Source organism: Actinacidiphila oryziradicis, from assembly GCF_005047355.1.
Taxonomy (GTDB): Bacteria; Actinomycetota; Actinomycetes; order Streptomycetales; family Streptomycetaceae; genus Actinacidiphila; species Actinacidiphila oryziradicis.
In genome coordinates this window covers 281,380-330,505 of the sequence record NZ_SUMC01000003.1, presented here as the reverse complement: position 1 = coordinate 330,505, position 49,126 = coordinate 281,380, and the positions used below count along the sequence as shown (strand labels likewise).

At 70.0% G+C, this 49,126-nt stretch carries 51 protein-coding genes and 3 pseudogenes (1 of these 54 cut by a window edge); 25 read left to right on the top strand and 29 right to left on the bottom strand.

All coding sequences use genetic code 11. From position 1 onward, the window contains the following. Positions 1 to 283: 283 nt before the first annotated feature. The gene (locus FCI23_RS05565) at positions 284 to 1,114 is read right to left on the bottom strand and encodes an endo alpha-1,4 polygalactosaminidase (RefSeq protein WP_136722282.1); all 831 of its coding nucleotides are present in this window, start codon (positions 1,112 to 1,114) and stop codon (positions 284 to 286) included. 532 nt (positions 1,115 to 1,646) lie between these two features. Between FCI23_RS05565 and FCI23_RS05560 the strand changes: the two genes are divergently transcribed. Beyond that, complete coding sequence (locus FCI23_RS05560; protein WP_136722281.1) at positions 1,647 to 2,414, top strand: polysaccharide deacetylase family protein; 768 nt, start codon at positions 1,647 to 1,649, stop codon at positions 2,412 to 2,414. Then, complete coding sequence (locus tag FCI23_RS05555; RefSeq protein ID WP_136722280.1) at positions 2,411 to 3,625, top strand: YVTN family beta-propeller repeat protein; 1,215 nt, start codon at positions 2,411 to 2,413, stop codon at positions 3,623 to 3,625. Before FCI23_RS05560 ends, FCI23_RS05555 begins: the two co-directional genes overlap by 4 nt. 325 nt (positions 3,626 to 3,950) lie before the next feature. Here FCI23_RS05555 and FCI23_RS05550 read toward each other — a convergent pair. The 3 genes and pseudogenes from FCI23_RS05550 to FCI23_RS05540 form a co-directional block, all read right to left on the bottom strand. Continuing rightward, positions 3,951 to 4,946 (bottom strand): annotated as a pseudogene (locus FCI23_RS05550) (serine hydrolase domain-containing protein); the annotation flags it as partial. A 31-nt stretch (positions 4,947 to 4,977) separates the two neighbouring features. After that, a complete protein-coding gene (locus FCI23_RS05545) occupies positions 4,978 to 5,175 on the bottom strand; it encodes a hypothetical protein (RefSeq protein WP_136722278.1) in 198 nt (65 codons plus the stop codon). Positions 5,176 to 5,196: 21 nt separating this feature from the next. After that, a complete protein-coding gene (locus FCI23_RS05540) occupies positions 5,197 to 6,522 on the bottom strand; it encodes a multidrug effflux MFS transporter (RefSeq protein ID WP_136722277.1) in 1,326 nt (441 codons plus the stop codon). 71 nt (positions 6,523 to 6,593) lie between these two features. On the opposite strand from FCI23_RS05540, the gene FCI23_RS05535 reads away from it, so the two are divergent. Further along, entirely contained in the window at positions 6,594 to 7,583 is a 990-nt protein-coding gene (locus FCI23_RS05535) for a Gfo/Idh/MocA family protein (RefSeq protein WP_246143377.1), read from the top strand. A 633-nt stretch (positions 7,584 to 8,216) separates the two neighbouring features. On the opposite strand, the gene FCI23_RS62280 is transcribed toward FCI23_RS05535, so the two are convergent. The 10 genes from FCI23_RS62280 to FCI23_RS05485 all read right to left on the bottom strand — a co-directional run bounded on the left by FCI23_RS62280 (position 8,217) and on the right by FCI23_RS05485 (position 17,099). Continuing rightward, the gene (locus FCI23_RS62280; protein WP_265737721.1) at positions 8,217 to 8,348 is read right to left on the bottom strand and encodes a hypothetical protein; all 132 of its coding nucleotides are present in this window, start codon (positions 8,346 to 8,348) and stop codon (positions 8,217 to 8,219) included. Continuing rightward, on the bottom strand, positions 8,345 to 9,190 hold the full coding sequence (locus tag FCI23_RS05525; protein WP_322973802.1) for a hydrogenase maturation protease: 846 nt from the start codon (positions 9,188 to 9,190) through the stop codon (positions 8,345 to 8,347). The genes FCI23_RS62280 and FCI23_RS05525 overlap by 4 nt, the downstream gene beginning before the upstream one ends. Beyond that, complete coding sequence (locus FCI23_RS05520) at positions 9,187 to 10,242, bottom strand: hypothetical protein (protein ID WP_136722275.1); 1,056 nt, start codon at positions 10,240 to 10,242, stop codon at positions 9,187 to 9,189. Before FCI23_RS05520 ends, FCI23_RS05525 begins: the two co-directional genes overlap by 4 nt. Beyond that, entirely contained in the window at positions 10,230 to 10,970 is a 741-nt protein-coding gene (locus FCI23_RS05515; protein ID WP_211265215.1) for a DUF6084 family protein, read from the bottom strand. The genes FCI23_RS05520 and FCI23_RS05515 overlap by 13 nt, the downstream gene beginning before the upstream one ends. After that, positions 10,967 to 11,176: a hypothetical protein gene (locus FCI23_RS05510; RefSeq protein WP_136722274.1), complete on the bottom strand. Its 210-nt coding sequence runs from the start codon at positions 11,174 to 11,176 to the stop codon at positions 10,967 to 10,969. The genes FCI23_RS05515 and FCI23_RS05510 overlap by 4 nt, the downstream gene beginning before the upstream one ends. A 46-nt stretch (positions 11,177 to 11,222) precedes the next feature. Next, complete coding sequence (locus FCI23_RS05505) at positions 11,223 to 11,858, bottom strand: DUF5947 family protein (RefSeq protein WP_246143395.1); 636 nt, start codon at positions 11,856 to 11,858, stop codon at positions 11,223 to 11,225. 5 nt (positions 11,859 to 11,863) lie between these two features. Further along, positions 11,864 to 12,421, bottom strand: coding sequence for a NifU family protein (locus tag FCI23_RS05500; protein ID WP_136722273.1), 558 nt, complete (start codon positions 12,419 to 12,421; stop codon positions 11,864 to 11,866). Positions 12,422 to 12,432: 11 nt separating this feature from the next. Beyond that, the gene (locus tag FCI23_RS05495) at positions 12,433 to 14,220 is read right to left on the bottom strand and encodes a nickel-dependent hydrogenase large subunit (protein ID WP_136722272.1); all 1,788 of its coding nucleotides are present in this window, start codon (positions 14,218 to 14,220) and stop codon (positions 12,433 to 12,435) included. A gap of 37 nt (positions 14,221 to 14,257) precedes the next feature. Next, entirely contained in the window at positions 14,258 to 15,292 is a 1,035-nt protein-coding gene (locus tag FCI23_RS05490; RefSeq protein ID WP_136722325.1) for an NADH-quinone oxidoreductase subunit B family protein, read from the bottom strand. A gap of 118 nt (positions 15,293 to 15,410) precedes the next feature. Continuing rightward, entirely contained in the window at positions 15,411 to 17,099 is a 1,689-nt protein-coding gene (locus FCI23_RS05485; protein WP_136722271.1) for a hydrogenase maturation protein, read from the bottom strand. A gap of 417 nt (positions 17,100 to 17,516) precedes the next feature. Here FCI23_RS05485 and FCI23_RS05480 point away from each other — a divergent pair, with 417 nt between their 5' ends. Continuing rightward, the gene (locus FCI23_RS05480; RefSeq protein WP_136722270.1) at positions 17,517 to 17,714 is read left to right on the top strand and encodes an MBL fold metallo-hydrolase; all 198 of its coding nucleotides are present in this window, start codon (positions 17,517 to 17,519) and stop codon (positions 17,712 to 17,714) included. 146 nt (positions 17,715 to 17,860) lie between these two features. Here the strand turns inward: FCI23_RS05480 and FCI23_RS05475 are convergent. The 5 genes and pseudogenes from FCI23_RS05475 to FCI23_RS05455 all read right to left on the bottom strand — a co-directional run bounded on the left by FCI23_RS05475 (position 17,861) and on the right by FCI23_RS05455 (position 20,292). Next, positions 17,861 to 18,537, bottom strand: a pseudogene (locus FCI23_RS05475) (GNAT family N-acetyltransferase). 48 nt (positions 18,538 to 18,585) lie between these two features. Next, positions 18,586 to 19,464, bottom strand: a complete 879-nt coding sequence (locus tag FCI23_RS05470; protein WP_136722269.1) for a GNAT family N-acetyltransferase — start codon at positions 19,462 to 19,464, stop codon at positions 18,586 to 18,588. Positions 19,465 to 19,614: 150 nt separating this feature from the next. Then, entirely contained in the window at positions 19,615 to 19,827 is a 213-nt protein-coding gene (locus FCI23_RS05465) for a hypothetical protein (protein ID WP_136722268.1), read from the bottom strand. After that, entirely contained in the window at positions 19,827 to 20,018 is a 192-nt protein-coding gene (locus FCI23_RS05460) for a hypothetical protein (RefSeq protein WP_136722267.1), read from the bottom strand. Before FCI23_RS05460 ends, FCI23_RS05465 begins: the two co-directional genes overlap by 1 nt. Then, on the bottom strand, positions 20,011 to 20,292 hold the full coding sequence (locus FCI23_RS05455) for a hypothetical protein (RefSeq protein WP_136722266.1): 282 nt from the start codon (positions 20,290 to 20,292) through the stop codon (positions 20,011 to 20,013). The genes FCI23_RS05460 and FCI23_RS05455 overlap by 8 nt, the downstream gene beginning before the upstream one ends. A 250-nt stretch (positions 20,293 to 20,542) precedes the next feature. On the opposite strand from FCI23_RS05455, the gene FCI23_RS05450 reads away from it, so the two are divergent. From FCI23_RS05450 to FCI23_RS59280, 3 genes are all read left to right on the top strand, one after another. Next, the gene (locus FCI23_RS05450) at positions 20,543 to 21,409 is read left to right on the top strand and encodes a helix-turn-helix domain-containing protein (RefSeq protein ID WP_136722265.1); all 867 of its coding nucleotides are present in this window, start codon (positions 20,543 to 20,545) and stop codon (positions 21,407 to 21,409) included. Then, positions 21,409 to 21,639 carry a DUF397 domain-containing protein gene (locus FCI23_RS05445; protein ID WP_136722264.1) on the top strand — a complete coding sequence of 77 codons (231 nt, stop codon included), beginning with the start codon at positions 21,409 to 21,411 and terminating at the stop codon, positions 21,637 to 21,639. The genes FCI23_RS05450 and FCI23_RS05445 overlap by 1 nt, the downstream gene beginning before the upstream one ends. A 192-nt stretch (positions 21,640 to 21,831) precedes the next feature. Beyond that, positions 21,832 to 22,533, top strand: coding sequence for a DoxX family protein (locus FCI23_RS59280; protein WP_246143374.1), 702 nt, complete (start codon positions 21,832 to 21,834; stop codon positions 22,531 to 22,533). Positions 22,534 to 22,955: 422 nt separating this feature from the next. Here the strand turns inward: FCI23_RS59280 and FCI23_RS05435 are convergent, their stop codons facing one another. Next, positions 22,956 to 23,417 (bottom strand): Lrp/AsnC family transcriptional regulator, encoded by a 462-nt coding sequence (locus FCI23_RS05435; protein WP_136722263.1) that lies wholly within the window; start codon positions 23,415 to 23,417, stop codon positions 22,956 to 22,958. A gap of 93 nt (positions 23,418 to 23,510) precedes the next feature. Here FCI23_RS05435 and FCI23_RS05430 point away from each other — a divergent pair, with 93 nt between their 5' ends. Then, positions 23,511 to 23,984 carry a rhodanese-like domain-containing protein gene (locus tag FCI23_RS05430; RefSeq protein WP_136722262.1) on the top strand — a complete coding sequence of 158 codons (474 nt, stop codon included), beginning with the start codon at positions 23,511 to 23,513 and terminating at the stop codon, positions 23,982 to 23,984. A gap of 10 nt (positions 23,985 to 23,994) precedes the next feature. On the opposite strand, the gene FCI23_RS05425 is transcribed toward FCI23_RS05430, so the two are convergent. Beyond that, positions 23,995 to 24,960, bottom strand: a complete 966-nt coding sequence (locus tag FCI23_RS05425; RefSeq protein WP_169316687.1) for a helix-turn-helix transcriptional regulator — start codon at positions 24,958 to 24,960, stop codon at positions 23,995 to 23,997. Between the two features lie 62 nt (positions 24,961 to 25,022). Here FCI23_RS05425 and FCI23_RS05420 point away from each other — a divergent pair, with 62 nt between their 5' ends. The 5 genes and pseudogenes from FCI23_RS05420 to FCI23_RS05400 all read left to right on the top strand — a co-directional run bounded on the left by FCI23_RS05420 (position 25,023) and on the right by FCI23_RS05400 (position 28,337). After that, positions 25,023 to 25,415 (top strand): VOC family protein, encoded by a 393-nt coding sequence (locus tag FCI23_RS05420; protein ID WP_136722260.1) that lies wholly within the window; start codon positions 25,023 to 25,025, stop codon positions 25,413 to 25,415. Positions 25,416 to 25,438: 23 nt separating this feature from the next. Beyond that, positions 25,439 to 25,741 carry a putative quinol monooxygenase gene (locus FCI23_RS05415; RefSeq protein WP_246143373.1) on the top strand — a complete coding sequence of 101 codons (303 nt, stop codon included), beginning with the start codon at positions 25,439 to 25,441 and terminating at the stop codon, positions 25,739 to 25,741. Positions 25,742 to 25,758: 17 nt separating this feature from the next. Continuing rightward, positions 25,759 to 26,457, top strand: coding sequence for a hydrogenase nickel incorporation protein HypB (gene hypB, locus FCI23_RS05410; RefSeq protein ID WP_136722258.1), 699 nt, complete (start codon positions 25,759 to 25,761; stop codon positions 26,455 to 26,457). Positions 26,458 to 26,484: 27 nt separating this feature from the next. Continuing rightward, positions 26,485 to 27,564 (top strand): annotated as a pseudogene (locus FCI23_RS05405) (acylphosphatase); the annotation flags it as partial. 41 nt (positions 27,565 to 27,605) lie between these two features. Then, a complete protein-coding gene (locus FCI23_RS05400) occupies positions 27,606 to 28,337 on the top strand; it encodes an MFS transporter (protein WP_322973804.1) in 732 nt (243 codons plus the stop codon). 102 nt (positions 28,338 to 28,439) lie between these two features. Here the strand turns inward: FCI23_RS05400 and FCI23_RS05395 are convergent, their stop codons facing one another. Beyond that, the gene (locus FCI23_RS05395; protein ID WP_407645932.1) at positions 28,440 to 28,709 is read right to left on the bottom strand and encodes a hypothetical protein; all 270 of its coding nucleotides are present in this window, start codon (positions 28,707 to 28,709) and stop codon (positions 28,440 to 28,442) included. A gap of 19 nt (positions 28,710 to 28,728) precedes the next feature. Here FCI23_RS05395 and FCI23_RS05390 point away from each other — a divergent pair, with 19 nt between their 5' ends. Beyond that, the gene (locus FCI23_RS05390) at positions 28,729 to 29,109 is read left to right on the top strand and encodes a DUF305 domain-containing protein (RefSeq protein WP_169316686.1); all 381 of its coding nucleotides are present in this window, start codon (positions 28,729 to 28,731) and stop codon (positions 29,107 to 29,109) included. A 152-nt stretch (positions 29,110 to 29,261) separates the two neighbouring features. On the opposite strand, the gene FCI23_RS05385 is transcribed toward FCI23_RS05390, so the two are convergent. Then, positions 29,262 to 29,468 (bottom strand): IS3 family transposase, encoded by a 207-nt coding sequence (locus FCI23_RS05385; protein ID WP_169316685.1) that lies wholly within the window; start codon positions 29,466 to 29,468, stop codon positions 29,262 to 29,264. 438 nt (positions 29,469 to 29,906) lie between these two features. Here FCI23_RS05385 and FCI23_RS05380 point away from each other — a divergent pair, with 438 nt between their 5' ends. Then, complete coding sequence (locus FCI23_RS05380) at positions 29,907 to 31,100, top strand: MFS transporter (protein ID WP_211265214.1); 1,194 nt, start codon at positions 29,907 to 29,909, stop codon at positions 31,098 to 31,100. Between the two features lie 686 nt (positions 31,101 to 31,786). Here the strand turns inward: FCI23_RS05380 and FCI23_RS05365 are convergent. From FCI23_RS05365 to FCI23_RS58145, 5 genes are all read right to left on the bottom strand, one after another. Beyond that, entirely contained in the window at positions 31,787 to 32,479 is a 693-nt protein-coding gene (locus tag FCI23_RS05365) for a response regulator (protein WP_136722252.1), read from the bottom strand. 4 nt (positions 32,480 to 32,483) lie between these two features. Further along, positions 32,484 to 33,713: a sensor histidine kinase gene (locus FCI23_RS05360; RefSeq protein ID WP_211265213.1), complete on the bottom strand. Its 1,230-nt coding sequence runs from the start codon at positions 33,711 to 33,713 to the stop codon at positions 32,484 to 32,486. A 29-nt stretch (positions 33,714 to 33,742) separates the two neighbouring features. After that, positions 33,743 to 34,621 (bottom strand): CPBP family intramembrane glutamic endopeptidase, encoded by an 879-nt coding sequence (locus FCI23_RS05355; RefSeq protein WP_136722250.1) that lies wholly within the window; start codon positions 34,619 to 34,621, stop codon positions 33,743 to 33,745. A 1,137-nt stretch (positions 34,622 to 35,758) separates the two neighbouring features. Then, the gene (locus FCI23_RS62995; protein ID WP_322973803.1) at positions 35,759 to 36,055 is read right to left on the bottom strand and encodes a patatin-like phospholipase family protein; all 297 of its coding nucleotides are present in this window, start codon (positions 36,053 to 36,055) and stop codon (positions 35,759 to 35,761) included. Between the two features lie 434 nt (positions 36,056 to 36,489). Further along, on the bottom strand, positions 36,490 to 37,095 hold the full coding sequence (locus tag FCI23_RS58145) for a MarR family winged helix-turn-helix transcriptional regulator (protein WP_211265212.1): 606 nt from the start codon (positions 37,093 to 37,095) through the stop codon (positions 36,490 to 36,492). Between the two features lie 350 nt (positions 37,096 to 37,445). Between FCI23_RS58145 and hypA the strand changes: the two genes are divergently transcribed. From hypA to hypE, 6 genes are all read left to right on the top strand, one after another. Further along, positions 37,446 to 37,847: a hydrogenase maturation nickel metallochaperone HypA gene (gene hypA, locus FCI23_RS05340; RefSeq protein WP_136722321.1), complete on the top strand. Its 402-nt coding sequence runs from the start codon at positions 37,446 to 37,448 to the stop codon at positions 37,845 to 37,847. Further along, the gene (gene hypB / locus FCI23_RS05335; RefSeq protein WP_136722320.1) at positions 37,847 to 38,611 is read left to right on the top strand and encodes a hydrogenase nickel incorporation protein HypB; all 765 of its coding nucleotides are present in this window, start codon (positions 37,847 to 37,849) and stop codon (positions 38,609 to 38,611) included. The genes hypA and hypB (FCI23_RS05335) overlap by 1 nt, the downstream gene beginning before the upstream one ends. A 27-nt stretch (positions 38,612 to 38,638) precedes the next feature. Beyond that, complete coding sequence (locus tag FCI23_RS05330) at positions 38,639 to 41,311, top strand: carbamoyltransferase HypF (RefSeq protein WP_456318826.1); 2,673 nt, start codon at positions 38,639 to 38,641, stop codon at positions 41,309 to 41,311. Continuing rightward, the gene (locus tag FCI23_RS05325) at positions 41,284 to 41,595 is read left to right on the top strand and encodes a HypC/HybG/HupF family hydrogenase formation chaperone (protein ID WP_136722248.1); all 312 of its coding nucleotides are present in this window, start codon (positions 41,284 to 41,286) and stop codon (positions 41,593 to 41,595) included. The genes FCI23_RS05330 and FCI23_RS05325 overlap by 28 nt, the downstream gene beginning before the upstream one ends. Further along, on the top strand, positions 41,592 to 42,722 hold the full coding sequence (gene hypD, locus FCI23_RS05320; RefSeq protein ID WP_136722247.1) for a hydrogenase formation protein HypD: 1,131 nt from the start codon (positions 41,592 to 41,594) through the stop codon (positions 42,720 to 42,722). Before FCI23_RS05325 ends, hypD begins: the two co-directional genes overlap by 4 nt. A gap of 115 nt (positions 42,723 to 42,837) precedes the next feature. Continuing rightward, the gene (gene hypE / locus FCI23_RS05315) at positions 42,838 to 43,827 is read left to right on the top strand and encodes a hydrogenase expression/formation protein HypE (protein ID WP_136722319.1); all 990 of its coding nucleotides are present in this window, start codon (positions 42,838 to 42,840) and stop codon (positions 43,825 to 43,827) included. A gap of 136 nt (positions 43,828 to 43,963) precedes the next feature. On the opposite strand, the gene FCI23_RS05310 is transcribed toward hypE, so the two are convergent. Then, positions 43,964 to 44,422 carry an SRPBCC family protein gene (locus FCI23_RS05310; RefSeq protein WP_136722246.1) on the bottom strand — a complete coding sequence of 153 codons (459 nt, stop codon included), beginning with the start codon at positions 44,420 to 44,422 and terminating at the stop codon, positions 43,964 to 43,966. A 216-nt stretch (positions 44,423 to 44,638) separates the two neighbouring features. Here FCI23_RS05310 and FCI23_RS05305 point away from each other — a divergent pair, with 216 nt between their 5' ends. The 4 genes from FCI23_RS05305 to FCI23_RS05290 form a co-directional block, all read left to right on the top strand. Beyond that, entirely contained in the window at positions 44,639 to 45,154 is a 516-nt protein-coding gene (locus FCI23_RS05305; protein ID WP_246143369.1) for a 2Fe-2S iron-sulfur cluster-binding protein, read from the top strand. Continuing rightward, positions 45,151 to 46,170, top strand: a complete 1,020-nt coding sequence (locus tag FCI23_RS05300; protein ID WP_136722244.1) for an FAD binding domain-containing protein — start codon at positions 45,151 to 45,153, stop codon at positions 46,168 to 46,170. Before FCI23_RS05305 ends, FCI23_RS05300 begins: the two co-directional genes overlap by 4 nt. Further along, positions 46,167 to 48,251 (top strand): xanthine dehydrogenase family protein molybdopterin-binding subunit, encoded by a 2,085-nt coding sequence (locus FCI23_RS05295; RefSeq protein WP_136722243.1) that lies wholly within the window; start codon positions 46,167 to 46,169, stop codon positions 48,249 to 48,251. The genes FCI23_RS05300 and FCI23_RS05295 overlap by 4 nt, the downstream gene beginning before the upstream one ends. Before the next feature lie 312 nt (positions 48,252 to 48,563). Continuing rightward, positions 48,564 to 49,126 carry the 5' portion of a metallophosphoesterase family protein gene (locus FCI23_RS05290; protein ID WP_136722242.1) on the top strand. The gene runs 286 nt beyond the window's last position, so 563 of the gene's 849 nt are visible here — the first part of the coding sequence; the start codon lies at positions 48,564 to 48,566; the stop codon falls past the right edge of the window.

Here is a 49,126-nt window from a genome sequence, read left to right as displayed (position 1 = left end):
ACGGCATCTCAACCTCCTCGGTCAACAACAAGCCGTCCGCTGCCTGCCCCTACCTCTCCGCGATCATGCCCCGCACACGAAGAAGCCCCTGCTCATCGAACAGGGACTCCCTTTGCCACAACGCACTTAGAGGCCGGGCCCCCAGCGTGGGACGCGGGGATACAGCGCGTATCCAGCGCCGCGTCCGGCGGAAAACGGCTGGGCCCCGGGGATCAGCGCGACCGGCCTGTGGCAGGTCAGCGGCAGGTCGGAGCTGTCGTGGGACTGCCGTTACATGCGCGAGTCAGGAGTTCTGTGCGACGGCTGTGGGGCAGGGGGCGCGCCAGGCGCCGAGTTCGAGACGTTTCTCCATGGAGCTGAGGCCGAGCCGGCCCGATTGGGCGCAGAAGCGGCTTGGAGGCAGGTTGTACTCAACGTGGAAGACGGCCTTGCCGGCGGCGATGAACGGCTTGAGCCGGGCGCATTCGTCGAACTCCGCGCACTGCTCGTTGACGGCGAAGTCGAAGTCGCCGAGGAGCTGCGGGATCTGGTCGAGATCGTTCTTGAGGCCGACCGCCATGCCCCGGTCATGGGCCAGCTTCGCGATCATACGATTGAAGGTCAGCTGGTCGGCGGCGGTGAGCTTGAAGCCGGTGCGATTGCGGTAGCCGTCGGTGTTGTCGGGCTCGACGGCATCGAAGCCTTTCGTCCGGCAAATGTCGAACCGCTTGGCCATCAGCGGGCGGAGGATGGCGGTACGGCGGATGTCCAGCCAGCGCTCGCCGTCCCAGCCGTTGGACCGGCCCAGGACCTTCTTGGGGAAGGCGGCTGCGTCGGAGCGGAAGTCCTCCCAGGCGCCGACGCTGATGTAGCAGATGGCCTTGCGGCCGCGCCGGTGGAGTGCGGCGACGGTAGCGGCGGTGTTGTCGAAGCCGTCGATGTCGTATACGGGAACGTCCGCCGCGAGGCTGACCTTGCCGCTGAGCTGCCACTGCCAGGCGGTACGGGGCTGCGGCTGCCAACGGCGCGCCGCCGGGGCGGCGTCGGTGCCCGTCCCCGTCCCCGTACAGGCGGCCAGCCCGGCCAGGGCGGCCAGGGCGCTGAGCAGCGCCGCCTTCAGGCGGGTGTGGATCATGGGACTCACCCTATTCCGGCGACCGCGAGCCTTAGGGCCTGTCCGGCAGGTCTGTTGACTCGATGGTGGCTTCGATGGAGTTGAGCAGTTCAGCGAGATCGGACTGTTGCTGTTGATCGAGGCTGCCGAAGATCCGGCGGAGAACCTGTTGGCCGGCGGCGGTGCCGGGCCTGCAGGCCGCCGGGGCTCCCCGCGCCCGCGCCCCGCGATGGGCCGAGCACCGACAAGTTGGCGATCACCGCCTGGCCGACCTGGCGTGAGAGGAACGCGTAGTGCAGCCACTGGCGGTCCATCGGGTGGCACAGCGATGCGTCGGGGAAGGGACCCACTGGGCCAAATGACGCCAGATCAGGGTCCCGGCGCGGTCCACCGCCACCCCGTACGGTTCATGCCGGGTGATTCCGCCACGTGCCCTCCACGTAGTGACCTGTTGTCCAGGGCACACCATGTCAGCGCCGGGCCGGGGCAGGCGTCACCCGAGTGCCCCAACCTTCATGGTCATTCCACAGGTGAATCAATAGAGTAGGCAGAGATGACCATAAATCGACGCGGAGTCCTGCGGGGCGCCGCATACGCAGCCACCGCCGGAGCCCTCACGTCCGGCTGCGCGCCGAACGGGCGGCCGTCCTCCGCGAGGGCGAGCAGCGCCACCCCGACCTCCCCGGCCGCGTCGCCGTCCAGCGCGTCCGCCGCCCCGGTGCTGCCCGCGCAGATCACCCATGGGCCGCGCGACCGCCCGCGCGTGGCGCTCACCTTCCACGGGCAGGGCGAACCGGCGATGGCCACCGCGCTCCTCGCCGAGGCGGAGCGGGCCGGGGCGCGGCTGACGGTGATGGCGGTGGGCCAGTGGCTCGACGCCAATCCGAGTCTGGCGCACCGGATTCTGGACGGGGGGCATGAGCTGGGCAATCACACCCAGAGCCACCGGGACATCGATGCGATGGGCGAGGCGGCGGCGTACGCCGAGATAGCCGGCTGCGCGCAGCGGCTGCGGCGGCTGACCGGCTCGGAGGGCCATTGGTTCCGGCCGTCGCAGACCCGGTTGGCGAACGCGCTGGTGGAGCGGGCGGCCCGCCGCGCCGGATACGCGCACACCCTCTCGTACGACGTGGACTCCCTGGACTACACCGATCCGGGGGCGGACGCGGTACGCAAGAACGTGCTGCGGCAGGTCCGCCCCGGCTCCGTGGTGAGCCTGCACCTCGGGCACGCCGGCACGATCACCGCGCTGCCCGCCATCCTCGACGGCCTGCACCAACGCGGGCTCAGCGCTGTGACGACGACGGAGCTGCTGACATGACGCGGATACCGATACGGCCCCGGGTGCGCCCCCTGCCCGCTGTGGCCCTCGCCATCACCTGCGCCCTCACCAGTGGCTGCGGGCTTCTGGGTTCGGAGCCCAAGGCGGCCACCGGCCGGGCCTCGGCCTCGGCGAGAGCGACACCGTCGGTCCGGCCGACGGCGGCAGCGGCAGCAGCGGCCGGACTGCCGGGTATGCCGCCGCTGCTGGACCCGAAGGACCTCTACGCGGCGGACCGTCCCAACCAGCTCTCGCCCGTGGTGAAGAACTTCCCGTCCCGGGTGTACGTCCCGAACACCCAGTCCGACACGGTGTCGGTGATAGACCCGGCGACCTACAAGGTGATCAAGACGATCCGGGTCGGCCGCGAGCCGCAGCACGTCGTCCCTTCCTGGGACCTGAAGACGCTCTGGGTCAATAACGATCTCGGCAACACGCTCACCCCCATCGACCCCGCCACCGGCAAGGCGGGCAAGCCGGTGCCGGTGCACGACCCGTACAACCTCTACTTCACGCCGAACGGCAAGTACGCGGTGGTCATGGCCTCCATGGACAAGCAACTCGTCTTCCGCGACGCGCACACCATGCGGACGGTGAAGACCGTCCCCGTGACCTGCGAGGGCGTCAACCACGCGGATTTCTCGCCGGACGGCCGGTACTTCATAGTCTCCTGCGAGTTCTCCGGCGAGCTGCTGAAGGTCGACACCGAGCGGATGACGGTGATCGCCCAGCAGAAGCTGCCGATCCACGGCGCGATGCCGCAGGACGTGAAGATCTCCCCCGACGGGCGGACCTGGTACGTCGCCGACATGGTGGCCAACGGCCTGTGGGTGCTGAACGGCGACACCTTCGCCCGGCCGACCCTGCTGCGCACCGGGAAGGGCACCCACGGCCTCTATGTCAGCCGCGACTCGAAGTACCTGTACATCTCCAACCGTGGCGAGGGCTCGATCTCCGTACTCGACTTCGCCACCGGGAAGCTCGTCAAGAAGTGGCGGATCCAGGGCGGCGGCAGCCCCGACATGGGCGGGGTGTCGGCCGACGGCAAGGTGCTGTGGCTGTCCGGGCGGTACAACTCCGAGGTGTACGCCATCGACACAGGCACCGGCCGCACTCTCGCCAAGATCCCGGTCGGCCGGGGCCCGCACGGCCTGGCCGTATACCCCCAGCCGGGCCGCTATTCGCTGGGCCACACGGGGATCTTCCGGTGAGGGAGACGCCCCCGGCACGCGACTGGGCCCTGTCCGGCGGGTCATGAAGGGCCCCTTCGCCGCCGCGTGCCCGCCGCGGCCCCCAGCTACCGCTGGCAGGCGCCCCCAACGCGGCGGGCGCCCATGATCCGCCGGACAGGCCCTAGGGCCTGTCCGGTCGATCTCCGTGGAGGAAGGAGCGGGATCTGGCGCCTGTGATCGCAAGGCGGAGGAGGGAGGCGACGCGGAGCGTCGTCGACCGACGACAACGCCGCGAGCGCTGGTGCCAGGGCACGCGACGCCGCGGAGATCGACCGGACAGGCCCTAGCGCCCCCCGCCGGAGGCGGCCCGCGCGAGCCGGGTCGCCGCCGCCGCGCGCGGGGCGCTGCCGTCGCGCCAGGAACGGCAGGGGTGGACGGAGTTGGCGAGCAGCACGAGGAAGGTGTCGGTGTCCGGGTCCAGGACCATGCTCGTCCCGGTGAAGCCGGTGTGCCCGGCGGTACGCGGGCCGGCCAGCTCGCCCATGAACCACGGCTGGTCCAGCTCGAACCCGGTGTAGGGGCCGCCCGCGTCCAGCAGGGCGCGGCAGAGGAGCGCCAGGTCCCAGGCAGTGGAGAAGAGCCCGGCGTGTCCGGCGACTCCTCCCATCGCGTAGGCGTTCTCGTCGTGGACGGTGCCGTGCACCATGCCGCGGTCCAGCCGCCCCCAGGGCCGGCGCTGGTCCTCGGTGGCCGCGATCCGGGGCCGCCAGGACGGCGGCGGGTTGTAGCGGGTGTCGGCCATGCCGAGCGGCACCGTGATCCCGTCCCGTACGAGGGTGTCCAACGGCTCGCCGGTGACCCGCTCCAGCGCCACTTGCAGGGCGATGAAGTTCAGGTCGGAGTAGACGCGCACCGTGCCGGGGGCGTGCAGCGGCTGCTCGTCGTAGAGCATCTGCAGCCGTGCCCGGCGGTCCGGCGCCTCGTAGAACGGCAGCTCCGGCCGGAAGCCGGAGGTGTGGCCGAGGAGATGCCGCACCGTGATCCCGGGCCGGAACTCCGGCAGGTACGCGTGGACCTGCGTGTCGAGCCTCAGGTGGCGTACCGCCAGTACCGCTGTGAACAGCTTGCTGAGCGACGCCAGGTCGAAGACCGTGTCGGTCCGCATCGGCACCCACCGCTCGGGCGGCAGCTCGACGCCCCGGTCGGCGCTCTCGTCGTACGAGGCGTAACGCACCGCCCAGCCGACCGCCTCGTGCAGCGCGACGACGGGCCCGCGCCCGGCGAGCACGACCGCGCCCGCGCACCAGGGGTGCGCGGGCGGCGGGCACGCACCCAGGTATGCCTTCAGCTCCGCGACGAGCGCGCGCAGCTCGTCGGCGCGCAGCCCCGCCTCAGGGCAGGTACCTTTCGACAGCTGCGGCGCCATGCTCCTCCAGGGCTTTGCGGGCCTTCTCGATTCGCGCCGGGGTGAGTTCGCGGCCGGAGGCCATGACCAGATCCTCCGGATCGACCATATGTTCGGATCCCGTGTGAAGACAGCTGTCCGCCGTCTTGAAGGCCCACTTGCTCTCGTCGCTCGGCTCTGACATCGCTGCCTCCAGAGGGCCGTCCTACCGTGCATCCACAGTACGTCGCCGGGGGCGGCAGAGCCCGGCGAAGCAGGCTGCGGCCGCCAGCGCGCTGACCAGCTGTACCACCGCCATCGGCACCGCCGTGTGCTCGCCGGTGACGCCGACCAGCGGCGAGGCGATCGCGCCGATGAGGAAGGACGAGGTCCCGAGCAGCGCGGAGGCGGAACCGGCGGCGTTCGGGGTGCGCATCAGCGCGAGGGCGCTGGTATTGGGGAGTACCAGGCTCATGGCCGTCATCAGGACGAAGAGCCCGGCCGCCACCGGGACCAGACCTGCCTTGCCGAGGACCCCGGTCGTCATCACCAGCAGCGCCACCGCCGCGAGCACGATGATCCCCAGGCCGATGCCCAGCACCAGGTCCAGGCTGACCCGCCCGACCAGCACCTTGCCGTTGAACTGGCCGACCACGACCAGGCCGATGGAGTTCAGCCCGAAGAGCAGGCTGTACGTCTGCGGGGAGGCCCCGTAGATCTCCTGGACGACGAAGGCGGAGGCGGAGACATACGCGAAGAGCGCCGCGAAGGTGAAACTGCCGGTGAGCAGATACCCGGCGAAGGGCTTGTCGGCGAGCAGCCCGCGCATCGTACCGAGGGTCTCGCCGAGGCCGCCTTCATGCCGGCGGCCGGGTGGCAGGGTCTCGTGCAGCCAGCGCCAGACGACCAGGGTGAGCGCGATGCCGATCACGGTCAGGACGGCGAAAACGCCCCGCCAGTCGGTGACGCGGAGTATCTGGCCGCCGATGACGGGCGCGATGATCGGCGCGACGCCGGAGATCAGCATCAGGGTGGAGAAGAACCTGGCCATCGCGAAGCCGTCGTGGAGATCGCGGACGATCGCGCGGGCGATGACGATCCCGGCGGCGCCGGCCAGCCCCTGGAGCAGCCGGAAGACGATCAGCAACTCGGTGGTCGGCGCGAACACGCACACGGCGGTGGCGAGGACGTAGATCACCATGCCGATGAGCAGCGGCCTGCGGCGCCCCCACCTGTCACTCATCGGCCCGACGACCAGCTGGCCGAGCGCCATCCCGGCCAGGCACGCGGTGAGCGTGAGCTGGACCGTCGCGGCCGGGCTGTGCAAAGACTTGGTGACCTCCGGCAGGGCCGGCAGATACATGTCCATGGACAGCGGCGGCAGCGCGGTGAGCCCGCCGAGTACGAAGGTCACCAGCAGGCTGGTGCGGCGCTGTGCGGTCGGCTCGGCGGCGGTCCCGGCGTGCTCGGCGCGTCCTGCCGACATTGACGGGTCCGGTGTGGATATATGGTCGGGCGGGGTCGGCCCGGCTTCCGGCATGCGGTTCTCCATGATGGGTTGGGTCGTCCTCTATGCTCTCAGGGATTTCCTGAGAGGTCGGACCATTTGTTGGGGGCAGGGCCGTGACAGCAAAGATCCGGTGGGGCGTTCTGGCGACCGGTGGGATCGCCGCGTCCTTCACCGCCGACCTCCTGAAGATGCCCGACGCCGAGGTCGTCGCGGTCGGCTCGCGCAGCCTCGCCTCCGCGAAGACCTTCGCGGACCGCTTCGGCATCCCGCGCGCCTACGGCAGCTGGACCGAACTCGCGGACGACGAAGGCATCGACATCGTCTACGTCGCCGGCCCGCACTCCGCGCACCGCCCCGCCGCGGGCCTGTGCCTGCAGGCCGGGCGGGCCGTGCTGTGCGAGAAGGCGTTCACGGTGAACGCCTTCGAGGCGCGCGAACTCGTCGACCTCGCGCGGCACCAGGGGCTCTTCCTCATGGAGGCCATGTGGATGTACTTCAACCCCGTCATCCAACGTATGACCGAGCTCGTCCGGGACGGCGCCATCGGCGAAATCCGCACCGTCCACGCGGACTTCGGCCTCGGCGGCCCCTTCCCGCCCGAACACCGGCTCCGCGATCCCGCGCAGGCCGGCGGTGCGCTGCTCGACCTCGGCGTCTATCCGGTCTCCTTCGCCCATCTGCTCCTCGGCGAGCCGGACGAGGTACGCGCATGGGCTCATCTCACCCCCGAAGGCGTCGACGACAACACCGGCGTCCTCCTCGGCTACGACACCGGCGCCCTCGCCCTGCTCAGCTCCTCACTCAGCGCCGACACCGCCCAGACCGCCTCGATCACCGGCTCCACCGGGCGCATCGAATTCCCCCGCGGCTTCTTCAACACCGACCGCTTCGTGCTGCACCGGCCCGACCGCGACCCCGAATCCTTCACCGATCCGGCCGTCCCCTCCCACGGCCTCCGCTACGAGGCCGCCGAAGTCATGCGCTGCCTCCGCGCCGGCGAGCTGGAGTCCCCCTTCGCTCCGCTCGACTCCTCCCTCGCCGTCATGCGCACCCTCGACGCCATTCGGGATCGCATCGGCGTCCGCTATCCCGGCGAAGCCTGATGTCGGGCGCGGCAACGATGCCGAACGTTTACCGTCGCATTCACACCCGGAACTGACCGCTTTTCGTTCTCTTGGATGACAGGTACGAAGAACGGCCGATACGCCCGACTCCGTACGATTACGTGGGGCCATGCACATCAGGACCACACCCCGCACGTGCCCCATACCGCGCCCACCGATCCCTGGGCCGGCACCGAGGCCGGGACGGCGACCGGGATCGAAATCCCTCAGGAAGCCGGCCCGATATCCGCGACCGCGACCGAAACCGCCCCTGAGTCCTGCCCGGAGCCCGGGCCGGGCCCCGGCCGGCTCCGCATACGTCACGATCACCCGGGTAGCCGACGGGTGCGTCGGCGAGACAGCCAGCAGGGCCCGACAAGGACGACGATGCCGACGCGTGCGGGCCCATGCCTGATGCGGGAGTTCCGATGACCCAGCCCCGACCGCCCGAGCCGCGGCCCATTCCCACTCCGGGCCCCGATCCGGTGCCGCCGTTTCCCGACAAGCCGGGGCCCGACCCCATGCCCCCGGTTCCGGAGCCCGAGCCGCGCCCCGCACCCGGGCCACCGCTGCCTGTGCCGGAGCCCGGACCGGCGCCGGGACCGACGCCGGAACCGTCACCCGCCTAGAACTTCACATCCGTTCGATCTTGATGTAGCGCACGATGTCCGACGCGTTGAAGGCGATCGCCGTGACGGCGGCGGCCGTCATGACGAATACGGCGGCGCGGACGACGCCGGCGGGGATGCAGATGCCGTTCTTCATGGGTGTGTCACCTCCTTCAGGGCCTCCGGAACGACAAGGTCGTCGAGGGGTGTGAGGGGGTCCCGGAGCAGCGCCCGGACCATGTGCCGCAGCAGCTCCACGGCGGGGCCGATCGCCTCGCGCACCGGCGGGCTGAGGCCGACGGTCACGTCGGCCTCAGCCCCGTCCATCCGCGTCTGCGGCTCACAGCCGAGGACGAGGATGCGGGGAAGGGTGCCGTCACCGAGTTGTCCCGCCAGGGCCAGCACCTTGACCGGATCCATGGCATGGGCCTCGGGGGCCACCGCGCGGTCCTCGTCGTTCCCGGGTCCGGGTTCGATGACGCACAGGGCGCCGGGGCGGTCGCCGCGGGGTGCGGCGTCCACGAGTACGGCGGTGTCGTAGCCGTCCAGCAGCCGGTAGGCCAGGTCCATGCCGCGGATGCCGAAGTCGGCGACATGCACGCCCTCGGGCAGCGGCTCGCGGCGGACCGCGGTGATGACTTCCGGGCCGAACGCGTCGTCCGCCAGGAAGATGTTCCCGATGCCGGCGACCAGCAGGCGTGCCCGCGCCGGGACTTCGCAGAGGCCGGCGTCCTCGGCGGCCGGTTCCAGCTCCTGCGGGGAGAAGAAGAAGCGGTGGCCCAGGCTGGTGGTGAAGTCGCGGCCCATGTCGCCGTCCAGGAGAACGGTGACATGGATCCGCCCCTCCATGTCCTCCTCGACGCTGTCGATCTCCGCCGTCCGCCCGGCCAGCGCCAGGTCGAAGATGTCGCCCCGGCGCCCGGGACGCAGCCGCACGCGGCTGCCCCGGCCCAGCGTGACGCCGTCCACCACGACGGTCCGTACCGTGTCGTCCCTCATGCGTCCTCCAGCGGGCGGCCGGCCCGTGTCCTTCCGTGCAGGGCCATGAGTTCGTCGGGGCCGAGAGCGGCGCAGCGGTCCAGGATTTCCCGGGCCCTGGGGTCGCAGGCGCGGGCGTCCTCCCTTTCCTCGTCGGACATGCTGAGGACGCTGAGGATGAGGAGCTGGTCGATCTCCAGGCCGTCGAAGAGATCGCCCGGGCTCTCCGGTGCGACGGCCGGGAAGTCGTACAGCGTCACCGGCGAGGAGAGCACTGTGCTCGCGCGTTGCCGGCTGCTGCCGGGGGCCGGTTCGCCGGCGGCCACGAGGACGGGCCAGGTGCCGGCGTTGTCGCAGTCGGCGGCAGCCTGCCGCAGGTGGTCAGGCGGGTCGGTGAGCGAGACGAAGTGGCCGCCGTCGGCGTCCAGCACGGTGTGGGTGGACAGGAAGGCGTACGCGGCCGTCTCGTCCCGGGCCCCGAGGGCCGCGGCGGGCAGCGGCGGGCACGGGGTGGTGTTGAGGATCCGGACGGTCAGCCTGAAGGCGCCGTCCGCCACCGGTACGGCCTCGGTCTCGATGGTGCCCGTGAGCCGCTTCCAGCTGCGCAGCACTGTGCCCGCCCGGTGGCCTGCCGGGTCGGTGAGGGGTTCCTCCGCCTGGCCTTCGGGTACGTCGATGGCGGTACGGCAGGCAAGGGCGGGGGCGGCGGGTGTCCGGGGCGGCAGGACGATCTCGCGCTCGGTTGCCTCCTGCCAGCTGACGTACCGGCGGTCACCGACGGTGAGTTCCTCCACCGGCTCGGGGCCGTGCGGTCCTTCCCGCAGGACTCGGCGGTCGACGAGGTGCAGGAACCGGATCCGTACGCCGACGGTCGTCGCCGGGCCGGCCTCGATCAGTACCTGGGTCCGCATGCCGGCGGGTTCGCCGAGCTCATCGGCGCAGGACTGCGGGAAGACTCCGCCGAACGTCCAGCGCCGGGTGTTCTTCAGGGCCGACTTCCGGTAGGGCCAGAGCAGATAGCCCTCGTACAGGCAGGTGCGGGCGATCTTCTCCACGGGGTCTACGGCGTCCATGGCGCTCCTGCCGTGTCGTGGGGAATCGGCGGCTGGGCCCGGTCCAGGAGACTGTGGACGGTCTCGTCCCAGCCGGGCAGGACCTGCCGTGCCCGGTAGGCGCTGAGCCGGTCGTGGGCGTCCTTGGACAGCCGCAGCCAGGTGCTGCCTCCGTAGTAGCGGTCGATCAGGCCGTGCCAGAGCTGGGCGGACAGCTGGTAGGTGGTGTCCTTGGCCCAGGAGATCTGGGCGGTGCGCAGGGCGCCGTCGGGTGCCGTGTGGAAGATCGTCCCGCTGAACAAGAAGTCCAGGGGTACGTCGCCGTCGCGGACGGCGTGGAAGTACTTGGTGATGGCGAGTTCCGCGTCGGTGCTGCACGGCACGGGGAGATCGACGGTGATGGAGCCGTCGAAGGGCGGAACGACAGTGGTGATCTGTGTCCATGCCAGCGGCCGCAGGTTGGTGCCCCACTTTTCGGGGGCACCGAACAACTCCGCCATGGCGCTGTGGGGGACGGTGTCGTACCGGCGGCGGGTGGCGGCGATCCGGATGCCGGTGGTCAGGTTGACGGACCGGACAGGGCCGCCGCCGCTGCGGGTGATGGCGACGCGGAACATCAGCGTGGGCACGGCCGCGAAGGGCACGGGCTCGGCGAGCGCAACGGTGAAGCCGAGGTCGGGGCTGGCCTGCGCCGCCGCGCCGCCGCTGTCGCCCGGTCGGGGTGCCGCCTGCTGCTCGGATACGGTCATGCGGGTGAGAGGTTGGGCATCACGGGCAGGATGGCGTTCTTCGGTTCGGGGTTGATGCCGGTGGACCGCCGGGCGTCGGACAGTCCGCCCGGCAGATGGCCGGGGTTGCGTTTGCACAAGCCCCGGTGGTTGCCCTGGCGGACGCCAGGGATGTGTGCCGTACCGTCGGTCCTGATGTCGGGTTTCCCGACCTTGATCTCGGCCATGCCGCCTCCTCGGTCGCTTCCTGCGGTTCTTCGACTCTTCGGTTCTTCAGTCCCTCGCGGACAGTTCCGCGAAGAATCGTTCGACCTGGTCCCAGACCTCGGACCCACCGCCCAGGCCCTTCCAGTGGGTACGCACCAGTGCCACCAGCCGGTAGCAGTCGTCCAGGGGGACGAGCCAGTGCTCCTGCGCTCCACGGGAGCGGTTGACCAGCAGGGCCTGCACGTCCTCCTCCAGCTCCGCGATCGCCGGGGCCGTCCGGGTCATCTCCTGCCAGGCCTGGGGGTCCACCGTGGAGCGCAGTGCGCCCAGCGGGCTCGGATACCCGGCTGTGACCGGCCCGTCGGCGTGGCGCACGAAGAAGGCCAGATCGACGGGGACGCCCAGGGACACCCACAGCAGGTCGTCGATGCCGCAGTCATCCAGGCGGCGGGCCCCCGTCGGGATGAGCCGGTAGTGCCGGCCCCCTGCGGACTGCCGGTCGAAGAGCAGCGCGCAGGCGCGGCAGGCGCAGTTGATCGCGTCCGCGGGTACGTCGAGGAGATGGCGGTGCTCCGGGGCCAGCGGTTCGGCGCACAGGTCGCAGCGCTCCCGCCCGTCGCCGACTCCCCGGGACGAGGCGCCGGTGGTGCGCGCCGCCCGGGCGAGGCCGCGCAGCCGGGAGTCGGACGCGGGAGCGGGCATGGTGCTCACCGGGTCGCCGTCGGCTGGCCGCGGAAGAGGTCGGCGACGGGGATCAGGGTCTGCGGCGACGGCTCGGCCTCCGCCGTCGTCACCTGGACGATCTCCGGCGCCGCGCGGGTCACCGCCTCCCGGACGGCCAGTTCCAGGGTCGCCGCCGACGACTTGCAGCCGTTGCACGACCCGTGCAGGCGGACCCGGGCCACCGTCCCTTCCACGGCCAGCAGTTCCACGTCGCCCCCGTGCGATTTCAGGTAGGGGCGTACGTCCTCCAGGGCCCGCTGCACCCGGGCCTCGACGGAGTCCGGGTGCAGGTCGTGTACCAGCAGCAGGTGGCTGACGAGTTCGTCGGACAGCAGGGCCGTCAGCAGCTCGGACCCGGATGCCGACGCGGACACAGCGTGGCTCATGACGCGGTCCAGGCACTCTCCGTAGAGCTCTACGAGGGCTTGCAGGGCTTCCGTGGCGTGTGCGCGGGCCGCGTTGTCCGGCAGTGTCTCCAGCCGGGACAGCTTCTGCTCGGTCCGGGCGACGTGCTCGCGAGCGTCGTGGTCTTCCCAGGGCATGTCGGCCTTCCCTATGCCAGCGCGCCGAAGGTGGGCGAGTGCTGCTGCCGCAGGGTGCGCCCGCCGCCCAGGTACATGTGGACGCCGCAGGGCAGACAGGGGTCGAAGCTGCGCACGGTGCGCATGATGTCGATGCCCTTGAAGTTCTCCGGGGTGTTCTCCTCGAAGATCGGCATGCCCTGCACGGCGTCCTCGTACGGGCCGGGCGTGCCGTAGGAGTCGCGGGGGCTGGCGTTCCAGGGGGTGGGCGGGTAGGGCTGGTAGTTGGCGATCTTGCCGTCGCGGATCACCAGGTGGTGCGAGAGGACGCCGCGGACGGCTTCGTGGAAGCCGACGCCGATCGCCTCCTTGGGCACCTTGAAGTCCTGGAAGGTCTGGGTGCGCCCGGCCCGCACCTCCGCGAGCGCCCGCTCGACGAAGTACAGCGCCATCCCGGCCGCGTAGGCGACGAAGTACATCCGGGCGCGGTTGCGTTCGATCGTGTTGGGGAAGGGCGGGGGCTTCCATTCCAGCCGCATCTCGGGCATCGCCGGAGTCTTCGGCAGGTCGATCTCCACGCTGTGCCCGGTGGAGCGCACATACGGGGTCCGGACCTTGTTCGCGAGGGAGGTGGCCCAAAGCCGGGCCAGCGGCCCGCCGCCGGTGTCGAGCGCGAGGTGGTCGCCCGTTCGCTTGTCCAGCCAGCGGGGGCTGACGACCCAGCTGTACTTGCCGCCTTCCAGGTCGCGCTTCTGCGGAACGGGAAGGGTGGTCTGGTTCCAGGGGTGGCGCCGGTCGATCGGGTTGCCCAGCGGGTCCTTGTCTACGTACAGCTCCTCGTTCGTCCAGTCGTTGTAGTACGAGCTGCCGAGCAGGATGCGCATCTGCAGATTGATGTCGACCAGGTTGGTGGTGACCAGTTCGTTGTCGATGACGATCCCGGGGGTCACGAACATGGAGTTGCCCCACTGGTTCATGTGCCGGTAGTCGTAGTCCACGACGTCGGGGTCCTGGAAGCACCCCCAGCAGGCGAGCAGGGTCCGCCGCCGGCCGACCTCCTCGTAGCCGGGCATGGCCTCCAGGAAGAAGTCGAACACGTCGTCGTTCATCGCCACGGCCCGCTTGGCGAAGTCCACGAACCGCATGAGCCGTACGAGGTAGTCGGTGAAGACCTGCGGCGTCGCGACGGTGCCGACCCCGCCGGGGTAGAGGGTGGACGGGTGGACGTGCCGTCCTTCCATCAGGCAGCACATCTCACGGGTGAGACGGCTCATCAGCAGCGCCGTCTTGTACGTGTCGCCCTCGAAGGGGTTGTACGAGCGCATGATGTCGGCAACGGTCTTGTATCCGTGCACCTCGCCGCGTGGCGCGGCTGTCCGCTCGGCCTTGTCCAGCAGGCTGGGGTTGGTCTCCTTGACCATGCGTTCGCAGAAGTCGACGAAGACCATGTTGTCCTGGAAGATCGTGTGGTCGAACATGAACTCTGCGGCTTCGCCCAGGTTGATGATCCAGTCGGCGAGCGGCGGCGGCTTCACGCCGTAGGCCATGTTCTGTGCGTAGATCGAGCAGGTGGCGTGGTTGTCGCCGCAGATGCCGCAGATCCGGCTGGTGATGAAGTGCGAGTCCCTGGGGTCCTTGCCCTTCATGAAAACGCTGTAGCCACGGAAGATCGAAGAGGTACTCCGGCACTCCACGACCTCACGCTTGGGAAAGTCGATCTTCGTATAGATGCCGAGGTTCCCGATGATCCGGGTGATGGGGTCGAACACCACCTCGGTGAGGTCGCGTTGTCCGGGACCGGTGTCTTGACGGGTCGCCACAGTCGTTCCTCTCGCACAATTGCTTACGGCTAAGGTTCTACTTACGGCCGGACCAGCGGGGGTCGTAGCCGCTGGTCAGCTCGGCACGGTTGTGACGCCACTTGGGTTCCTTGTTGCCGGTCACATTGGTGATCGAGCGCAAAGTGCGGATGAACGGTCCGTAGACGCTCATCACGCCGGACGACAGAGTGCCGCCGGGGGGCTCGTCCATGAAGGGCATGAACTTGTCGGGGAAGCCGGGCATGGTGCACCCGATGCAGATGCCGCCGACGTTGGGGCAGCCGCCGACGCCGTCCATCCAGCCGCGCTTGGTGACGTTGCAGTTGACCACCGGCCCCCAGCAGCCGATCTTGACGATGCACTTCGGCGAGTTGTAGTCCTTGGCGAAGTCGCCCTGCTCGTAGTACGCGGCGCGGTCGCAGCCCTCGTGGACGGTCTTGCCGAACAGCCAGGTGGGCCGCAGTTGCTCGTCGAGGGGGATGGTCGGCGCGAGCCCGGCGGCCTGGTGCAGGACCCACAGCAGGGTCTCCATGAAGTTGTCGGGCTGGACCGGACAGCCCGGGACGTTCACGATCGGCAGGCCGCCGGCCGACCGGAAGTCCCAGCCGAGATAGTCGGCCAGTCCCATGCTGCCGGTCGGGTTCCCGGCCATCGCGTGGATACCGCCGTACGTGGCACAGGTGCCGATCGCCACGACCGCCCACGCCTTGTGCGCCAGGCGGTCGATCCACTCGTTGACGGTGATCGGCTCGCCGGTCGCGGGGTCGTTGCCCATGGAGGTCCAGTAGCCGTCACCGTTGATCTTCTCGTTCGGGATCGACCCTTCGACCACGAAGATGAACGGCTCCAGGTCACCGCGTGCGGCCTGGTGGAACGCCGCCATGAAGTCGTCGCCGGTCTCGTAGGCCAGTACCTTGTTGTGCAGGTGGACCTTCGGCAGACCGGGGATGGCTCCGAGGACCACGTCTTCCAGGCTCGGCAGGGACGCGGCCGTGATGGAGACCGTGTCGCCGTCACAGCTCATGCCCTCGGAGGTCCACAGGATGTGGACCTCCTCGAAGCCGGGCGTCATCGGCTCAGTACCCACGACCGCCTCCCTTCTCCGTTACTGACAGTGATAAGCAGTCCCCCCAGGTGACTTCCGAACCAACCGTGACATAGCTGAACATTTGCCACAAGCCGAGTGCATTCTAAGTGGCTACCGGCCCTGCCCGGTCTGCCCCGCCGGCCTCCTTGCGGACAAAGGCCCGTCGCAGTGCGTGGTACGGGTCGTCGGCCCGGAAGAAGGTGCGGTGCATCCGGTTCAGCTCTTCATGGCGGTAGGCCGCCAGTGGCTTGGCCGCCTCGTCCCTCACCCGGACAGCGCCCTTGTCCGCGATCCGCCGCGCGAGCGCCCGGTAACCGGCCATCTGTTCCGCCATCCTGGCGGCCTCATCCGGGAAGCCCTCCGGTGAGGCGGTCACCAGCCGGTCCGCCAGCCCCAGGGCGACGGCGGCGGCAGCGCTCACCGGGGCCGCCTCCCGCATCAGCCGCTCGGCGCGGTCGCCGCCGACGCGGCGGGGCAGCGTATAGGTCCAGTACTCGGAGCCGTAGAGACCCATCAGCCGGTAGTGCGGGTTCAGCACGGCACCGGCCCTGCACCACACCTCGTCCGCCGCGAGCGCCAGCATCACCCCGCCGGCCGCCGCGTTCCCGCCCAGCGCCGCCACCACCAGCCGGTCCGTGGTGCGCAGGACCGCCTCGACCAGGTCGTCCATGGCGTTGATATTGGCCCAGGACTCCTCGGCAGGGTCCGCGGCGGCCTCGATGACGTTCAGGTGGATGCCGTTGGAGAAGAAGTCCCGCGCGCCACCCAGCACCAGGACCGAGGTCGGGCGGGACAGGGCGAACCGGTACGCCGCGAGCAGCCGCCGGCAGTGGGCCGTGCTCATCGCCCCGCCGGGGAAAGAGAACCGCAGCCGGCCCACCTCCCCGTCCTCCCTGTAACCGATGTCCGTCCAGGTGCGCCGGTGGCCCGGCAGCTCCAGCGGCGCCGGCACCTCCGGCACCGGGGGCAGACAACCGGCGAGGGCGTCCACCGCGGGCCGCTTGAAGGTCACCGGCCCGCCCGGCGTACGCCGCCGCCTCAGTTCCGGGATCCACACGGCGCCGTCCCGGGTCGCCCGGCAGATCGCGCCGGCGCGGGTGGCCACGATCGCCCCCGGAATGCCCCGCAGCTCGTCCTCCGGGTGGCCACCGTGCAGATACCACTGCGCACCCAGCAGCTCGTCCAGCACGCCCGGCTGGGAGTCGGCGCCGCGCAGCTTGCGCAGCACGGTCTCCGACGAGTCCGCCGACCAGTCGATCCGGCGCGCCTCCTGGCGGAAGTACGGACGGCACACCGCCTCGACCTCCGGGCCGTGCTGCGGCTGCGGCTTGTGCCGGCCCGACGCGAACCGCTCCACCGCCAGCGCGACGGCGGCCACCGCCGCGTCGCCCGCCTCCCCCCGGTACAGGTCGCTCTTGCCCACCGCCGGCACCTCGAAGGGGACCGTCGCCCAGATGTCCCCCGCGTCCATCTCCGCGTCGGCCTGCAGGACGGTCACCGCCCAGCGCTCGGCGCCGGTGTGGATCGCCCAGTCCAGCGAGGACGGCCCACGGTCGCCCGGCGGCCCCGGATGGACGATCAGACAGGTGTGGGCGGACCACACGTCCTCAGGGAGTGCCGTCCTCAGCATCGGCGCGACGATCAGCTCCGGCGCGTAGCGGCGCACCGCCGCACGCACCACCTCGTCCTCCGTCGCCAGCGCCAGGGCCGGGGTATGACCCCGATCGGACAGATCGGCTTGGATGCGCTGGGTCAGACTGTTGAACGCACTGGCGACGAGCAGGATGCGCATGGCACCTCCGGTGGGGGTCCTGAGCCGTGCGGAGCGGTACCGGACGCCTGCGGCGGGCCGGGCCCTTTGCGTGCGAGGCCGGTGGCCGGGTTGTGCCCACCAGTGCCACCCTCCGGCACGCCTGCCCACAACCCGGTGACCATCCAGCCCGTCCGGCGTTTGAGGACTGGGGTCTGGGGCGGAGCCCCCCACGCGGCGCCAGCCGCATATCGGGCGGAGTCGGGAAGGGGCGGGGTGGGGAAAAGGCCCGCCGCGGGCGCCGCGGCGTCCGCCAATGGTCGCGCAGCCGCGCCCGCGCCCACGGAAGCCAGGCCGCAGCCCCCCCGGAATTGCGCCGTCCGGACGAAGCTCCGCAACCCTCTCCCGACCACCAGCTGATCGAACATCGCCTGCCGGCGGCCGGGCCACGCCGAGGAGGTGCCCGCGCACTCCGCCCAGTACCTTTCCAGCGCGCGGCAGGCCGGCCAGTACGCCGCTCAAGCCGGCGTGGATCGCCTCCTGCTCACCCACCTACGGCCCGGATCGGCCCCACAGGCCTCCCTGGATGAAGCCCGACGGTCGTACAACGGCGAAACCGCGATCGCTGACAGCGGTCTCGTCATCGACCTCGGCTGAGAATCGGCCAGAATATGTCAGGCCGCGTCCGGACGGACCCGGCACACGCACAAAGGAGCAGCGGACGCCATGGCACCCCAAACGCCCCCGGGATCGGACGAAGACAGCTCGGCGGAGGCGGCGCGAGCCCCGCCCACGTGGTCCACTCACACCCGCCGCGACCGTGAGGCGTCAGGCACCACGTTGTCTGCGGATAGCGTTTCGAGGTGGTACCTGCCCAACCGCTCTTCCAGCCGCGCCCGACAGTCCGGCCATTCCGTTGCGATAATTGAGTACATCGCAGAGTCGCGGAGGCGGCCATCTTCGCCTGGTGCCCATGACTGGGACCAATTTCTTAGAACACCTTCAAACCGCGCGCCCACCCCTCGATCGCGGCACGAGAGCGGCTGTTCCGTGCGTCCGTTTTCAGATCGACTCGGGCCGCGCCCCAGTTTTCAAACGCGTTGCGGAACAGCAGCAACTTGGACTCAGTATTCAGTCCAGTGCCTTGGGCTGACGTGGCAAGCCAAGTGAACCCGACCTCTATCGCGCACAAATGCCCTTTCACCGGCCACAACCGTGGCTCCCAGTAGGCCGTGGCCCCGACTGCCCGCCCCGATGACTTCGCCACTTGCGCATACGGAGCGAGCCTCCCCGTCGCGGCACGAGCGAGCTGCGCTTCAATGTACGGTCCGACCTCGGCTGCCGTAGGCACCCACGTGTACCCAAATGAACTCCGGTCCTCTTCCGCCGCCACAGCCAGGTCCGGCGCATGACGATGGTCCAGTGGCTCCAGGCGCACGAACTCGCCTTCAAGGACCGGCCCCGCAAGCCTGAAACTCATTAACCCTCGCTCCTGCCGCCCAGTGAGGTCGAACGAACGAACGACTGATCAAAGGAAGTGTCCGCTGGCCAGATACGGTGCCGGGGCCTTCATACCGCGGACCGCGAGATACCCCTCCTGGCCAATGTCGAGACGGGCCGCCAGACCGACGTCGACCGCCCACTCGTTGGCGGTCGTGATGGAGTTGACGGCGGTATCTCCCCGCGACGAGGCCAAGGCCTCCCACAACAAGTTCTGTGCTGTTTCCGGACGCGCGGCAGCAAGAAGTACCCCCCGCCCCTGGTCGTCGATGTACACATATCCTGGCCTGCCCTTCGCCCGGGACACGACCAGCCGCGGGGTGTCCAGCATGTAGCCGTGATCCGGTCCGTGCCCGGCCCCGCGGAGGTCCTGGTCCAGCCGGTCCATCCATTCGAGGTCACTGACCTGCCCCTCCCGGATCCCGGCGACCACCGGGAGGGTGGACCGGTCGACGGTGCCTACCATCCACATCAGCGGGTACAACGAGAAACCCGCCAACCGGTATCGGCGGGTCGCTCCGGGGTGCACGCTGGAGATGAACATGCCCTGACGGCCGGCGGAGTGCGCCAGGACGGCGTCCATCAGTCGCTTCCCGATTCCCATTCCCTGATGCCCGGGCAGCACACCGTAGGTCGCCAGGAACCAAACACGGCCACGATTCTGCGAAATCGCGAAACCAATAACGTCGTCGCCGTCCGCCGCGACCCAACAGCCTCCCGGATCCACCGCAAGGAAAAAGCGTATCCGGTCAATCCACTGTTTCGAGACAGACGCCGAGCGTGGTTCTATCTCCGGTTCGCTGACTCTTCTACTCCGCCGATTCGCCTCGAGAAACGTCACCGCTGACGCACGTTCCGCGGACTGGAGGTCATCCTCCCGCAACAGCCTCAACTGCACCGAGTCCATGCTCTTAACGTACAGGTCGCTCCAATCACGAGCATGCGGTTTTTCGAGTCTCCGCCCGGAGCGCAAATGGGGTGGTGCAAACCAGCCGTCGCCGTGCGCCACGCGGGCCCGGCGATGCTCGGCACCGCTGGGCCCGCGTGCGATCGGCGGTCACCCCCCGGGCGCGGATACCACCTGATCCGGGCACGTGGTCCACTCGCATCCGCCGCCGAGGGGGCGTAGGAACGCCAGCCGGACGGGCGGTTGGACCGCGCCCACTTGGTACGGGTCGGAGTAGTCAAGTACGTCCGCCAGCACGCCGACCCGGTCGGTGGCCAGGTCCCGTACGACCGTACCGAGCGGGATGGACTGCGCCTTCGCCATCACTTCAGCCTCCCGTCGGAGCGGCTGCGGTGGTTGATCTCCCGCAGCTTGGCGATCAGCTCCGGGTGCTCGGCAGGCTCCAACTCGGGCATCTCCGGCTCCGGCTCGCTCTCGCCGGGCTCCTTCTCCGCCCGTACGATGCCGTCCCGGCCGGCCGCCCATCGCGCGAGTTCTTCGCGGGCCTCACTCATCGCCCATTCCCCGCATCCCGGCAAGCGCCCGGCGCCCCGGCCAGACCTGCTGCCACTCATCGTGCGTCAGGACGTAGGGCCTCACGATCGCCGTGATGACGTCTGCCATGCCCTCGTGCGGCAACTCCTGCAGCTGACGCGGCGGCTGCCATGCCCTTGCGGGCTGCGTGGCCTTCATCCATGCGGCGACCAGTTGCGCGGGGGCACGCCGTCGGCGGCCGGGTGATCTGAGCGCCTTGCCCCAGGCGAGGCAGCGGCGGATAGGGTTCTGCATGCGAACGCTCCTTCGTTTGGCGTTTGCCATGCCCCGGGACCGGTTGCAGCGGTCGCCGGGGTCTGTTGCTTCCGAACGTACACAGCAGTAGCGCTCCGCATTCGAGCGGACACCGAAAGTGCACAGGTCGAGCGTGAAGCACCTGCCTGGTTAACGTCAAGTACGTTGCTTGGTAATTGCCAAACAGCTACCAAGACGGTGACGCGAGCAGCCTGCGGTAACCTCGTGGCACTTGGACACTGGGGAACATATGGGCACCAGCACACAGTTGATGGCTCGCATGAGCCTCGGAGCGGCTCTGCGGCGCCATCGGGACGAGATCAAAGGCATGACGCTGGCCAAGGTCGCGGGACACCTCGGGGTCACTGACTCTTTGCTCAGCCGGATCGAGACCGGTAAGCGCACTTGTTCACAGAAGCTCTTCGCCGAACTGATGGACCTATTCGAGGTACCCGAGGGCGAACGCGACGAGCTGAGCACGCTCCTCGCCGACTCCCGCGACCGCAGGCTGCCCTGGTGGGCCACGTACCGGGAGTTCATCAGCGCGAGCTATGAGCGGTTGATTTCGTTCGAGGACGCGGCCGAACGCGTCCTCGAATACCAGGTAGGCATCGTCCCGGGTCTGCTGCAAACTGAGGAGTATGCGCGTGCCGTCATTGGCGTCGGCTTCGCGTCCCTCGGCCCGGATCAGATCGATGGGCTTGTGGAGGTGAGGACGCTGCGGCAGCGGCACAGGCTTGATGGTTCGCGTCCGATGGTCTGCCAGTACGTCATCACGCAAGGCGTGTTGCAGTATCAGGTGGGAGGGCAACAGGCTCACCGTGACCAACTCCATCGCCTTTTGGAGCTGTCAGAGCGGGACATGATCGACCTGAGAGTAATCCCGTACGAGAAGGGAGAGGAGGGCACACAGACCGGTGCCTACAGGATCCTCCAGTTCCCAGGCGGGGACATGCCCGATGTAGCGTTCGGCGAGTCCGTAGCGGGCAGCATCGTCCTTGACGACCCGCGAGACCTCCGACGCCTGCACAGGCTCCACAAGAACCTGACGGCGGCAGCCCTCGGCCCGGACAAGACCCGTGACCTCATCGCGAAAATCATGACCGAGGGAATCTGATGCATCCCATAAAAGCTGACTTGTACGCCATCGACCCGACCACCCTGACCTGGCAGAAGTCCAGTTTCACGGGCAACAACGGCGAGTGCTTCGAACTGGCCCCCCTCCCCGGCGGGGGCGTCGCCGTCCGGGATTCGAAGAACCCAGCCGGACCGCACCTGTGCTTCACACCGGGAGAGTGGTCGGCGTTCAAGCAGGGCATGGCGGCTGGCGACTTCGACAATCTGTAGCGGTGCTTTAGCGCCCGGACGGACTGGATCTGATGCCCGGGCACTCTCCCGGGGGCCGTCGGGCCCCCGCAAACACGGGTCTTCGAAGTTGAGCGGTGCGTAGTTTCCGACCGGCTGATCAGCTGTTACGCCGCCTAAGTGGTGGACTCCGAAAGCCCTTCGGGGGTTGATCACGCTGGCCACGCTCCCGCTGTGCGAGCGGCCGAGATGCGACGCATCCAAGATTCGACGGCGCAGTGGCTACGGGCCCAAGGCCGACCCGAGGACCGGGACTGGACAGCCCTCGCTGTCGTACTCACCGGAGCCATCGCGCTCTTCTGGCTCCTGCGCGACGTATTCGGCACCCAGCCCGGTGGCATTGATGAGGACCGTTACATCGCCGCCTTCGCAAATCTCGCGGAAGGCCTCTTCAATGGGAATGGCCCGGACGCCTCCACCGACCGGCAGATCGGCAGATCGGCAGATCGGCACCGGACCCTAGTCGACCATCACACCGCAGCCCTCTCTCATCGGAGACACCACATGAACATCGCGCTTTGGATCGGGCAAGTCCTGCTGGCCGCAATCTTCCTGTCCTCCGGGACTGCGAAGTCGAGGCAGACGAAGGAACGGATGATTGACACGGGCCAGACCGGCGTCGCGCCGTTTCCGCTTCCGGTGATCCGAGTCGTCGCGGCGCTGGAAGCCCTGGCGGCGATAGGGCTCATAGTGCCGTGGCTGACCGGCATCGCACCGACCCTCACTCCGTGGGCCGCGATCGGTCTCGCAGTGGTCATGGTCGGCGCGGCAGCTTCGCACTGGACCTTGCGCGAGTACAAGCAGGTCTTCGGCGTCAACGCGGTCATTCTGCTGGCCTGCCTGTTCGTCGCCTTTGGCAGATTCGGTGCGTGGTAGCTGCCATTCTCTGGGTGATCGTTCTGCGTAGCGAACAGGCCCATGGCCACGGGCCTCCTACTCCCGGGGCATCAGCAACATCCCTGACCCTCATGCGGTGTGACAGCTGATCATCCTGTCCGAAACGACGCACCGCCCAGCTTCGAAGACCCCCTCAGTCACGTCATCGAGCCCGCCGGGGCAGGCGGACTGGGCGGCGTCTCCGTACCCTGCGCAACGCCCGCAAAGCCACCAGGAGGTACATGGAGCGGCGCGAGCCGGCACGACCCCGGGTGCAGTGGGATCAGTTCAAAGCCCTTGCCGCCTCAGCCGGAGCCTAGCCTGCGCCTGTGTCCGGATCCTGAGCGGAAAAACGAAATTACCTTCTGTGCTGGGACGGCCTCCACGTCGCGCTTGGAGAAGACCGGGTGAGCGCCAAGCACTCAGTCCTTCAGGGCGGCAGCGGTGATCGCGCGGTTCTTGAGCGTACTGGAGTAGACCACGGTGGTAGTCACGGAGCCGAGCCCGGCGATGCGGCCGGTGGTCTGCTCCAAGTGACGCATCGAGCGGGCGACGACCTTCAGGACGAAGCAGTCTTCGCCGGTCACATGGTGAGCCTCGATGATCTCCGGGGTCGTGGCGACCAGGTCATGGAAGGGCTTGTAGTTGCTGGTCGGATAGCGGAGCCGTACGAAGGCCAGGATGTCGAGTCCGAGGCGTTCGGGGTCGACGACAGCTGAGTAGCCGGCGATCACCCCGCTCTCCTCCAGTCGTCGGACGCGTTCGGTGACTGCGCTGGCGGACATGGAGACGGTGCGTGCCAGCTCGGCGTAGGTGGCACGTCCCTCGCGTTGTAGGGCTTCCAGGATGCGCATGTCGATGTCATCCGTGGAATAAGGGGTCATGGCAGATAAATACCGGGGAATCACCGGTAGATCAAGCCGATCGTCGGCGATCGTCGGTTCCGCCGTGGGACTTCGCGTCATAGCGTTGCGGGCATGACGATCACTGACACCAGCGCGGCGCTGCGTGTGCCGCCCGCAGCCCCGGCCGATGCCGTTGCCTTCTTCACCGGACGACTGACCTTCCAGGCGGACGTCTCCGATGTGCGTGCGTCCCTCGACCGTGGTAACCCGGGCTTCGTCCTGGTCGACTCGCGCGGGGTCGCGGGCTGGCAACAAGGGCATGTGCCGGGGGCGCTGCACCTGCCTACCGCCGATATCCCTGCCCGCGCGGCGGACCTGCTGGACCCGGCGGTCCCGGTCATCACCTACTGCTGGGGGCCGGGCTGCGACGGAGCGACCCGCGCGGCGCTCGCCCTTGCCCGGCTGGGCTACCGCGTCAAGGAGATGATCGGCGGCTTCGAGTACTGGATCCGGGAGGGCTTCGCGATCGAGACGGTGGACGGCATCGAGCAGCACCGGGCGGACCCGCTGACCTCGCCGGTCGGCTCTATTACCTGCGCATGCTGAGGGACGCCGCCTACGGGGCATCCCCGCCCCGGTTGTCCTCGAACAGTTCCCGGGTGCGGCGGAGCAGCGCCTCCCGTACGTCGTCCGGGGACAGCACCCGGAGCGGGGTGCCCAGGCCGAGCAGGTACTTGGCGAGCCCGTCCGCGTCGGGGCCGCCGATGTCGACGACGGTGGCGTCGGGGCCGTCCGGGCGGTGGGTGCCGACCGTCGGTGGGACCAGCCGCAGCGCCTGGGCCAAGGGCAGCGGGAGGCGGACCGTCACGTGGAGCGGGTACGTGCCGCTCGCGATGGAGCGGGAGACGAGCAGCGCCGGGTCGGGCGGGTCCAGGAGCTTCACCCTGCGCCCGGTCGACCGTATCTGCGCGACCCGGTCCGCCCGGAACGTCCGCCACTCGCCCCGCGCCACATCCCGGGCGACGAAGTACCAGCGGCGCCCCGTGTGCACGAGGCGGTACGGGTCGACGTCCCGGAGGGTGGCCTTCCCTTCCCGGTCGCGGTACGACAGGTGGATGCGCTCGCCCCGGCGGCAGGCGGTGGCGAGTGCCAGCAGCATGCCGGGGGCGATCTGCTGCTCGTCCGGCCTGGGCGTCTGCACGAACGCGGCGTCCATCTCCCTGAGCCGCGCCGCGACTGGCGTCGGCAGGACCTGCCGCAGTTTCAGCAGCGCCGACAGCGCGGCCTGATCGCTGCCGAGGACGCCGCTGAGTGCGGCCTCGCGCAGTGCGACGGCCACGGCGAGAGCCTCCTCGTCGTCAAGGATCAGCGGCGGCACCCGGGTCCCGCCGCCGAGTCGGTAGCCTCCCCACGGACCTGGGTCGGACTCGACGCCGTAGCCGAGCTCGCGCAGCCTGGCGACGTCCCGCCGGACGGTGCGCTCGGTGACCGACATCCGCTCGGCCAGCTCGCCGCAGGTCCACGACGGCCGTGCGGACAGCAGTGAGACCAGTCGGAGCAGGCGGGCGGATGTGCTGATCACATCCCGAAGTGTCCCGCATGACCAGGACCGAAACTGTCCTGGTCCCGTCATAACGTCATCCCATGAGCACGCACACCGGAACCACATCGACACCCGCGATCCGCTTCTCGGCCGTCACGTTCGACTGCCCGGACCCCGCCGAGCTGGCCCGCTTCTACAGCGACGCCCTCGGCCTGCCCGTCACCTACTCCAGCGACGACTTCATCCTCCTCGGCCAGGAGGGCTCGCCCGGAATGGGCTTCAACCGGCTGGCCGGCTACCAGCGGCCCACCTGGCCGGACCCTTCCTACGAGAAGCAGGCCCACCTCGAACTCGGCGTCGACGACCTGGACGCCGCCCAGACCCGGCTGATGGCCCTGGGCGCCGTCGAACCCCCGGCCCAGCCGCAGCCCGACCGTTGGCGGGTCCTGCTGGACCCCGCAGGCCACCCCTTCTGCATCACCACCCTGGCCTGAGCGTGATCGGCCGACTGATGACCATGAGCGCGCGCCCAGGCAGGGGCGGCGAACTCGCCGCCGTCCTGCTGAGCGTCGCGGAGCGGCTGCGCGGCTTCCCGGGCTGCGAGATCTATCTGATCAGCCAGGACAGAGCCGACCCGGACACGGTGCACGTCACCGAGGTCTGGCAGGACGACGCCAGCGCACAAGCCGCCCTCGCCTCTCCGCCGCCCGCCGACGGCCCCACCCCCGCCGACGTCCTCGCCCTCCTGTCGGGCCCACCGCACCGCACGGACCTCACCGTCCTGGGCGGTGTGGGCCTGCCGCCCGACGGCCGATCCTGACGAACGAGCCACCAGCCATGGGATGGCCCCCGCCCGGGGGTCACGCCCGTGCACGCGGCCTCGCCGCAAATCCAGTCGGGAAGACCGCGCTGCTGGAACGCACCCTGGCCGAGGCCATGTCACGCGGCCTCCCCGTGGCGGCCCTCACCGCCGACCTCGCCACCGAGAACGACGCCCTGCGGCTGGCCCGCTCCGGGGCGCCGGTCAAGCAGGTGCTGACCGGCGGGCTGTGCCATCTGGAGGCCGATCAGATGCGGGTCCACCTGGAGGATTGGCTGCCCAGCGGCACCCGGGCGCTGTTCGTCGAGAACGTCGGGAACCTCGTCTGCCCGGCCTCGTACGATCTGGGCGAGACCCTGCGGGTGACGCTCATGTCGGTGACGGAGGGCGAGGACAAGCCGCTGAAGTACCCGACGGCGTTCGGCCTGGCGAATCTGGTGGTCCTCACCAAGATGGATCTCACCGAAGCGGCCGGTTTCGACGAGGACGAGTTCACCGCGAACGTCGAACGCGTCAACCCGGGTGTCCCCGTCCTGCGCACCTGCGCGCCCACCGGGCGCGGCGTCGCGGCGGTCGTGGACCACGTCCTGGCCATGTGCGACGGAGCGCCGCCGCATCAGCCGCTGCTCGCCGGACAGCATCTGCGCGATCACGCGCATGAGCACGGACCGGCGCACACGCACGTGCATCAGCAGGACCACCTCACGGTCCGGTAGGCGTGCCAACCACAGCAAACCCCGCAGCTGGGGCGGCGGCACCCTGTCCCCCCCCCGGAGGGGGACGTTGCGCGGCGCCGGATCACGGTCGCCGGAGTGGTCCAGGGCGTGGGCTTCCGGCCATTTGTGCATGCCCTGGCCGGCGAGCTGTGTCTGTCGGGGCATGTGACCAACTGCGCCGGAGGCGTCGTCGCGGAGATCGAGGGCGCCCGGGACAGTGTGGAGGCCTTCTGCGCCCGCGTGGCCACGCACGCTCCTCCGCCGGCGGCGGTCGCCTCGGTGACGTACGAGGAGGTGCCCGCCCTCGGTACGGCCGGCTTCGCGATCCGGCCCTCCGAGAACGGCGGCGGACCCGGCGGACGCACCCTGCTGCCCCCGGACACCGCCATGTGCGCCGCGTGTTCGGCCGAACTGGCCGATCCGGCGGACCGCCGCTACCGGCACCCGTTCATCACCTGCTCGCACTGCGGGCCCCGCTTCACCATCGTCACGGCTCTGCCGTACGACCGGGCGACCACCACCATGGCGGGCTTTCCGCTGTGCGCCGCCTGCGCCCGGGAGTACGCCGACCCAGCCGACCGGCGCTTCCACGCGCAGCCCCTGGCCTGCCACGACTGCGGCCCCACCCTGTACCTGTCCGGCCCCCCGAAACCAACCGGCACGGCAGACGCGACCGACACGGCAGCCACGGCAGGCACGGCAGGCACAACCGGCACGACCAGCACGGCAGACGCGACCGCCACGTCCGACGCGACCGACGCGACCGACGCGACCGACGCGACCAGCACGACCAGCACAACCGCCACGATCGGCGCAACCGGCACGATCGGCGCGACCGGCACGACCGGCGCCGCAGCGATCGCCGAAGCGCGCCGCCTGCTGACAGCGGGCGCGATCCTGGCGGTCAAGGGCATCGGCGGCTACCACCTGGCGTGCGACGCGGCCAATGCCCGAGCCGTCGCCGCCCTCCGGGAACGCAAGCAGCGCGGCCGCAGGCCCTTCGCGGTGATGGCGGCCGACCTCGGCACGGCGGAACAGCTGGCCCCCGTGAGCCCGGCGGAGGCGGAGCTGCTCACCGGCCCGGGCCGCCCCATCGTGCTCCTGCGCCGCGCGGCACAGCCGAAAACAGCACAGCCGAAGACGCGGTTCTGACGATCGTGTTCGTCGCCTGGGAGCTGCGGGCACCTGAGCCGGTGCTGCCGATGCGCTTCTTTCGGTCCGGCGCCTTCTCGGCCGGAAACACCGCCGGCTTCCTGCTGTACGCGGCCACGTTCGGCGCCGCGTTCTTCTTTGCCCAGTTTCTGCAGACCACGCTCCACTGCGGCCCCTTGGGCGCAGGTATTCGCCTGGCCCCATGGACGGCGGCCGTGTTCGTCGTCTCGTGGTTCGCGGGCGCCGTGGTCAACCGGATCGGGGAACGCCCTCTCATCGTCGGTGGAACGGTCCTGCAGGCGGTCGGATACGGGTGGATCGCGTTGATCGCCAGTCCCGACCTCGACTATCCCGCGATGATCGCGCCACTGCTCGTGGCTGGCTGCGGCGTCTCACTCGCGATGCCCGCCGCCCAGAACTCCGTCATCGGCGCCGTTCCCCGGTCGGCTGTCGGCGCGGCCGCCGGTGTCTTCAACACGTTTCGTCGACTCGGCGGCGCCTTCGGGATCGCGATCCTTGCGGCCGTGTTCGCAGGTTCCGGGAGCTACGCATCCCCGCAGGCCTTCAACGACGGCTTCGCTCCCGCAGTCTGGGTCGCTGTCAGCCTGTCACTCGCTGCGGCAATCGCCGGATTGTGGACTCCGGGCCGCCGTTCCCCCGAGGCACCGATGCCTTCCCCCCTGCAGCAACCGGCACTCCGCGCAGAAGGCCAGAAGGCGAATCCATAATCACGCAGCCCTCCACGTCGATCACCCATCCTCCCGGCCTGACTCAACGAGCCGGCCCCTGGGGCGGGGCTTCGGCGTAGTCGCATGACGTCCGGTTCGTGATCATCCGAGGCCGAGGAGTGCGAGGGGGCGGCGAGGGTCGCGGGCGTTGCGGCGGAGGCCGGCCGCGATGTTCTTCACTCCGGCCGTGCGGAGGGCTCCGATGGCGAGGTTGCGCCAGGTGGCCATCGCGCGGGGCGCGTTGCCGGTCCGCAGCTGGGAGGCGTCCTCGGCGAAGGTAATGTCGCGGACATGGTGCAGGGCCTCGATCTTCCAGTGGTCGCGGACGAGTTCGGCGCGACTGACCAGCCGTCGCAGATCCGCTCTGCTCACCGGGGCAACTGATCAAGCATTGGCTCGGCAGATCATCGCCAGCCAGACCGGCGAGATCACCCAGATGACCGGCTGGCTGCACACCTGGTACGGAGTGACACCCGCCCAGGCCCAGCACCGCGCCCCCGCCGGTGTGAGGCGGCTGAGCGCCACCATGGGCACCGAGATGAACACCATGACCAAGCAGCTGGCCACCGTGCCGCGCGGCTCCCGCTTCGACCAGGCGTTCCTGACCGGGATGATCGCGCACCACAAGATGGCCGTCATCGAGGCACGTACCGTGGCCGGCCGTGCCGACCACCCGCAGCTGACCGCTCTGGCTCGGCAGATCGTCGCCAGCCAGACCGGCGAGATCACCCAGATGACCGGCTGGCTGCACACCTGGTACGGAGGCAGCTGACCGCCGTGCCGCGCGGCTCGCGCCTCGACCAGGCCCTCCTGACCGGGACGGCCGTTCGGGAGGTGAGGTTCCCCCGTTGTGCGGGAGGTGCTGAACAGCTGGTCAGAAGGGGTTGACGGTGGTTGAAGTTCGCTTGTTCGGCCATCGCCTGGTCAGCGTAGTACTTCTCCTCGAACTCGATGGGGCTTAAGGAAGCCGAGCTGCTTCTGGATGCGCCGGCTGTTGTAGAAGCCGTCGAAGTACTCGAACAGCGCCAGGTTCGCTTCGCCCTGGGTGGCGAAGGTGCGGCCCCGGACGCACTCGGTCTTGATCAGCATCCACAGGTTCCCGGCAAGGGCGTTGTCATACGAGTCGCCCACCGGCCCCATGGAAGCTTCAATTTCCGCCCGGAGCAGCCGGGTTGTGAGCTTGATCGACGTGTATGACAACCATGATCCGCGTGATGAAAATCACGGAGGAAGCACCTGATATCGGCGGCTCGGTCGCCTGATCTCCCTGACCACTGGCGGGCTGCTGGCGGATGCCGCGGGCATCGCCGCCGTCTACGCCTTGATCCACCGGCGTGATGCCTGTGGCTAGCTCTAACGAAAACGAGGAACTGCTTACTTCTCCGGCCGCGCCGTCTCCATTGGCGGCCTGGGCGGCCGGAGCAGCCCTGACGGCGGGCCTGCCGCGCGGCCTGCGATCAACGTCCCGGCAGCCCATCGCCCCCCGCAGCCCTGACCGAGGGATACCGGCACGCCCGCCGCCCCCGGCACGGCGGCGGGAGCAAGAGCGAGGAAGAGGAAGAGGAACACATGTCCGACCAACCGGCCCCACCCGCTGCCCGGCGAGGGCTGCTGCCGCTCCTGACCGCAACCGCGTTCGTGATCTTCGCGCAGGCATTCATGATCGCGCCGATCCTGCCGCAGCTGGCGAAGGTCTTCCACACCACGCCCGGCGTGGTCGGCCTGGCGGTACCGGCCTACCTGATCCCCTACGGGGCGATGACCCTGGTATGGGGCCCGCTGTCCGACCGGCTCGGGCGCCGACCGCTGATCATCGCATCCCTCGTGGCGTTCACCGTACTCACCGCGGCCACCGCGTTCACCGGCAACACGGGCACCTTCGTCGGAATGCGGCTGGTCACCGCCATCGGGGCCAGCGGTGTAGTGCCGATCTCGCTGACCCTGATCGGCGACGCGTTCCCGTTCCACAAGCGAGGCCGAGCCTTGGGCTGGCTGTTCGGCGGAATGGCCGGAGGAATCGCGGCAGGCGCCGCCGGCGGGGCGCTGCTCGAACCCCTCATCGGCTGGCCCGGGCCCTTCCTGGCCGCCAGCGCGGGCGGACTGGCACTGCTCGTCCTCGCCGCCGCAACCCGGCTGATTCCCAAGACACCACGGCCCGCCGCGGTGCCCCCCCTGCGCGCCGTGGCCACGGGGTACGCGTCGCTGCTGCGCAACGCGCGCGGGCGACGCACCTACAGCTACGTGCTGATCAACGCGGTGCTGCAGTCCGGGATCTACACCTGGCTGGGGCTCTACCTGACCCAGCGGTTCGGGCTCGGCGAGCACAGCATCGGGCTGGCGCTGCTCGGCTACGGCATCCCCGGCTTCCTGCTCGGCCCGGTCATCGGCCACCTCGCCGACCGCTACGGCCGCGCCCGCATCATCCCCGCCGGCGTCGCCATCACTGCGGCCTGCGCTCTCCTGCTGGCCACACCGCTGCCCCGGCCCGCCGTGCAAGCCGCCATCGTCGCCCTCTCCCTGGGTTACGACATGACCCAACCACCGCTCGGCGGCATCGTCACCGACCTGCCCGGCCACCGCGGCCAAGCGATGGGCCTCAACGTGTTCACCCTGTTCGCCGGCCTGGGGCTGGGCAGCCTCCTCTTCGCGGTCCTGCTGCCCGCCGGGTTCCCCACCGCACTCAGCGTCTTCGGCTCGGCCGCCGTGCTGGCCGCCGCGTTCGCCGTTCCCCTGTTCCGCAACGAGCGACCCCACACCACATGAACGCGCCGGTGGAAGGACACGGCCACTACGCGAGGGACCCACCCGAAGATCTGACCGAACCCCGCAGCCAGCGCGAACCCGACCCAGCCACGACATCGGAAGTTCCCGGCAGGCGTCTGTAAGGGCGGCGTGAGATCCTGCTCGCTCTGGGCGTGGCCGAGGACCGCATCTACCTCGACCAAGGGCTCACCGGCACCAACCGCGACCGCCCCGGCCGAGGCCCGCGATCGGATCCTGACCAGGGGCCGGCCTTCGCGCACTGACGGCCCGCAAGCGGCTCAGGGCTTGGTCGCCGAGGCGACGAACAGCGGGACCGCGAGGAACATCCGCCCCGCCCAGGCGCGCTTTGGCCAAGCCGACCAGCATCGGCAGCACTGCTGGGTCGGTGAGTACCGTGAAGGTCGACGTCGCCAGCGGCCTGGTCACCGCGTCCTCGTAGACCGCGGCCAGCACTTGTCCAGGCGCGGCGAACGCGGACAACCATGCGGCAATGGTCCCGCCCGAAGACATGAGGTGCCCCGAAGTTTCCGGAACATCCGAGGTCCTCTCCCAACCGCTTCTCAAAACCCGAAGGTTGTGAGAGGACTTTCGCGAGCACCGACCTGGGAGAACGCTGGAGGAACCGACCGGCCACGGCGACTGTCACAACCGGTCGTTGTGAGAGTGTTCGCGCGTGCGGCGATGATTCACAACGTGCCGGACACGAGCCCCACCCGGTACGCGAGGACGACCGCTTGGACCCGGTCGCGCAGGCCGAGTTTCGCCAGGATCCGCGACACATAGGTCTTGACCGTCTCGGGGGTGATGAACAGCTCTGCGGCGATCTCCGCATTCGACAGCCCCTCGGCGATCTGCCGGAGCACCTCCAGTTCGCGGGGTGTCAGCGCGTGCGCCACGTCCTCCTTGGCCGGCCGGGAGGTCTCGGCCGGCCGCAGGTGTTCGGCGAAGTGGCCGATGAGGTGGCGGGTGACTGCGGGTGCCAGTAGTGCCTCGCCCCGGGCGACCGTCCGGATGCCGTTCACCAGTTCCGCCGGAGGCGCGTCCTTGAGGAGGAAGCCGCTGGCTCCGGCCCGCAGTGCGTCATACACGTAGGCGTCGACGTTGAACGTGGTGACGACCAGCACCTTCGGCGGTGCCTCGGCATCGGGACCGGCCAGTTGCCGGGTCGCCTGGATACCGTCGAGCAGGGGCATCCGGATGTCCATCACGACGACGTGGGGGCACAGCCGCCGCGCGGCCTGAACCGCCGCGTGCCCGTTCTCGGCCTCGCCGACGACCTCTATGTCGGGCTGCGCGGAGAAGATGGTGACGTAGCCCGTCCGCACCAGTGCCTGGTCGTCGCAGACGAGCACACGGATCGGTTGCGGCGCATCACTCACGGGGTCACTCCTGAACGGGCTTGGATGGAATCGTGGCGCGGACCTCGAACCCGCCGTCGGCCCGGGGACTGGCCTCCAGTTCACCATCGAGCATCCGCACCCGTGCACGCAGCCCTGCCAGTCCTCGTCCGCCCTCCGGGCCCGACTTTCGCGCGAGGGGTGCGGCCTGGGTGGAGGCCATGGGCCCGTCGGTGGTCACCGAGATCTCGATGCGCTGCTCGCCGTGCCGGAGAAGGACCCGTGTCTGCTGCCCGGCCGCGTGCTTCATCGCGTTGGTGAGCGCTTCCTGGACCACGCGGTACGCGGCCAGCTCCACGTCCACGGACTGCGGGCGCCGCTCACCCTGCTCGCTAAACTCGACCGGCTGGCCTGACCTGCGGGCCTGCTCGACGAGGTCTCCCACGCGTCCCAGGGTGGGTGCCCGGTCCGCGCGCGCCGGGTCGGCGGCCGCGGACTCGCCGGTCGCCTCTAGCACGCCGAGCAGATATCGCAGCTCCGTCAGCGCTCGTCGGCCGGTGTCGCTGACGGCCGCCAGTCCCTCGCCGGCCCGTTCCGGCCCGGACGTGAGTAGGACCTGTGCCGCGTCCGCCTGGACCACCATGGCCGTCACGTGGTGGGTGACCACGTCGTGCAACTCGCGGGCAATCCGTGCCCGCTCGGCGGCCGTGGCCACCTCGGAGGCCAGCCTCCGCCGCTCCGCCTCTTCCACCCGCCGCATGCGCACGATACTCCCCACCAGCCAGACGGCGGCCAGAGCCAGATAGAACGCGAGATAGTCCGGGATCCCCTGCGGTGAGCCGAGGTGGTGCAGGACGACGGCCAGGACGGCATAGCCCGCACTCCCCACGGCCGCCGCACCATAGCGGAAGCGGACCTGATGGGCCCCGGCCGAATACAGCGCCAGATACAGCCCCATGCTCGCGAACGTCGTCGCGAAGCCCAGCGCCTGATCCACGGCGAACGCGCACCCCACGACAGCCAGACACCCTGCGGGCCGCCGACGGCGGGCCACCAGCGGCAGGGTCTGGGCCAAAGCCAGCCCGATACTCAACGCGTCCGCCGACCGCCCGGGCAGATCACCGATCTGTGCCCCGATAGGCGACAGGGTCGGCACGAAGGCCAGCAGGGTGAGCACCACGGCCAGGACGCCGTCCTTGAGGGAGGCATCCTGCTCCCCCCACCAGTCGAGCGGTGCCCGGAGCTGCGGAGAGCACCAGGGCGCCTGACGAGACATCACTTCCGTTTTCCTCCAGTCGGCCTGTCTCAGTGCCGGGCACGCCGCCGGGGCAGCAGACCACCGCTCCGCCGGGCGAGCACGAACATCCGGACGGCGAGCAGCACACCGATGACGACGGGCACGATCGACGTCTCCAAGCCGAAGCCGCCACCGGTCAGCAGGGCCGGGCCATGGACGTCAACGGTGAACAGACCCCCAAGGGCGTGCCCGGAGACCGGGATGCCAAGCAGCTGCTCAGCGAGGTTCCAGGCGAAGTGCAGACCCACGACGAACCAGATGCTACGCCGCCACAGGAACGCGGCCCCCAGCATGATGCCGGCCTCAAGAGCGATCGCCAGCGCACTCCACACACTGGCTCCCGGAGCGGCCAGGTGAGCAACGCCGAAGAACAACCCGGTGGCCACGAGGGAGACCCGACTGCCCCACCGCTGTTCCAATGCCTGCAGGGCCAGACCACGGAACATCAACTCCTCGGTGACCGCAGCGCCCATCTGCACCATGACCGCGGACCATACGACCGAAAGGAAACCGTTGCCTGCCCAAGAGAACGAGTACCCCCCGAACGTGGTGATCAAGAGGGCGGAGACCAGGATGAAGCCCAAGCCGGCCCCCGCCCCGAGCAGCGCCTCCCGGCCAGCCCCCCGCCGGGCGATCTCCGACGTGGAGCGTCGCGCGACTCGGCGCATGACCATCCAGTAAAAAGCCAACGCGACGGCCGCTCCCAGCACCGGCACCGGACCGGGGGCCGTCGCCGTCAGATCCGAGACCAGGCCGACACCGACGATGCCCGTCACCATCCAGCCCAGCGGAGAACGGACCATCCGGCGGAAACGGCCGCCCCGGCCGTCATGATTTTTCTCCAGGCCGGAGCCTGCGTCGTGCTGAGCGGTGGCAATTGTGCCCATCGTGACCTCCCCTGTAGCAGTGGTCGCACCGGCGGCGACCTGACGACCACGCTAGGAACCCGCTGACGTCCGCGAATCACCCGCGGATGGACAGCTCCTGTAGCTCTTACGGGGGATGCGCCGCGCCCATCTGCCCATTCAGCCCTCTCCGCCACGGGAGGTGACCGAGGCACGAACAGGATCAGGCGCCGTACGAAGGCCAGGCACGATGGCCGCCGCGGCGGCGAGATCGAGGTGGGAGGTCATGTCGAGCTCGAACCGGCCGTAGGGCGTCTTCGGTCAGGTGCAATTGGCCACGCAAGACAATCTGGTCGCCCTCATCGCTCAGCTTGGGCGCGCCCGAGGAAGCCGGCCGGGCACGCGGCATGGAGTATGAGGCCGTCAATACCCGATCTCAGGTGCTTGCCCGCGGGTCTGAGGGCCTCCGCGGCATGGGACCGAGGGCCTGCGGCAGGGCGGCTTCCTGTCATCTGCCCACGGCGGAGTGCTCGACTGACAGGTATCGGGGCGGGCTTCGGCAGCCGGAGGTCTTCTCGACAGCAGGAAGGCTGCTCGACGACACTGGGGCGTGTGGCGGACAGTACGGTGTGGGTCGCGGTCTTCACCGGCGGGATGGCGGTGCTGGCGAGCTGGGTGACCACCCAGGGCAACCCCCGGGCTGCAAGGGTCCAGGCGGAAGCCTCAGCGCAGGCCCAGCATCACAGCCGCATCCGGGAGGTACGCCGCACCGTACCTGGAACTCATCGAGCAGGCTCACGTCACAGGCGAGCTCTACTGGAGAGTCGGCGACGTCTACGCCCAGCTGGCCGACCCGCAGGAGGAGTTGGCGGGCATCCAGGAGCTCCGCACCGCCCTGCGTGACGCGTTCGATCCGCTCATGCGCTGTGTCCGGGTCGTCGTTCTGGAAGGACCCACGCCCATTGTTGAAGCGGCTGAAGCCGTCCAGAAAGCGGCCGCGGACTCCAATCGGGCTCTGGGGGACGTCTCGCGGGGTGAACCCGCGGCCCGTGAGCACTTCGATGAGGTGCACCAGTTGACCTGGAGTTGTACGGAGTCTCGGAGCGCGGTGTCCGTCGGCTCAGCGCTGCCGGGCCGGTCACCTTCTCCTTGCCGCAGGGACTGCTGGCGCATGCGTGGCTATGGCTGAAGCGCGGCACCTCTTGGTTCGATTACCGTTCCATCGACGCCGGGTCGGTGTGGACGGGGGACCTGGACCGGGCGGGCGTGGAGATCGAGGCCCCCATCCGCCGTGACCAGGGAGCCCAGGCGCACGGGGAACACGTCGCTACGCCGGGCGCCGGTCCACAGGCGCTGCAGGTGATCAAGCCCATCGGCTGTCGGGTCCTGGGCGAAAGCGACGGCGTTGAGCGCACCGGCTGAGGAGCCGACGACGAGGTCGGGGCGGATGCCGGCATCGGTCAGGGCCTGCAGCATCCCGACCTGGACCGCCGCAAGGCCTGCTCCGCCTTGGAGCACGAAGGCAACCGTCATCGGACCGCACCCTGCCCGTCCGCGTCGGACCAGAGCCGAACGCATGCCGATCGTGTGGAAACAGCGGCGTTGGGAGTGTTGGGTTGTCCCGCTCCTGACACGCTGGTCGCGGCCCCGGCTTGGGTGGGTGACTGCGGCGGGTGGTGCGGCGGCGAGGTCGCTGGCGGTGTCGTGGGCAAAGGCAGGTCCTCTCGGTCCTCGGGCGTGCGGTTCGTCAGGGGGCGGCGCGGCAGGGGTAAGTGGGCAGGTGATCGCGCGACCAGCCGATGGGAGCGGTGGGTGGCGACGGCTGCGAGGCGTGGCGGGCCACGGCCGGTGCAGCGGTGCGTGAAGGACGAGATCGACCGGATCACAAGGGAGGCGGGGAGTGGGGAACGTTAGGTGGAGGCGGGGCCGGTGCCGACCTGCGCGGACCGTGTCTCGTGGGTCAGTGCAGGCGGAGCGAGGAGCCGTGAGGTGTCGGCGCGGCGGGCGTGGTGGTGGTGAGCGACACGGTGGTGACCGGTCGGCTCGGTGTGGGGCAGCCTTCGCCGTTGGGTCAGATGCCGTTGTTCCAGTACCGGTGGGCGGCGACCCGGACCAGCGCGATCGGGACGCAATGCCGCTGATATTGGTATCCAGGCGCCGGAGGATCCGCAGTACGGCCTCCCGCTCGTGCGCTGCGACGCCGTCGAGCAGTCGCTCCTGGTAGGTCTGGTGGACCCGCGCGGTTCGGCGGCGGCTTGCTCACCGGCGGGTGTCAGGCGGGCCAGGGTGTAGCGATTGTCCCCGGGGTCGATGCGCCGGGTGATCAGCCCCTCAGCCTCGAACTCCTTGATGAGGCGCGTCACGCTTGCCCCGTCGAGCGACAAGAGGTGCCGCAGATCGCTGTGGCTGGTCTCGCCGGCCCTCCACAGACGCATCAGCACCTGGAGCCGAGGCCTGCTGATCCCCACATGCAGCGCGAACGCCTGCCGCAGATTTCCGAACGTTGTGGCCAGCAAGGAAGAACCCGTCCTCAGGAGTCTCTCGCGGCTGTCTCCCGCCATCTACGCCCGCCTTCATAGCTTGATTCAATCAACTCTTGTGTTCGTCAAGAGATGCTGCAAAGGGATCCGGATGTCCCGGCGAGAACGCACCGATCAAGCCCGTCCGGCGTTTGAGGACGGAACCGATGAGCCCGGCGCCGGACAACAAAGCAGCGCCGGGCGCGCCCGCAATGCGCCGTCCGGACGAAGATGCGCAAGCCGCGCCCGCCACGCCCGGCCCAGCCACCTTCGGCGGCCTATATTTCGCATGAAGTCGGATGAAATACCACCAGACCCATGACGCAGGGAAGCGGGGGGCCGACGCCGTGCACGAACTGTCCATCGCGATCGCGATCATCGAGCGCGCCGAAGAAGTGGCGCGCGAGCACGGCGCGTCGGCCGTCGAATCCGTACGCCTGCGCGTCGGCGAACTGGCCGGAGTCGTGCCGGACGCGCTGTCCTTCTCCTTCGAGGTGGCCCGCGAAGGCACCCTGCTGTGTGAAGCGCGCATGGAGGTCTCGCTGGTACCGGCGAGGGCAGAGTGCGCACCCTGCGGCATGGAGTTCGCCGTGGGATCACCGCCACAGCTGTGGTGCCCCGACTGTGACCGGCCCATTACGGCGCTGCTGTCCGGACGGGAACTGGAACTGGCCGGAGTGGAACTGACTTCCCCCGACGAGGCGGCCGCGCCGCATGACGGACCCCCAGAAAAGGAGCTGACCGGATGATGTGCCGCGTCGTCGACGTACGGCAGGCCGTGCTGGCCAAGAACGACAGCCTGGCGGCCACGCTGCGCGAAGAGCTGGCCGCGCGGGGCACCCGTGTCGTGAACCTCCTGTCCAGCCCGGGAAGCGGGAAGACCGCGCTGCTGGAACGCACCCTGGCCGAGGCCATGTCACGCGGCCTCCCCGTGGCGGCCCTCACCGCCGACCTCGCCACCGAGAACGACGCCCTGCGGCTGGCCCGCTCCGGGGCGCCGGTCAAGCAGGTGCTGACCGGCGGGCTGTGCCATCTGGAGGCCGATCAGATGCGGGTCCACCTGGAGGATTGGCTGCCCAGCGGCACCCGGGCGCTGTTCGTCGAGAACGTCGGGAACCTCGTCTGCCCGGCCTCGTACGATCTGGGCGAGACCCTGCGGGTGACGCTCATGTCGGTGACGGAGGGCGAGGACAAGCCGCTGAAGTACCCGACGGCGTTCGGCCTGGCGAATCTGGTGGTCCTCACCAAGATGGATCTCACCGAAGCGGCCGGTTTCGACGAGGACGAGTTCACCGCGAACGTCGAACGCGTCAACCCGGGTGTCCCCGTCCTGCGCACCTGCGCGCCCACCGGGCGCGGCGTCGCGGCGGTCGTGGACCACGTCCTGGCCATGTGCGACGGAGCGCCGCCGCATCAGCCGCTGCTCGCCGGACAGCATCTGCGCGATCACGCGCATGAGCACGGACCGGCGCACACGCACGTGCATCAGCAGGACCACCTCACGGTCCGGTAGGCGTGCCAACCACAGCAAACCCCGCAGCTGGGGCGGCGGCACCCTGTCCCCCCCCCGGAGGGGGACGTTGCGCGGCGCCGGATCACGGTCGCCGGAGTGGTCCAGGGCGTGGGCTTCCGGCCATTTGTGCATGCCCTGGCCGGCGAGCTGTGTCTGTCGGGGCATGTGACCAACTGCGCCGGAGGCGTCGTCGCGGAGATCGAGGGCGCCCGGGACAGTGTGGAGGCCTTCTGCGCCCGCGTGGCCACGCACGCTCCTCCGCCGGCGGCGGTCGCCTCGGTGACGTACGAGGAGGTGCCCGCCCTCGGTACGGCCGGCTTCGCGATCCGGCCCTCCGAGAACGGCGGCGGACCCGGCGGACGCACCCTGCTGCCCCCGGACACCGCCATGTGCGCCGCGTGTTCGGCCGAACTGGCCGATCCGGCGGACCGCCGCTACCGGCACCCGTTCATCACCTGCTCGCACTGCGGGCCCCGCTTCACCATCGTCACGGCTCTGCCGTACGACCGGGCGACCACCACCATGGCGGGCTTTCCGCTGTGCGCCGCCTGCGCCCGGGAGTACGCCGACCCAGCCGACCGGCGCTTCCACGCGCAGCCCCTGGCCTGCCACGACTGCGGCCCCACCCTGTACCTGTCCGGCCCCCCGAAACCAACCGGCACGGCAGACGCGACCGACACGGCAGCCACGGCAGGCACGGCAGGCACAACCGGCACGACCAGCACGGCAGACGCGACCGCCACGTCCGACGCGACCGACGCGACCGACGCGACCGACGCGACCAGCACGACCAGCACAACCGCCACGATCGGCGCAACCGGCACGATCGGCGCGACCGGCACGACCGGCGCCGCAGCGATCGCCGAAGCGCGCCGCCTGCTGACAGCGGGCGCGATCCTGGCGGTCAAGGGCATCGGCGGCTACCACCTGGCGTGCGACGCGGCCAATGCCCGAGCCGTCGCCGCCCTCCGGGAACGCAAGCAGCGCGGCCGCAGGCCCTTCGCGGTGATGGCGGCCGACCTCGGCACGGCGGAACAGCTGGCCCCCGTGAGCCCGGCGGAGGCGGAGCTGCTCACCGGCCCGTGCCGCCCCATCGTGCTCCTGCGCCGCGCGGCACAGCCGAAAACAGCACAGCCGAAAACTGCGCAACCCAAAACAGCACAGCCGCAAGCGCACCCGCCGCCCGCCCTGCTCGCGGACGGTGTCTGCCCCGGCAGCCCGGACATCGGCGTCATGCTGCCGTACGCACCCCTGCATCAGCTGCTGTTCGGGCTCCCCGGGGATCCCCCCGGCCCCCGCGTCCTCGTCATGACCAGCGCCAATGTGTCCGGGGAACCCATCCTCACCGACGACGAACGGGCGCACGCCGTCCTGCCCGGCCTGGCCGACGCCTGGCTCTGGCACGACCGCCCGATCCAGGTGCCGTGCGACGACTCCGTCGTACGGGTACGGGCCGACGGCACCAGCGTGCCGCTGCGCCGGTCACGCGGCTACGCGCCGCTGCCGCTGCCGCTGCCGCTGAGCCTTCCGGTCACCGCGCCCCCGTCCCTGGCGGTCGGCGGGGACCTCAAGAACACCATCTGCGTCGCCGAAGGGCGTACCGCATGGCTGTCCGCGCACATCGGTGACATGGACAGCGTGGCGACGCTGGAAGCCGCCGGAACAGCGGCGCGGCATCTCGCGTCCCTCACCTCGGTGCGCCCCGGCGTGCTGGCCGCCGACCGGCATCCGGCGTACCGGTCGACACGGTGGGCGCACCGGCACGCCGAGGGGCGGCCGGTGCACATGGTGCAGCACCACCACGCCCATATCGCGTCCGCGATGGCGGACAACGGCCTGGACGGCACCGAACCCGTCATCGGCCTCGCCTTCGACGGCACCGGCTACGGGGACGACGGCGCGGTGTGGGGCGGCGAGGTGCTGCTCGCCGACTACAGCGGCTATCGTCGGCTGGCCCATCTGGCCTACGTCCCGCTGCCCGGCGGCGATGCCGCCGTCCGCAACCCGTACCGCATGGCGCTGTCGCATCTGCGGGCCGCCGGCATCGACCGGGACCCGGGCCTGCCGCCCGTCGCCACCTGCCCGGACGGCGAACGGCGCCTGGTGGAGCGGCAGCTCGAACGCGGACTGGCCTGCGTGCCCACTTCCAGCATGGGGCGGCTCTTCGACGCGGTCTCGTCGCTGGCCGGAATCTGTCACCGGATCAGCTACGAGGCCCAGGCGGCGATCGAGCTGGAAGCCGCCGCCGCCCCCGCCATGACTGGCTGCGGACCGGCCTACGCCTTCCGTCTCACGCCCGCGCCCCAGGGCTCCAGCTGCGAGCTGCTCGACCCCGCCCCTGTCCTGGAGGCCGTCGTCGCCGACCTCAGGGCCGCTGCGCCCACGGCGGTGATCGCGGCGCGCTTCCACCACGCGGTCGCCGACGCCGCGCTCGCGGTGTGCCGCAGCGCCGCCCGGAGGACCGGGATCGGCTCGGTGGCGCTGTCGGGCGGGGTGTTCGGGAACGTCCTGCTCGAAGAGGCCTGCACCCAGCGGCTGCTGGCGGCCAGCTTCACCGTACTGCGCCACCGGAACGTCCCGTGCGGCGACGGAGGCCTGGCCCTCGGGCAGATCGTCGTAGCGGCGCATCGCGCACCGACCAGCACACCAACCAGTGAAGGAATGGAGTCCCCATGTGCCTGGCCGTGCCCGGCAAGGTGATCGGTATCGAAGAACGGAACGGGATCCGCATGGCGCGAGTCGACTTCGGCGGGGCGGTGAAGGACGTGTGCCTGTCCTATCTGCCGGAGATCGAGGTGGGCGACTACGCCATCGTCCACGTCGGATTCGCCCTGCAACGGCTGGACGAGGCGTCCGCGCTGGCCACCCTCGAACTCTTCGCCCAGATCGGCGCGCTGGAGGAGGAGTTCGGTGACGCATGGGGACGGGCGGCGGCGGAAGCCGGGGCTCCCGTTCCGCCGGAAAGGATTAAAGATCTGCCATGAAGTACATCGACGAGTTCAACGACCCGGATCTCGCCCGGCGCCTGCTGGACGACATCCACGCCACCACCACCCGCCCCTGGGCCATGATGGAAGTCTGCGGCGGCCAGACCCACTCGATCATCCGGCACGGCATCGACCAGCTCCTGCCGGACAGCATCGAGCTCATCCACGGCCCCGGCTGTCCGGTGTGCGTCACTCCGCTGGAGATGATCGACAAGGCGCTGGCCATCGCCTCACTGCCCGACGTCATCTTCTGCTCCTTCGGCGACATGCTCCGCGTGCCCGGCACCGACCGGGACCTGTTCCGGGTCAAGAGCGCCGGCGGGGACGTACGGGTGGTGTACTCGCCCCTGGACGCGCTGGAGATCGCACGCCAGAACCCCGGACGCGAGGTCGTCTTCTTCGGCATCGGCTTCGAGACCACCGCACCGGCGAACGCGATGGCCGTGCACCAGGCCCGGAGCCTTGGCATCGGCAATTTCAGCATGCTGGTGTCGCATGTACGGGTGCCTCCCGCGATCGAGGCGATCATGCAGTCGCCGGACTGCCGCGTGCAGGCGTTCCTGGCCGCCGGCCATGTCTGCAGCGTGATGGGCACCGGCGAATACCCGGAGCTCGCCGAGCGGTACAAGGTGCCCGTCGTCGTCACCGGCTTCGAGCCGCTGGACATCCTCGAAGGGGTCCGGCGCGCCGTCCACCAGCTCGAACGCGGCGAGCACCGGGTCGACAACGCCTACCCGCGCGCGGTCCAGGAGCAGGGAAACCCGGCGGCGATCAGCATGCTCGCCGAGGTCTTCGAGGTCACCGACCGTGCCTGGCGGGGTATCGGCACGATTCCCGGGAGCGGCTGGCGGCTGTCCCCCGCCTTCCGTGCCTACGACGCCGAGCACCGCTTCCGGGTCACCGGCGTGCGCACACAGGAATCCGGCGACTGCCGCAGCGGCGATGTCCTCCAAGGGCTCATCAAGCCCAACGAATGCGCCGCCTTCGGCACCATCTGCACCCCGCGCAACCCGCTCGGCGCCACCATGGTCTCCAGCGAAGGTGCCTGCGCCGCCTACTACCTCTACCGCCGCCTGGACACCGCACCGCCGGCACCGCCCAAGGAGGCGACCCCTGTTGGCTGATCCCACCACCTTCGCGACCACGCCCGGCCCGGTGACCGTCCCCGGCCCGGTGACCGCACCGGACCTGTCCGGCTGGTCCTGCCCGCTCCCCCTGCGCGACCAGCCCGTCGTCGTCATGGGCCACGGCGGCGGCGGCGCTCTCTCCGCCGAGCTGGTCGAGCACCTCTTCGCTCCCGCCTACGGCAACGACCTCCTCGCCGGCCTCGCCGACTCCACGGCTCTCACCCTCGCCGGTACGCGCCTGGCCTTCTCCACCGACTCCTACGTCGTCCGCCCGCTGTTCTTCCCCGGCGGCAGCATCGGCGACCTGGCGGTCAACGGCACCGTCAACGACCTGGCGATGAGTGGTGCCCGTGCCGCCTACCTCTCCTGCGCCTTCATCCTGGAGGAGGGCACAGATCTCTCCGTCGTGGGCCGGATCGCGCAGGCGGTAGGGGCCGCGGCAGTGGCCGCCGGAGTGTCCATCGCCACCGGCGACACCAAGGTGGTCGACGCCGGTCACGGCGACGGTGTCTTCATCAACACCTCCGGCATCGGCCTGATCCCCCACGGCGTCGACATCCGCCCCCAGCGGGCCACCCCGGGCGACCTCGTCATCGTCAGCGGCCCCATCGGCATGCACGGCGTAGCCATCATGAGCGTCCGCGAAGGCCTGGAATTCGGCGTCGAGGTGACCAGCGACACCGCTCCGCTGGGCGGCCTCGTCGACGCCATGCTCGATGTCACGCCCGACCTGCACACCCTCCGCGACCCCACCCGGGGCGGCGTCGCCACCGCCCTCAACGAGATCGCCGCCGCTTCCGGCACCGGCGTCCTCCTGCACGAGCACGCCGTTCCCGTTCCCGAACCCGTCGCCGGCGCCTGCGGCTTCCTCGGCCTCGATCCCCTCTACGTCGCCAACGAGGGCAGACTCCTCGCCTTCGTACCCCGCTCCCACGCCGACGCCGTCCTCGCCGCCATGCGCGCCCACCCCCTCGGTGCCCAGGCGGCGGTCATCGGCGAGTGCGTCACCGAACACCCCGGCATGGTCGTCGCCAGGACCCGGTTCGGCGGCACCCGGGTCGTGGATCTGCCCCTCGGCGAGCAGCTGCCCCGCATTTGCTGATGCGGGGATTTCGCTGAAATGATTAACAGCCGGCCGGATATCTGTTTCCCCGGATTTCCACGACTTTCCACGACGGCCGGCGCAATCCTCTTCTCGAGGATTGCGCCGGCCGTCGGAAGCGCGCTCCGCCGCAGCCTCAGCTGGGGCTGATCCGGCCTCGCCAGGCGCCCGTCTCACCGCCGCGCTCCTCGATGTAGTTCTTGAAGCGGCGCAGGTCGCCCTTGACCCGCCGGTCGACAATGTTGAGGGCGTCCGCAGCCTTCTCCGCCATACCTTCGGGCTCGAACTCGACCGCGAGGTTGACGCGGGTGTGCGCCTCGTCGAGGGGCTGGAAGGTGACGACGCCACGCTGGCTGGTCTCGCCGTCGGTGGTGCGCCAGACGATGCGGTCATCGGGGAACTGGTCGATGATCTCGGTGTCGAACTCGCGCTTGACGCCCGCGATACGCGTCTTCCAGTGGCTGCGCTTGTCGTCGACCTGGGTGATCTCTTCGACGCCTTCCATGAACGTCGGGAATTCCTCGAACTGAGTCCACTGGTTGTAGGCCGTGGTGACCGGGACGTCGACGTTGATGGATTCCCGCACGGTGCTCATCGTGGTCTCTCCTCTGCTGTGTCCGTCGGCATGTTCCGACCTCTCGTCCGTCTTCCCTGTTTGCCGCTTGCCTAACGTGCAATGAAATCGGCCCCAGCGGGCAGAAGCGGGATTTCGGCGGGCCGGTTCCGCCACATCTCGTTACCGTGTTCAGGAGGGGGAACCGCCCGACAGGCGACCGACCGACCGGCAGGCCCGCCGAGAGGAAGTGACGCTGTGGATCCGGACATCCCCGCGACAGCGGTGGCCCTGCGTATCAACGGAGTGCCAGGCACCCTGCTGCTCGACAACCGCACGACCCTGCTGGACGCCCTGCGTGAGCGCCTTGGCCTGACCGGCCCCAAGAAGGGCTGCGATCACGGCCAGTGCGGCGCCTGCACGGTCCTGGTCGACGGCCGCCGGATGAACGCCTGCCTGCTGCTGGCCGTCACCCTGGGCGGCGCGGAGGTCACCACCGTCGAGGGCCTGGCCGACGGGGACGAGCTGCATCCGCTCCAGCAGGCGTTCATCGACCACGACGCCTTCCAGTGCGGCTTCTGCACCTCGGGCCAGCTCTGCTCGGCCATCGGCGCACTGGCCGAGGCCGCCGACGGCTGGCCCAGCCACGCCACCCCGCCCGGCGAGGCCCCGTCGCTGTCCGACGCCGAGGTACGGGAGCGGATGAGCGGTAATCTGTGCCGCTGCGCGGCGTACCCCAACATCGTGGGGGCAGTGCGGGAGGTGGCGGGATGAAGCCCTTCCGGTACGAGCGGGTCACCGACCCGCAAGCCGCCGTCGCCGCCGTGTCCGCGTCCCCGCAGGCCCGCTATCTCGCCGGGGGCACCAATCTGGTCGACCTGATGAAGCTGGGGGTCGAGACCCCCGACGTCCTGGTCGACATCTCCGGGGTGTCCTTCGGCGGGATCGAGGAGACCGGTCGTGGCGGCCTGCGCATCGGCGCCTTCGTGAGCAACAGCGACCTCGCCGCCCACCCCCTGGTCCGCGAGCGCTACCCGGCACTGTCGCAAGCGGTGCTCGCCGGGGCCTCCGGACAGCTCCGCAATGCCGCCACGGTGGGCGGCAATCTGTTGCAGCGCACCCGGTGCCTGTACTTCCAGGACACCAGCAAGCCGTGCAACAAACGCCGGCCCGGGTCCGGCTGCCCCGCCATCGAGGGGATCCACCGCGACCTCGCGGTCCTCGGCACCTCCCGGCACTGCGTCGCCACCCAACCGGGCGACATGGTGGTCGCGTTGGCCGCCTTCGACGCCGAGGTGCACCTGCTGGGCCCGGCCGGAGAACGTAAGGTCCCGCTCACCGGATTCCACCGGCTGCCGGGCAACGAGCCGCAGCGCGACACGGTCCTGAAGCACGGCGAGCTCATCACCGCGGTCGAGCTGCCCGCCCTGCCCATCGCCGCCCGTTCCGTCTACCGCAAGGTCCGCGACCGCAGCTCGTACGCCTTCGCGCTGACCTCGGCCGCCGTCGCGATCGAGGTCCGCGGCGGTGTCGTACGGGACGTACGGATCGCCTACGGCTCGCTGGCCGCCAAGCCGTGGCGGGCCCGCGCCGCCGAGGAGTTCCTGCTCGGCGCCCCCGCGACGGAGGAGAACTTCGCGCTGGCGGCCGACACGGAGCTCGCCGCCGCCCGGCCGCTGCGCGACAACGGCTACAAGGTCACACTGGCGCGGAATCTGACCGTACGACTGCTGACCGATCTCACTGGCCCCGTCGGCTCCGTCGCCCACGCCCAAGGAGCGCCGCGATGACCACCACCTCCCGCCCCGCCCTCGGCGCCCCGGCAGCCCGCATCGAAAGCCGCGAGAAGGTCACCGGCGCCGCCCGCTACGCCGCCGACCACACCCCGCCGGGGACGCGCTACGCCTGGCCCGTCCCGGCCACCGTCGCCAAGGGGGAGATCACCGCGGTCCGCACCGCCGCCGCCCTCTCGCTCCCCGGCGCGCTGGCCGTCCTCACCCACGCCGACGCGCCCCGCCTCTCCCCCGACGCGGAACCCGACCTCGCCGTCCTGCAGTCGCCGCAGGTCTCCTACCGCGGCCAGATCGTGGCGCTGGCCATAGCGGACACCCTGGAGACGGCCCGCGCGATGGCGGCCGCGGTGGAGATGGAGTACGCCCGGCAGCCGCACGACGTCACGCTGACCGAAGACCACCCGGGCCTCCACACACCGGAGCAGATCGGAGTCGGCGATCCACCCGACCGGGTACGCGGGGACGCCGAAGCCGCCTGGGCCGCCGCACCCGTCCGGATCGAGGCCACGTACCGTATCCCGCCGCTGCACAACCACCCGATGGAACCGCATGCCTCCGTCGCCGTCTGGGAAGGCGACCGGCTCACCGTGCACGACTCCAACCAGGGCTCCACCCGCGTCCAGCAGACCCTCGCCGGGCTCTTCGGCATCCCGCCCGAGCAGATCACCGTCATCTCCGAGCACATCGGCGGCGGCTTCGGGTCGAAGGGCACCCCCCGCCAGCACGTGGTCCTCGCCGCGATGGCCGCCCGGCACACCGGCCGTACGGTCAAGCTCGTACTGCCCCGTCAGTGCCTCCCCGCGATCACCGGCCACCGGGCGCCCACCATCCAGCGGGTCCGGCTCGGCGCGGACCGGGACGGCCGGCTCACCTCGGTCTGCCACGAGGTGGTCACCCACAGCTCGACCGTGTCCGAATTCGTCGAGGCGGCGGCGATCTCCACCCGCGTCCTGTACGCGCACCCCGCGAGCCGCACCACCCACCGCGTCACGCTCCTCGACGTCCCCGTCAACTCCTGGATGCGCGCGCCGGGCGAGTGCCCCGGGATGTTCGCCCTGGAATCCGCGATGGACGAACTCGCGCTCGCCGCCGGCCTGGACCCCGTCGAACTGCGGCTGCGCAACGACACCGCCACCGACCCCGACTCCGGACTCCCCTTCAGCAGCCGGCACCTCGCCGAATGCCTCCGCGAAGGCGCCCTCCGCTTCGGCTGGCACGACCGCGACCCGCGACCCGCGGTACGCCGCCAGGGCCCGCTCCTGACCGGCACCGGCGTCGCCGCCGCCACCTACCCCGCCAGAGCCGTCCCCTCCACGGCCGAGGCCCGCGTCGAGCCCGACGGCAGCACCTACACCGTACGGATCAACGCCAGCGACATCGGCACCGGCGCCCGTACCGTGCTCGCCCAGGCCGCCGCCGACACTCTCGGCGTAGCCATGGACTGCGTACGCATCCAGATCGGCCGCAGCGACCTCCCCGCCGCCCCGCTCGCCGGCGGTTCCCACGGCACCGCCTCCTGGTCCTGGGCCGTGGTCAAGGCCTGCCGGGCGCTGCTCGACGCCATCCCCCGGGGCGGGACCTCCGCGACCGCGGACACGACCGACGACATCAACGCCGCCGAGGGCAAGTACGCCCAGCAGGCCTTCGGCGCGCAGTTCGCCGAGGTCCAGGTCGATACCGAAACCGGCGAGGCCCGTGTCAGGCGTCTGCTCGGGGTCTTCGCCGTCGGCCGGGTCCTCAATCCCCGTACCGCCCGCTCCCAACTCGTCGGCGCCATGGCCATGGGCCTGTCCATGGCCCTCCTCGAAGACAGCCACCTCGATCCCGCCTTCGGCGACTTCGCCGAGCGCGATCTCGCCTCCTACCACTTCGCCGCCTGCGCCGACGTCCGCGGCATCGAGGCCCACTGGATCGACGAGGACGACCCCCACCTGGGGCCGCTCGGCGTCAAGGGCCTCGGCGAGATCGGCATCGTCGGCACCGCCGCCGCCATCGCCAACGCCGTCCACCACGCCACCGGCGTCCGCGTCCGCGACCTGCCTCTGCGTCCGGACACGCTGCTGCGTGCCATTCGGTGATCGTGGCGGCCACGCGATGGCGGGCGCCGGGCGCCGGGGCCGATGCTCTGAAGGTCTGTCACTCGGTGCGGACGACACTCGTCGACGAACCGGGGCTCGAGCCGTGCCCTGCCCTACCCTGCCCTGCCCTACATGACCTCCATCGGGCTATCCTGCTGGCCGACGACCAAGTTCTGGAAGCCTGCCCCGCCGCGTGATCCGTCTCGCCCGGGCCGGCGAACGCGTGAGGTCGGGCCGGCTCGGTTTCGGACGGGACCGCTCCCGCCAGGGGGTGCTCCCGCATCACCGGACGGCAGGCTCGGAAGGGGAGAAATGGCTCTCGGCACGAGCGCCGGCTCACTGCTGGCGATCAGCGATCTGCACGTCGCGTATCCCGACAACAGGGCCCTGGTGGAGAAGATGCGCCCGCTGTCGGACTCGGACTGGCTGCTGGTGGCCGGAGACGTGGGCGAGAAGGCCGAAGACGTGGAATGGGCGCTGGGCACCCTGAGCCGCCGCTTCGAGAAGGTCGTCTGGGTGCCCGGAAACCATGAGCTGTGGACCCCGAAGGACGACCCGGTGCAGCTCCGCGGCGCGCATCGCTACCAGCATCTGGTCGAACTGTGCCGCGGGCTGGGCGTGGTGACACCGGAAGACCCCTACCCGGTCTGGCGGGGGGCCGGCGGCCCGGTCACCATCGTCCCGCTCTTCCTGCTGTACGACTACACCTTCCTCCCGGCCGGCACGCGGACCAAGACGGCGGGCCTGGCCCAGGCGTACGAGACCGGCGTGGTCTGCACCGACGAGATGCTGCTGCACCCGGACCCGTACCCCACCCGCGACGACTGGTGCCGGGCCAGGCTGGAGCTCACCGAACAACGGCTGGCCGCCCTGGA

What these genes read in the sequence shown, in the direction of transcription:
- FCI23_RS05565 (WP_136722282.1), bottom strand. Translation starts at nt 1,114, where the DNA reads ATGATCCACACCCGCCTGAAGGCGGCGCTGCTCAGCGCCCTGGCCGCC.
- FCI23_RS05560 (WP_136722281.1), top strand. Translation starts at nt 1,647, where the DNA reads ATGACCATAAATCGACGCGGAGTCCTGCGGGGCGCCGCATACGCAGCC.
- FCI23_RS05555 (WP_136722280.1), top strand. Translation starts at nt 2,411, where the DNA reads ATGACGCGGATACCGATACGGCCCCGGGTGCGCCCCCTGCCCGCTGTG.
- FCI23_RS05545 (WP_136722278.1), bottom strand. Translation starts at nt 5,175, where the DNA reads ATGTCAGAGCCGAGCGACGAGAGCAAGTGGGCCTTCAAGACGGCGGAC.
- FCI23_RS05540 (WP_136722277.1), bottom strand. Translation starts at nt 6,522, where the DNA reads ATGGAGAACCGCATGCCGGAAGCCGGGCCGACCCCGCCCGACCATATA.
- FCI23_RS62280 (WP_265737721.1), bottom strand. Translation starts at nt 8,348, where the DNA reads ATGAAGAACGGCATCTGCATCCCCGCCGGCGTCGTCCGCGCCGCCGTA.
- FCI23_RS05525 (WP_322973802.1), bottom strand. Translation starts at nt 9,190, where the DNA reads ATGAGGGACGACACGGTACGGACCGTCGTGGTGGACGGCGTCACGCTG.
- FCI23_RS05520 (WP_136722275.1), bottom strand. Translation starts at nt 10,242, where the DNA reads ATGGACGCCGTAGACCCCGTGGAGAAGATCGCCCGCACCTGCCTGTAC.
- FCI23_RS05515 (WP_211265215.1), bottom strand. Translation starts at nt 10,970, where the DNA reads ATGACCGTATCCGAGCAGCAGGCGGCACCCCGACCGGGCGACAGCGGC.
- FCI23_RS05510 (WP_136722274.1), bottom strand. Translation starts at nt 11,176, where the DNA reads ATGGCCGAGATCAAGGTCGGGAAACCCGACATCAGGACCGACGGTACG.
- FCI23_RS05505 (WP_246143395.1), bottom strand. Translation starts at nt 11,858, where the DNA reads ATGCCCGCTCCCGCGTCCGACTCCCGGCTGCGCGGCCTCGCCCGGGCG.
- FCI23_RS05500 (WP_136722273.1), bottom strand. Translation starts at nt 12,421, where the DNA reads ATGCCCTGGGAAGACCACGACGCTCGCGAGCACGTCGCCCGGACCGAG.
- FCI23_RS05490 (WP_136722325.1), bottom strand. Translation starts at nt 15,292, where the DNA reads ATGACGCCCGGCTTCGAGGAGGTCCACATCCTGTGGACCTCCGAGGGC.
- FCI23_RS05485 (WP_136722271.1), bottom strand. Translation starts at nt 17,099, where the DNA reads ATGCGCATCCTGCTCGTCGCCAGTGCGTTCAACAGTCTGACCCAGCGC.
- FCI23_RS05470 (WP_136722269.1), bottom strand. Translation starts at nt 19,464, where the DNA reads ATGGACTCGGTGCAGTTGAGGCTGTTGCGGGAGGATGACCTCCAGTCC.
- FCI23_RS05465 (WP_136722268.1), bottom strand. Translation starts at nt 19,827, where the DNA reads ATGGCGAAGGCGCAGTCCATCCCGCTCGGTACGGTCGTACGGGACCTG.
- FCI23_RS05460 (WP_136722267.1), bottom strand. Translation starts at nt 20,018, where the DNA reads ATGAGTGAGGCCCGCGAAGAACTCGCGCGATGGGCGGCCGGCCGGGAC.
- FCI23_RS05455 (WP_136722266.1), bottom strand. Translation starts at nt 20,292, where the DNA reads ATGCAGAACCCTATCCGCCGCTGCCTCGCCTGGGGCAAGGCGCTCAGA.
- FCI23_RS05450 (WP_136722265.1), top strand. Translation starts at nt 20,543, where the DNA reads ATGGGCACCAGCACACAGTTGATGGCTCGCATGAGCCTCGGAGCGGCT.
- FCI23_RS05445 (WP_136722264.1), top strand. Translation starts at nt 21,409, where the DNA reads ATGCATCCCATAAAAGCTGACTTGTACGCCATCGACCCGACCACCCTG.
- FCI23_RS05435 (WP_136722263.1), bottom strand. Translation starts at nt 23,417, where the DNA reads ATGACCCCTTATTCCACGGATGACATCGACATGCGCATCCTGGAAGCC.
- FCI23_RS05430 (WP_136722262.1), top strand. Translation starts at nt 23,511, where the DNA reads ATGACGATCACTGACACCAGCGCGGCGCTGCGTGTGCCGCCCGCAGCC.
- FCI23_RS05420 (WP_136722260.1), top strand. Translation starts at nt 25,023, where the DNA reads ATGAGCACGCACACCGGAACCACATCGACACCCGCGATCCGCTTCTCG.
- FCI23_RS05415 (WP_246143373.1), top strand. Translation starts at nt 25,439, where the DNA reads ATGAGCGCGCGCCCAGGCAGGGGCGGCGAACTCGCCGCCGTCCTGCTG.
- hypB (WP_136722258.1), top strand. Translation starts at nt 25,759, where the DNA reads ATGGGATGGCCCCCGCCCGGGGGTCACGCCCGTGCACGCGGCCTCGCC.
- FCI23_RS05380 (WP_211265214.1), top strand. Translation starts at nt 29,907, where the DNA reads ATGTCCGACCAACCGGCCCCACCCGCTGCCCGGCGAGGGCTGCTGCCG.
- FCI23_RS05360 (WP_211265213.1), bottom strand. Translation starts at nt 33,713, where the DNA reads ATGTCTCGTCAGGCGCCCTGGTGCTCTCCGCAGCTCCGGGCACCGCTC.
- FCI23_RS05355 (WP_136722250.1), bottom strand. Translation starts at nt 34,621, where the DNA reads ATGGGCACAATTGCCACCGCTCAGCACGACGCAGGCTCCGGCCTGGAG.
- FCI23_RS62995 (WP_322973803.1), bottom strand. Translation starts at nt 36,055, where the DNA reads ATGCTGCAGGCCCTGACCGATGCCGGCATCCGCCCCGACCTCGTCGTC.
- hypB (WP_136722320.1), top strand. Translation starts at nt 37,847, where the DNA reads ATGTGCCGCGTCGTCGACGTACGGCAGGCCGTGCTGGCCAAGAACGAC.
- FCI23_RS05325 (WP_136722248.1), top strand. Translation starts at nt 41,284, where the DNA reads ATGTGCCTGGCCGTGCCCGGCAAGGTGATCGGTATCGAAGAACGGAAC.
- hypD (WP_136722247.1), top strand. Translation starts at nt 41,592, where the DNA reads ATGAAGTACATCGACGAGTTCAACGACCCGGATCTCGCCCGGCGCCTG.
- hypE (WP_136722319.1), top strand. Translation starts at nt 42,838, where the DNA reads ATGGGCCACGGCGGCGGCGGCGCTCTCTCCGCCGAGCTGGTCGAGCAC.
- FCI23_RS05310 (WP_136722246.1), bottom strand. Translation starts at nt 44,422, where the DNA reads ATGAGCACCGTGCGGGAATCCATCAACGTCGACGTCCCGGTCACCACG.
- FCI23_RS05300 (WP_136722244.1), top strand. Translation starts at nt 45,151, where the DNA reads ATGAAGCCCTTCCGGTACGAGCGGGTCACCGACCCGCAAGCCGCCGTC.
- FCI23_RS05295 (WP_136722243.1), top strand. Translation starts at nt 46,167, where the DNA reads ATGACCACCACCTCCCGCCCCGCCCTCGGCGCCCCGGCAGCCCGCATC.